This window comes from Nocardioides sp. L-11A (genome assembly GCA_029961745.1).
GTDB lineage: Bacteria > Actinomycetota > Actinomycetes > Propionibacteriales > Nocardioidaceae > Nocardioides.
Genome location: CP124680.1, coordinates 5,465,211 through 5,519,839, shown reverse-complemented (window position 1 = coordinate 5,519,839; position 54,629 = coordinate 5,465,211). Strand labels below are relative to the sequence as shown.

Below are 54,629 nucleotides of genomic sequence, written 5' to 3'. Positions count from 1 at the left end.
TCCCGACCGCCGCCGAGGACGCGTACGACGCGGTCGTCTGGGCGGCCGAGCCCGGTCACCTGCCCGGGGTCGACGTGACCCGGATCGCCGTCGCCGGCGACAGCGCCGGCGGCAACCTCGCCGCGGCCACGGCCCTCGCGCTGCGCGCGTCGGGTGCTGTCGCCCTGCGTCACCAGCTGCTGGTCTACCCGGTCACGACCTGCGACCTGAGCATCGGCTTCGACGCCGACTACGAGGGCATCATGCTCTACCGCGACGAGCTGCAGTGGCACCAGGACAACTACCTGGCCTCGCCCGCCGACGCGACCGACCCGCGGGTCGCCGTACTCGACGCCGACCTGGCCGGCCTTCCCGAGGCGACGGTGGTCCTGGCCGAGTGCGACCCGATCCGCCCGCAGGGCGCACTCTTCGCGAAGGCGCTGGCCGACGCGGGCGTCCCGGTCGAGGTGTGCGAGACGCCGGGCATGATCCACGGCTTCTTCGGCCTGGAGGAACTGTTCCCGACCGCGGTCGACTCGATGCGCTTCGCCGGCGAGCGGCTCGCGGCGGCGTTCTCGCGGGACGGCTCCTGATGACCGCCGCCGGCCGCACCGCGCTCGTCACCGGGGCGGGCGGCGGGATCGGGGCGGCGATCGTGCGCCGCCTGGTCGCCGACGGGATGCGGGTGCGCGCGACCGATGTCCGTCCCGTCGCTGAGGTGGCCCTGCCGGAGGGGGCGGAGTACGTCCCCTTCGACCTGCTGTCCGGGGATCCCCGCGACCTGCTCGCCGGCTGGGACAGCCTGGACCATCTCGTGAACGCGGCCGGGGTCGCCCTCTTCGACGACGACGGCTCGTTCCTGGAGACCTCCGAGGAGGTCTGGGAGACGACGATGGGCGTCAATCTCCATGCCCTGCGCCGGCTGACCGCCGCGGCGGTCCCCCTGGTGCGCAACGGCCGTGGGCGCAGCATCGTGCACGTGGCCAGCACCGCCGGCGTCCGTGGCATGGACTCTCCGCTCGACGCCTACCAGGTGAGCAAGGCCGCGGTGGTCTCGCTCTCGCGCTCGCTGGCGCTCCAGCTGGGGCCCGAGGGCATCCGCTGCAACACGGTGTGCCCGGGCGCCGTGCTCACGCCGATGATCGACTTCCTGTACGAGCGCTCGCCCGAGCGCCGCCTCGACATGGAGAGTCGGACGCCCCTGCGCCGCCTCGGCCTGCCGGACGACATCGCCGGCGCCGTGGCCTTCCTGCTCTCCGACGACGCCGCCTTCGTGACCGCGACCGATCTGGTCGTGGACGGCGGCTGGACGGCCCAGATCAAGTAGCGCCGGCCGGTCCGGCCGGCGTGACGGACGTCGCCCGCGCGGCGTCCGGCACACCTTGACACCCTCACAAAAGACCCAAACAATAGACCAATAAGCCTTTGACCAGGCTCGTGATGGAGGAGACAGCGGTGAACTCAGCAGCACCCGCGCACCGGGCACCGGGACACCGGGTCGCGATCATCGGGGCCGGCTTCAGCGGCATCGCCGCTGCCGTCGCGCTGAGCCGGCGCGGCATCGACTACGTCGTCTTCGAGTCGGCCGAGGGCATCGGCGGCACCTGGTGGAAGAACCGGTACCCCGGGGCCGAGGTCGACCTGGAGTCGCACGTCTACTCGTTCTCCTTCGAGCGCAGCGACTGGACCCGCACCCACGCCGGGTGGCAGGAGCTCCAGCGCTATCTGGAGGACACCGCCGCGAAGTGGGGCGTGACCCCACGCGTCCGGCTGAACACGAAGGTGGAGGAGGTCCGCTGGGACGAGGCCTCCGCGACCCACACCCTACGGACCGCCGACGGCGACGAGCACGGGCCGTTCGTCGCGGTGATCAGCGCCGTGGGCTTCCTCAACATCCCCGCCGTTCCGCCCTTCGCGCGCGGCGAGACCGCCTTCGAGGGCGACCTCTGCCACACCTCCACCTGGCCCGAGGGCCTGAGCATGGACGGCCGCTCGGTCGCCGTCGTCGGTACCGGGAGCTCGGCGGTCCAGATCATCCAGGAGGCCGCCCGCGCGGCCCGCGAGGTGAAGATCTTCCAGCTCGAGCCCAACTGGCTGCTGCCCAAGGACGCGCGGGAGTTCACCCCGCGTGAGCGCCGGCTCAACCGGCTCGCCCCGGTCTACGCGTGGCGTCGGCTGCGCCTCTACCTCGACTACGACCTGCGCCAGTTCCGCTCCGGCCATGCCCGCGTCGGCGGCCGCGCGAACACCCGGCGCAAGCAGGCGTCCCTCGAGTTCCTGCGCACGTCGCTGGCCGGTCACCCCGAGCTCATCGAGCACGCCACCCCGAACTTCCCCTTCGAGGCCCGGCGCACCGTCATCAGCGACACCTACTACCCGGCCCTGCTCGACCCCAAGGTCACCCTGGTCCCGCACGGCGTCAAGGAGCTCACCCGCACGGGCGTCGTCGATGCCAACGGCGACGAGCACGACCTCGACCTGGTCGTGTTGGCGACCGGCTTCGACGCGGCCAACTACCTCGGCAACTTCCGGGTGTACGGCGAGGGTGGCCGCTCGCTGCACGACCACTGGCAGGGCGAGCCCGAGGCGTTCCTCGGCCTGATGGTCCCCGGATTCCCGAACTTCTTCATGATGTACGGCCCCAACACCAACTCGATCCCGCTCGTGCACTTCTACGAGGCGCAGGCCAGGTTCGCGGCGAGCCTGATCGCCCGCCTCGACGGCGAGCACCGCCGGATCCGGCTGCGCGAGGACGCCATGCGCCGGTTCAACAGCTGGATCCAGCGCCGGCTGCGGCGCACCGTCTGGGCCGCGACGGACAACTACTTCCAGGCCGGCAGCGGCAAGATCGTCTCCCAGTGGCCGGAGGGGCCGACCGCGTACATCCTCGCCACGCGGCTGCTGCGCCGGTGGGCGGTGCGGGTCGACTGACGAGGGCTGCCTCGGTCGGATCACGACTCGCCGATAGAACGCTGCCGGTGGCCAGTCGGCCGAGCACCCCGATCACTGCAGGTCGACCCCATCCACCCGGAGCCGGTTCGCATCGAGTGGCCGGCTATGCCGACAGACCCGCGGCCAGGCAGGCGCGCTCGAGCTCGGCGAGTTCGTCGGGCGGCAAGGTCGTCAGGGGCGCTCGTACGAATGTGGACCCCATCGGAATGCGGCCGAGGAGTCCGAGCACCGTCTTCATCCGGTTGTGCTGATCCAGGAAGGGCTGCCGGTAGCAGGCTGCCGCCAGCGGGTAGATGCGATCCCAGAGGTCGCGAGCCCGGTCGAGGTCACGGTTCTGCACCATCGTCCACAACTCGGCCTGGAGATCGCCCACGATGCTCCCGTGTGCGGAGAGCACGCCGTCGCTCCCGACGACGAGTGAGGACAGGAGCGAACGGCTGAAGCTGCTCAGGACGGACACGTCGGGCCGCACCTCCTTGACGGCGCGGTAGGTGTCCTCGTACTCCACGATGTCGTAGGACCATTCCTTGACCGCGGTCACGTTGGGGATCCGTGCGAGGATCTCCAGCACGGTGGCGGCCGTCATGGTGAGCGGTGAGCTGACGGCGTACTTGAAGATGATCAGCGGCACGTCGACCGCTTCGGCGATCGTCTCGTAGTGCGCGACCTGGGTGCGTGGGTGGCTCGGTCCACCCCCGGCGAACGTCCCAGAAGGGAACAGCAGGAGGGCCCGCGCGCCGGCGTCGACCGCGAGCCGCGCCTGTCGAGCCGCCCGAGCGCTGCCGTCCTCGTAGATGCCGGCGACCACGCCGATGTCGTCACCCAGGCTCGTGGCGACGGCGCCGATGAGCCGCTGCCTTTCGTCATCATCAAGCGTCGCCACCTCCGACGCGTGTGCCGTGGTCGTGATCCAGCGCACGCCGTCGATGCCAGCCAGCCAACGGACATGGTCGCCCAGGGCCGTCCAGTCGATCGCGCCATCGGCGAGCATGGGGGTCAGGTGGGCCGGAATCACCCCGGAGATCGGCGGCGCGTGCCTCATCGGACGCTGCACACGAAGTCCCACACGAGCTGCCACGTCTCCTGCGGATGCGACAGGTTCGGACTATGGCTCGCGTCCATCTCACTCACGCGCACCTCGCTCGCGAACGAGGCCGCCAACAGCGAGGCCCAGCCAGGCTCGACCAGCGGATCACGCAGACCCGCGATGATGTGCACCGGAATCGTGACATCGACGAGTGAGGCCGGGAACGGATCGGCCGGCCGCGCGACCTGGTGCGCCGGTGCGGGTTTGTGGTGCGGGGCCATCATGCTCTGGAAATGACCCGGCGCCTTGGCCCAGGCGACCCGCTCGCCCAGGTAGGCATGCCAACCCACGAACGGCTCTGTGACCAGGCGCATCAGCCGGTCCATGTCGGCCGTGGTGCCGTCGAACGTACCCAGCTCCCGCAGCGCGAGCGGAGTGCGCCAGGGACCGCCCGTACCGGAGATCGTCGTGACCGATGCCAACCGCTCGTCCGCCTGGGGCAGCTCGAGGGCGCGCAGCGCGACGGAACCTCCGAAGGAGTTGCCCACCAGGTGCACCCGACCGGTGATCCCGACGTGGTCGAGCAGGTCGAACACCGCAAGTGCACGGAATCCGTAGGGTGACCGATCGAGGAAGACCGCCTTGTCGCTGCCCCCGAATCCGAGCAGGTCCGGCGCGATGACGCGGACGTCGGCCGGCAGATGAGCGAACGTCCGCTGCCACGTGACATCGGCGCTGGCACCCCACGCTCCGTCATGGAGCAGGACGACCACCTCGGCGGCTTCGCCCACCTCGTTGTCGAGGAAGCGGATACGGAACGACCCGACCGTCGCGAACCTCTCGACCATGCCAGGGGGAGCGACATTCATGCGGACTCCTCTTGTCTGTCGTGTCCGCGCAAGGCGAACTGGGGATAGCCGCCCGCGGCCTCCTGGCGGAGTAGGGCGGAGAAGCGATCGAGCCCGCCGACGTAGAACATGAACACGCGAGGCTTGCCCGGGATGTTCGCGCCGAGGTACCAGGACTCCGCCCGGGGATAGAGGGTCGCGTCAGCGGCTTCGCGCACCGTCTCGGCCCAGCCGTCGACGGCTTCCCGGCGCGGTTCGACCCATGTCGACCCCGCGGACGTGGCGCTCTCGATCAGGCCGGCCAGCCACTCGACGTTGACCTCCGTGTGCAGGGCAATGTTCGTGAAGGCGGCTGGACTGCCGGGACCGTTGACCAGGAACAGGTTCGGAAAGCCCGCCGTCGCCATGCCGAGCAGCGTGCGGGGACCGTCCGCCCAGGCATCCTGAAGGGTCTCGCCGCGCACGCCGCGGATGTCGATGCGGGACAGGGCGCCGGTCACAGCGTCGAAGCCGGTCGCGAGCACCAGGTCGTCGAAGGTGAAGTGGCGGTCCCGCGTCCGCAGGCCGTCAGCGGTGATGGCCTCGATCGGGTCGGCCCGGACGTCGATCAGGCTGACGTCGTCGCGGTTGAAGGTCTCGTAGTACTCGATGTCGACGGGCGGGCGCTTGGCGGCATAGGGGTGATCGTGCGGCACCAGCAGTTCGGCGACCTCGGGCCGCGTCACCGTCTGGCGGATCTTGTCGCGGATGAACTCGGCCGCGGTCTCGTTGGCGTCCTCGCTCGTGCTGAGATCGGCGAACGCGGCCCGAAACGCCAGGCCACCGCCCTGCTCCCACATGAGTTCGTAGACCTCGCGCCGTTGCTCCTCGGTGACCTCCAGCGCCGATCGCGCGCTGATCTCTGGCGTGCGCGGCGGGAAGCCGGCCTTGGATTCGCGGGCCAACCGGCGACGCTCGCGGTACGTCGCGCGCACCTGCGCCAGCTGCTCAGAGGTCATCGCGCAGTTGCGCGCGGGCACGCTGTAGTTGGGAGTCCGCTGGAACACATGGAGGTGCTCCGCCTGCCGGGCGATGAGCGGGATCATCTGGATCCCGGTCGAACCGGTGCCGATGATGCCGACGCGGCGGCCCGTGAAGTCCACCGGTTCCTCGGGCCACTGGGCCGAGTGCAGCACCCGGCCGACGAAGTCGTCCAGGCCCGGCAGGTCGGGACGGTAGGGCTGCGACAGAGGGCCGGTGGCCATGACCACGAAACGGGCGCGGTAAGTGTCGTCGCCGGTTCCCACCGTCCACTCGTGCTCGGCCTCGTCGAAGACGGCGCTGCGTACCTGCGTGTCGAAGTCGATCAGCTCGCGCAGCTCGAACCGGTCGGCCACGTGGTTGAAGTAGGCCTCAAGTTCCGGCTGGGAGGCATAGCGCTCCTTCCAGTCCCACTCGTTCTCGAGCTCGGAGGAGAAGGAGTAGGAGTAGTCAACGCTGTCGATGTCGCAGCGAGCACCCGGATAGCGGTTCCAGAACCACGTGCCGCCGACCCCGCTTCCGGCCTCGAGCACCCGGACGGACAGCCCCTTGGCCCTCAACAGAAAGGCTGAGTACAAGCCCGCCATTCCAGCGCCGACGATGACGACGTCGACGCGGCGCAGATTCGCCATGGTGGTGTCCTCACTCACTCTTGCGGCCACAGCGCGGTCGTCAGCGGCTCGAGTTCTAGCCGCTGGGTGAATTCCGGCAGCAGGTCGCGGACCTGAGCCAGCAGCTCTGCCTCGTCGAGACCGGTCAGACGACCTTCGTCAACGACGCGCTCGCCGTCGACGAAGACCGTCGAGACAGTCGCCCCAGTGGCGGAGTACACGAGGTTCGACACGGGGTTGTGCAGAGGGACCCACGCGGGCGCGTCGGCGTCGAACAGCACGAGGTCTGCTCGTTTCCCGACCTCGAGCGATCCCAGGTCATGACTGCGACCGATCGCCCGGGCGGCATTGATCGTGGCCATCTCCAGGGCGGTCTCCGGCGGCATGACTCGGGGGATCAGCCGGACCTCCTTGTAGCCGCACGTCGCGAGGAACATCTCGCGCACCATGTCGACCGATCCCGACGACGCGTGGTCGCAGCCGAGCCCGATGTTGACACCGTCGGCCAGCATCTCCGGGACCATGCCCATCTTGATCACGCCGTAGCCGTTGTGCATGCTCGAGCTCGGATTCAGCGTCACGCTGCTCCCGGAGTCACGGATCAGCCGCACCTCGTGCGGCTCCAGCCAACCTGCGTGCGCGATCAACGTTCGCGGGCCCAGAGCACCAAGGCGATCGAGCCGTTCGATCTCGGGCTCGCCGAACTTGCCGATCGAGGAGTCGTGTGTCGACTGCGCGAAGCAGGCGTGCATCTGGAGAACCGCGTCGTGCTCCGCGCTGACCGCCAGCAATCCGCCGATGAGCTCATCGCTGGAGTTGTTGAGCCCGCGGAAGGAGACCGACACGTCGACACGGCCGCCGAGCTCGCCCCGGTAGGACTCGATCAGAGCGCCGGCCTCGTCGGCGGCCTGCTCGGGAGTCGAGATCAGCTCGGCCGGGATAGCACCGAACTCCGATCCCGCCAGGTCGAACGCGCTCCTGGCCAGCACTGCGCGGATGCCGACCGGCGCGATGCCGGTCAGGGTGCTGTGCGGGTGCACGTTGCCGGGGTCGACGAAGCACGTCGTGCCGTGTCGCAGCATCTCCCGGGCGGCGAGGCGGGCACTCAGCTCGACGTCAGACGCCGACAGAGCCGCCTCGTAGGGGTACATGCGCTGGACGAGGAACTCTCGTGCGTTCGCCTCGTCGGCCAGCCCGCGCGCCAGGTGGAAGGAGGAGTGCAGGTGCAGATCGATGAAGCCGGGGGTGACGACGGCGCCCCGCGCGTCGTGACGCCGTGCGATGACGGCGTCACCCAGGGTGGCGGCTACCTCGTCGGCCTTGCCGATCGCGACGATGCTCCCGTCGCGCACCGCGACGGCCGCGCCGGCGATGACCCGGCGTCGGTCGTCGACAGTGATGAGACTGCCGATGTTGTCGATCAGTAGGTCGATCGGGCCAGACATGGCGGTCACGGGATCAGCGCGCCGTCAGGACCGACGTAGTCCAGGTCGGCCGCCACCTTGATCTCCAGGAGAATGTTCTCCTCGGCCGACTCTGGAGCGAGGGCCGAGCGGTGGGCGACGCCGCGCGGGATCACGAGCGCCTGCCCCGACCGCAGCACGTGCGTGCCGAGCTCGGTCTCCCAGCGCAGCGCGCCCTGGATGCAGATGATGATCTCGCTGTGGTCGACACTGCGGTGCCAGAAGCCCATGTCCTCGTGGCTGCGCTTGGAGATGTCGAGCTTCGCGGCCGAGGAGTACAGCACCCGCAGCGGCGCACCGTCGGCCTTGTTGTAGTTGTCCGGCGAGATGCTCGGATGGTTGATATCGAAGACCGTCAACATGCGGTCTGCTTCGGCACCTGCGATCGGTGCGGCCGGGCGGATGATGGAAATGCGGCTATCACCGTTGGTGATCACTTCGCGGGTCGGAACCGTGGGCGCGGTGGCCATGGTGGTCGTGTCTCCTCGAGAGTCGTTCATGGGTGGGTCAGGGTGGGGGAACCGTCGACGCCGGCACGGTCGGGCCGGGCAGGCGCTCCAGGCGGCTGCTTGACCAGCAACCGGTAGAGCTCGGTCCGCAGGTGTGCGAACTCCGGTAGGTCGCGCGTGGTGGTCTGGCTGCGGGGCCACGGCAACGCGTTGACGATCTCGGATCGCACGCCGGTCGGTCGGCCGCCGAGGACGACGATGCGGCTCGACAGGTAGACGGCCTCGTCGATGTCATGGGTGACGAACAGGATCGTCACCCCGAACTCGTCTCGAACCCGCAGCACCAGGTCCTCGAGCTCGAACCGGGTCTGCGCGTCGACCGAGGCGAACGGCTCGTCCATGATCAGGATCGATGGCTCGTAGGCCAGCGCGCGGGCGATCGCCACGCGTTGCTGCATGCCCCCGGACAGCTGCCACGGATACCGCGACGGCACATCGGCCAAGCCCACCGATTCCAGGGCTGCGTCGACACGGCGACGCTTGCGCGGATCACGACGGGCCGAGCGACCGATCGGGAACTCCACGTTCTTACGCACCGACAACCACGGCATGAGGGAGCGTGAGTAGTCCTGGAAGACGACGCCCACCTCTCTCGGTGGTTTGGTCACCTCCGTGCCCAGTACCGAGACCGACCCGGCGGTGGGCGCCATCAGTCCGGACAGGCATTTCAGCAGCGTGGTCTTGCCTGCGCCCGACGGCCCGACGGCCCGACGATCGCGGCGAGCTCGCCGCGATCGACGGCGAAGCTGACGTCGCCCAGCGCCTCGTAGGTGGCGCGGCCGGAGCCGTAGGTCTTGCCCAGGTGCGAGACTTCGACGACGGGCATGTCATCGCTCCATTCGTTGTGACTGCCAGTACCAGCGAAGGACCAGCCGTTCGAGAAGGACGTAGCAGCAGTTCAGGACGACGCCGAGGAGACCGAGGAGGATGATCCCCGACCACATGTCGGGGATGGCGAAGCTGCGCTGCGAGATCAAGATGAAGTAGCCCAGGCCGTTCGTCGACGCGACCATCTCGCTGACGACGATCAGGATGATCCCCAGCGAGAGAGCTGAACGGATGCCGGCCGAGATGCTCGGCCCGGCTGCCGGGATCACGACACGGAGCACGTATCGGGCCCGGCCGACGCCGAAGGTCTGCATCGTGGCACGCAAGGTCGAGTGCACACCGCGCACTCCCTCGACGGTGTTGAGCAGGATCGGCCAGACGGCGCCGAACACGACGATGACGATCTTCATCTGGTCGCCGATGCCGACGGCAAGGATCGCTGCCGGGATCAGCGCGGCCGGCGGGATCGCGCGGAGGAACTCCAGGTACGGGTTCACGGCGCGGTAGGCGATCGGGACCAGACCGATGAGCGTCCCGAGGCCGATCCCTAGGACGGCGGCGACCAGTAGGCCGATCCCCATGCGTCGTAGGCTGGGCAGCACGTCGGAGCTCCACCGCTCGAACAGCCACAGGTCCTGGAAGGAACCCCAGATGCGTTCCGGTGCGGGGAAGTAGATCGACGTCGCATGGGCGGCGAGGTTCCACCACAGCACGACCAGAAGAACGGGGACGATCGCCGGGGAGAGGAGAAGCGCGATCTTGCGCACGCCGCTCACCGTGGCCCGTTCCGATGTGCCGAGTGCCAGTGCAGCGTGGCCCGTTCCACCCGCTGGAAGAGCGCATTGACTCCCCAGCCGAGCAGTCCCGTCACCGCGATCAAGGTGTGCATCCGGTCGGTTGCCCCGCTGCTCTGCGCCACGAAGATCTCCCGGCCGAGCCCTTCCATTCCGACGATGATCTCGAGCGTGACGCAGAGGATCAGGCTGACCGAGGCGCCGATGCGGAAACCGACAGCCATGGAGGGCAACGCGCTCGGCAGAGCGATGCGCCACCGCGTCGCGACCGGACCGAGGTTCAAGGTCGCGGCGACGTCCTTGAGCACCGGATCGGTGCCCAGGACGCCGTAGATCGTCTGCACGATCATCGGCCAGAACGCCGTGTAGGCGGTCAGGAGGATCTTGGTCGAGTCCGTCGCTCCGTAGAGCAGGAGGAACAGCGGCAGGATCGCGACCGACGGGATAGGCCGGAAGAACTCGATGAGGCCGGACACGGCCCGGTAGAGGCCGGCGCTCGACCCGAGCAGCACACCCAGGACGGCGGCCAGGAGCACCGCGATGATCAGGGAGACGATCCAGGTGCTCAGGGTCGCCCAGACCGCGGACCACAGCACGGCCGACCCCACGAGATCGACGAAGGCCGTGCCCAGTGCTGCCGGGCTCGGAAGAACTGCCGCACCCACCAGACCCGTCTCGGTCGTAGCCATCCAGATCAAGAGGATGGCCGCGCCGAAGACCACGGCTGGACCATTGACGACCCGGCGAAGTCTCGCGGCCGCCCCCGAGGGCGCGGTGATCAAGTCACTCACGAACGACGTCGTCATAGGAAGGCGCCGAGTCTTCGTCCATCAGACCGAACGTGACCATCAGGTCGACCATGAACTGGAAGTCCGAGTCCGACATGGTGTCGGTGGCCCACTGGGGGAGGTTCATCGCCTGCAGGATCGGTTCCGGGATGTCCAGATAGCTCGAGATCGCCTCGCGCGCCACGGCGGGGTCGTCGATAGCCAGTTGCTGCGCCTCGTAGATGGCCGTCTGGAAGCGCTCGACGGCCTCCTCGTTCTTGCTCAGGAAGCCCTCGGAGGTGAAGTAGGTGTCCACGATGAGTCCCGGGCGCGTGCCCCCGATGCTCCCTACCGGGGCGAGTGCGACGTTCTCCTGGTTCTGCAGGCCGATCGTGCGGAACGGCTCGGTGAGGCTCACGGCATCAACGCGACCGGCCTCCAGCGCTCCGAGCATGTCGGGAAAGGGAATCTCCGTGAGCTCGACGTCGTCGGAGTTGCCACCGAGTTCGTCGATCGTGGCGCGAGTGATCAGGTCGACGAGGCCATTGAGGGCATTGACCGCGATCGTCTTGCCAGCGAGGTCCTGCACGTCGGCGATGCCGCTGTCGGCGCGGACCATGATCCAGTTGGTGTCGCTCTCGAGCACGCTCGCCGCCCCGTCGCTCGTCGCGATCGAAACGATCGGAAGACCTTGGGCTCGGGCCTGGAGTGTGGAGGTCAGGTTCCCGTAGGCGATGTCGACCGACTCGTTCATCACCGACGGCACCACGGCAGATCCGGTCGTTGCCTGCGTGACGGTGACCTCGAGCCCGTGCTTCTCGAAGATGCCCTCCGAGATGGCGATCTGGATCGGTGCGGTGTGTGCGATGGGGAGCACCGAGACGTCCAGCTCGATGACACCGTCGTCGCGCGGCGAGTCCGCCGGATCGCTCGAGCATGCGGAGAGTGCGATGCTCGCCAAGGCCGCCGTGATCACGGCGATGCGCAGGTTCTTCATGGGGTGACCTCCTGTTTCTTGCGAGGGGTGAGGCTGACGGGGTGAACGGAATCAGGAAGCTTGCTGACGGCATGAGCAACGCTGCGGAGGTGGGCGACCATGGCTCGCTCGGCGGCGTCCGCGTCCTGCGCTACGACGGCAGCGGCGATCGCCGCGTGTTCCTTGACCGATGCTGGGATGCGACCGGGTAGCAACATGCTTCGCATTCGTGTCTGTACTGTCAGCGCCGCCAGGTTGTGGACAACGCGCTGGATGGCGGGCTTGCGGCCGGCCTCGAGCACCATGTGGTGGAACGCAGCCTGTGCCTCCAGCACCCCGCTGATGTCGGACTTCTCGAACTTGGCTTCCAACGTCCTGGCGGCGTCGAGGAGCTGGCGGGCCTGAGCATCGGTACGGCGCGCTGCTGCGGCACGGACCACGATCGCCTCGAGCGCGATCCTCGCCTCGATGATCTCAAGGATCTCGGCCTTCGGGACTCGGCGCACAGTCGCACTGTGACCGGGTGCCTTGTCGACCAGGCCCTCGAACTCCAGCCGTGCGAGCGCTTGGCGCACGTAGCTGCGGCTGGTGTTCAGCGCCAGCGCGAGGTCTGCCTCGATCAGTCGATGCCCAGCACGAAGGGTGTCATCGACGATCGACGCACGTATCGCCTCGTAGGCATCGATGTCGCGCTCCAGATCCATGTGGCTCCCTTCACTGGTTCGGCCGGCCGGAGCAACTGTGGGGGAGCCGTAGAACCGGCACAACAAAATTGTCAACAATCAGGCGCACATTCGTGAATGCAGGCGATGCGGGAGCCGGCGCACCTGCCGAGGGCGTGCGGGTGGCGCGCGAGGAAGAGATGTCGGTCCTGGTCCCGGTGCCGTGACAGGGCCTTGGACCAGCACGCGAAGAATGTCAAGAAAGTCCTGAGACACCTGCTGTCAGGCATGTCTTGATGCAGGACTGTCACCGATGTCCTGAGACATCACCATCCACAGGGCGGAGACGGGCCTTGACTATTCGAACATGTGTTCGATAGGATGAGCGCATGCCTTCTCCCGGAGCGCTCGACACGGCCACCGCCGTGGTCGCGCACGCCCAGGAGCTAGCCCAGACACCGTGGTCCGAGTTGTCCGGCGCCGAGACGGTCGAGGTCGCCACCGCGGTGGCCGCAGCACGGGGGCTGGTCGATGCGGCGCTGGTCGGGATCGCCGGCCGCTTGGACGGCGACGACGCGCTGCTCGAGACCGGCTGGGCCTCCGCGAAGGACCTCCTCACCCACCTCCTCGGTGGCCACAAAGGGATGGGTGGGGGACTGGTCCGTGCTGCCGGTCGGCTCGCCGGGCTTCCCGCGGTGCGCGAGGCCTTGGAGGACGGGCGGATCACCCTCCCCCAGGCACGCGCGATCGCGGACAGGGTCGCCACCCTGCCCCGGGTGCCCGAGTTCCGTGAGCAGGTCGCCGGCGGGATGCTCGACCTGGCCACCAGCGAGGGCCTCGACGCAACCGACCTGCAGGCCAGGTTCGGTGAGGTCGTGCGCGACCTCGACCCCGACGCGGCGCTCGTCAACGCGGACAAGGAACGTGTCAAGGCCGAACGCGGCGCCCACCACGCCCGCCACCTCCGCTTCGCCGAAGACGGCCACGGCGGGGTCAAGGTCACCGGCTACGGCACCCTCGAGGACGCCGAGAAGATCAAAGCCACCCTGCATCCCTTGGCCGCCCCCGCGACTTCGGAGCCCGGCGCCTGCGGCGGGACCAACCGCCAACCGGGCGAGCCGATGTTCGACAACGACGGCATCTCGACCCAGACCCCGTGCCTGACCCCGGGCTGCGGCCACGACGGCCGCGACCCCCGCGACGCCGGCGCCCGCCTGTGGGACGCGCTCGTCGACGCCTGCGAGCGACTCGCCAACAGCGACGACGACCTCCCCCGCGACCACGGCACCAAACCCCGCGTGATCGTGCTCATCGACCAAGAATCCCTCCGCCAACAGGTCATCGACGCCGGACTCGCCCGCGAGGGCCAGACCCCCACCGGCGCCCGACTCTCCGCGAGCGCCGTACGCCGCATGGCCTGCGACGCCGAGATCATCCCCGCCGTCCTCGGCACCACCAGCCAGGTCCTCGACGTCGGACGCACCCAACGCCTCGTCACCACCGCCCTGTGGACCGCCCTGATCGCCCGCGACCGGCACTGCGCCTTCCCCGGCTGCACCCGCATGCCCCTGGCCTGCGACGCCCACCACGTCGTGCATTGGGCCGACGGCGGCCCCACCAGTCTCGACAACCTCGTCATGCTCTGCCGCTACCACCACACACTCATCCACCAGACCCCCTGGGCCGTCCACATCGACCCCGACACAGGTCAACCCGTGTGGACCCCACCACCCCGCGCCACCCTCACCTCACTCCACGGCAAGATCACCTACCACCCCGCCCGACCACGCGCCGCCTGAGACCGGCCGAGGCCGAAACCTTGGGGTGTGACCCTGACGCCCGACGCCGGGCGGATTCCTAGCGTGGCCGCATGGTCTCCCCACGCCTGCGCCCATGCCTGCGCCGTGCCGCCGTCCTCCTCGCGACCGGACCACTCGTCGTACCCGCGGTGCTCGCAGCGACCCCGGCGACCGCACTCCCGGCCATGGTCCTGGCCAAGCCCGGGGCCACGGCCACTCCGGTGACCGTGTCGGAACAGGCCGGCACGGCGATCGTGAGGTTGAGGCTGGCGAAGAAGGCGCCGCGGAGTCTCGCCCTGTCCTGGTCGACCGTTGCCGGATCGGCGAAGGCGGGGAGCGACTTCAAGGCGGCCCGGGGCAGCGTCACGATCAAGAAGGGACGCAAGAGCGCGAAGGTGAAGGTGGCGATCCTCGACGACACGGTGGCCGAGCCGACCGAGACGTTCTACGTCAAGGTCAAGGGAGCCGCGAAGGTGCGGCCGGCCAAGGTGCCGGTCACGATCCTCGACGACGACGGCCCCGGCGGCTCGGGACCGGGAGGCCCCGGCGCCACGCCCTTCCCGCAGACCATCTCGGGCTCGCTGTCGGGCACCACGAAGACCGCCGTCTACAGCGGCGGCACGGTGCCGGACAGCCTGCACGTGGAGTGGAGCGGCACCATCACCTACGTGTTCCAGCCGAACGACCCGGTGCTGGGCACGCCGTGGGCGGACCAGCAGGTCCACTACGTCGTCCAGTCCGCCACCGTGAACTGGACCGCGAGCGGATCCTGCACCGGAGCAGGCACCCTCACCGGCCCCCAGCTCACGGGAGCGTTCACCGTCGACGTCACCGCCGCCGGCCTCGGGTACGACGAGGATCCGGCCGCCTGGGACTACAGCCTCCTCCTCGCTCCGGTGAACACCGATGCCGGCGACATGCCGGTGTCGTGCGGCGGCAGTCCGGGCAACGCCGCCGGGCGGGTCGGCCAGGGCGGGTTCGGAGGAGCGCTCGTCTACAACAGCCATGCCACGCCCGAGCAGCCGGTGAGCAACCGGGTGTCCGTCGACCGCTACACCTACGCCGGTACGGCGAACCCACCCACGCTGACCTACGACAACAGCTGGAGCCTGAGCGGGAGCGGCGTGGCGGCGTACCCACCCGCGGGCTGAGCGCTCCGGCACCTGAGGACTGCCGACCGGCACCTCAGGCGGAGGTGGTGAGGGGTCCCTCCTTCCTAGCGTGGTCCGCATGACGATCCTCCTGTCCGATCCCCGCGTCCGCGCGGTGCCCGTCGTCGAGTGCGGGGAGCCGCTGGTGCGCCTCCCTCGGGACCTCTCGCCGGCCGGTGCCGTGGTCCGCGCCGGACTCGCGGACCGCCTCGACGCGGCCGACCGGCTGCTGCCCGCCGGCATCCGGCTCCGCGTGGTCGAGGGCTTCCGACCGATGGCGGAGCAGCGCGCCATCGTGGCGTCGTACGGCGCCGAGCTGGCCGCGCTGCACCCGGGCATCGGCGACCAGGCGCTGGAGCGGCTGACCAGCCGGTTCGTGGCGCCCGTCGACGTGGCACCGCACGTGGCGGGCGCGGCGGTCGACCTCACCCTGGTGGACGTCTGCGGCGACGAGCTCGACCTCGGCACGGCGATCGACGCGACGCCGGAGCAGAGCGACGGCCGCTGCTGGTTCGCGGCAGCGGGGATCGGTGCCGACGCCCGGGCGCACCGCACCGTGCTCGCCCGGGTGCTCCGCTCGCAGGGGCTGGTGAACTACCCGACGGAGTGGTGGCACTGGAGCTACGGCGACCGGTACTGGGCCCTGACGACCGGTGCTCCCCACGGGCTCTACGGCCCCCTCGCCTCGGCCGTGGCGGCATGACCGGCCCGGGCAGCCTCGCCGTGCGACCGCTCGACCCGGCGTCGCGGTCGGAGCCGCGGCTCGCCGTCGACCTGGGCGCCGTCGCCCGCAACACCCGGACCCTCGCCGACCGTGCGTCGGGCGAGCTGATGGCCGTGGTCAAGGCCGACGGCTTCGGTCACGGCGCGGTCGACGTGGCCCGGACCACACTGGCCCACGGCGCGACCCGGCTCGGGGTCACCAGCCTGGCCGAGGCATGGGTGCTGCGCGACGCGGGCCTCGTGGCGCCGATCCTTAGCTGGCTCAACCCGGTCGACGCCGACTTCCCCGCGGCCGCCGTCCGGGACGTCGATGTGGCGGTTCCGAGCCTCACGCACCTGGCCGCGGTCGCGGCCGGACCGGGCCGCAACCGGGTCCACCTCCACGTCGACGCCGGCATGGCCCGGGACGGGGCCGAGCCGGAGGAGTGGGCCGCACTGTGCCGGGCCGCGCGTCGCGCCGAGCTCCGCGGGCAGCTCGAGGTCGTCGGCGTGATGGGCCACCTCGGCTGCGCCGAGGATCCCGCCGACGACTGCAACGCCCTCGGCCGCACGCGGTTCGCGTGGGCCGTCGAGGCCGCTCGCGGCGCCGGCCTGCGTCCGCGCGAGCGGCATCTCGCCGCGACCGCCGCCACCCTCACCGACCCGCGTGCCCACCACACGATGAGCCGGGTGGGCGCCGGCCTGGTCGGCATCGACCCTTCCGGGACCACGGTCCTGGAGCCGGCGATGACGCTGACCGCCCCGCTGGTGCAGGTGCGTCGGGTCCGCGCCGGTACCCCGGTCGGCTACCGCCACGCGCACCGCACGACCCGCGCCACCCGGCTCGGCCTGCTCCCGCTGGGGTACGCCGACGGCCTGCCGCGCGTCGCCTCCGGCCGTGCCGAGGTACTGGTCCGCGGCACCCGCTGCCCCGTCGTCGGCCGGATCTCGATGGACCAGGTGGTCGTCGATCTCGGCCGGACCGGCGCGGAGGCCGGGGAGCAGGTCACCGTCTTCGGTCCCGGTGCCGCCGGTGAGCCCACGGTCGCCGAATGGGCGGCCTGGGCGGACACCATCGAGCACGAGATCGTCACGGGCATCGGAGCTCGTGTCGAGCGCCGGACCCTCGCCGCGCCGTACCTGCGGCCGCTGTCCACGCGGAGCGGGGCATGAGGACCCGGGTGGCCGTCATCGGCGGCGGCGCGAACTGCGAGCACGACGTGTCGCTGGCCTCCGCCGCGTCGGTCGCGGGGGCGCTCGACCCGGCGACCTACGACGTCGTCTCGCTGACCATCGGCCGGGACGGCACCTGGCGCGACCGCGGCCTGCGCCCGATCGGGCTCAGCGGCGCGGCCCAGGTGCTGCGCGGCTGCGACGTCGTGTTCCCGGTCGTGCACGGTCCGCGCGGCGAGGACGGTGCGCTCGCCGCGCTGTGCGAGCTCGCCGGCCTCCCGTACGTCGGCAGCGGCATCCGCCCCGGTGCGCTGGCGATGGACAAGTGGGCCACCAAGCTGGTCGCCCAGGCGGTCGGCATCGCGACGGCGCCCGGCGTCCTGGTCACGCCCGCGACCGCGGCCCACCGGCGCTGGACCCATCCGGTGGTGGTGAAGCCGGTCGCCGCCGGATCGAGCCAGGGCGTGAGCCGGGTCGACGTACCCGAGGCGCTGGCACCGGCCCTGGAGGCCGCCTTCGCGCTCGACGACCGGGTGCTGGTGGAGGACCTGGTCGTCGGCCGGGAGGTCGACGTGGCGGTGCTGCGCCGGGCGGACGGCAGCCTGTTCGTCCCGCCCGCGCTGGAGATCGTGACCGACGGCATCTTCGACTACGACGCGAAGTACGGCGGGCACGCGGACTTCCGGATCCCCGCGGCGCTGGCCGACACCGACGCCAAGGCCCTGCAGGACGCGGCGACCGGGGTGTTCGAGGCGCTGGGCTGCGCGGGGGTCGCCCGGGTCGACTTCTTCCTCACCGAGGCCGGCCCCGTGCTCAACGAGGTGAACACGATGCCCGGCATGACCGAGCACTCCCAAGCACCCCGCATGTTCGCCGCCGCCGGCATGACCTACCCGGACCTGCTCGACGAGCTGGTCCGCGGCGCCCACCGGTGAGGCCGCCACGCCCGGAGCGCGTGGCCGGCCTGGACCTGCTCCGGGGGATCGCGGTCGGTCTGGTCCTGTTGCGCCATGCGCTGCCCGACCTCGCGCCGGGGGCCGGCGTCGTCGGTGTCGTCATGTTCTTCGCGCTCTCGGGCTACCTCATCACCGGCGTGCTGGAGCGACGTCCGCCGCTGCGCGACTTCTACCTGCGCCGCGCCCGGCGCCTGGTGCCGCCGCTGCTGGTGCTGGTCGCGGGCGTGGTGCTGGTGACGCTGGTCGCCGACCCACTCGGCGACCGGGACGAGCTCGGCTGGACCGTGCTGTGGGCGTTGACCTGGACGGGCAACCTGCCGTTCGGCCACGCCAGCGACGCGACCTTCCACCTGTGGACCCTGGCGACCGAGGAGCAGTTCTACCTGTTGTGGCCCGCCGCCCTGCTCCTGCTCGGCCGCGGCCGGGCCCTGCTCGTCGCCGCCGTCGGCACCGCCCTGGCCTGCCTGGCGACGACCTGGTGGCTGGCCGAGGACCCCGATCTCGCGTACGCGCTGCCCACCAGCTGGGCCGGGTGCTTCGTGATCGGCGCCGCCGTGCGGCTCTACGGCGACCGGCTGGCGCCCCGGCTCCCGGCCCGGGCGGCGCCCGCGGCCCTGGCCGCCCTCGCGGTGCTGAGTGTGGTTCCCTTGCGGGGACATGCCCTCACCTACCTGGCAGGAGGTCCGGCCATCGCCGCGCTGACCGGTGTGCTGATCCTCGCCTGCCGGAGCCGGGTCACGGTGACCGGGCCGCTCCGGGTGCTCGTGGCGCTGGGCACCGTGTCCTACGCGGCGTACCTGTGGAACTACCCGCTCTCGCTCTGGCTGCCCCCGCTCCCCGCGGTGCTGCTGACCCTGGTCGCGGCCATGCTCTCCTGGCGGTACGTCGAGGCGCCGCTCCAGCGTCGGTGGACGCGCCGACCGACCGGGGCCGAGGTCACGGCATGAGTCCGGCGAGCCGCGCGGCCCGCTGGGCGCCGGACCTCCTGGCCGGCGTCGCCGCCTTCCTGGTCGGCCTGGTCGAGATCAACCGGTACTACTACGTCGAGCTGTGGCCACCGCTCGTGGTCATCACCGGCGTCGCGGTCGCGGTCGGCCTGTCGCGGGCACTGCCCGGCGCCGCGCTCGCCGTCGCCTGGTTCACCGGCCTGCTCCAGGTGCTCACCGGCGTCGACCCGATGGTGACCGAGGTGCTGCTCGCCGTCGTCGCGTTCGGGTGTGCGCGATGGGGACGGCTCCCGACGGTCTGGCTCAGCGGTCTGTCCATCCCGGCCGGGGCGGTGATCGCGGTCGTCTGGCTCTCGCCGTACTCCTTCTACGAGGGACTCGACAACCTGGGCATCGGCGGCCTGGCCGAGGACGCGTACCGGGCCGGCGGCTACGGCGTGCGGGCGACGGCGGGCATCCTCGGCATCGCGCTGCTCGCCACGCCCTGGCTGCTCGGCCTGGCCCTGCGCTTCGCCTCCCGCTCGCAGGACTCGCGCCGCTCGCAGGTGGCCGCCGAGGCTCAGCGCGACCAGGCCGAGGAGATCGCGCGGCTCCGGGAGGAGCAGGCCCAGCTGGCCCGTGACGTGCACGACGTCGTCGGTCACTCGCTGGCCGTGATCCTCGCGCAGGCCGAGTCCGCGCAGTACCTCGAGGACGCCGACACCCAGGGCCTCAAGCTCACGATGGCCAATATCGCCACCTCGGCCCGGTCCTCGCTCGACGACGTCCGCCAGGTGCTCGCCTCCACGGCGCAGCGGCCGGGGGCGGCGGCGTCGGCCGGACCGCAGGCCGATCTCGACAGCCTGATCGAGGGCGTGCGGGCCAGCGGTCACCAGGTGCTCACGACCGAGGTCGGTACGCCGCAGCCGATGCCGCCCGAGCTCGCCGTCGTGGCCTTCCGGGTCCTCCAGGAGATGCTCACGAACGCGATCAAGCACGGACCGCGCGATCAGCCGGTGCACGTCGAGCGGCACTGGGACGGCGACCTGCGGATCGAGGTGCGCAACGCGCTGCCGGAGCCCGTCGCCGAGCCCGACCCGGCACTCGACGTGACCCACCCGATCGCGGTCCCGCTGCCTCCGCCCCCGCCGCCTCCGGTCCAGCCTCCGCCGGCAGGTGGCCAGGGACTGGACGGCATGCGGCGACGGCTCGAGGCGGTCGGCGGCCGACTGGACGTCCGCCGGCGCACCGACCCGCCGACCTTCACCGCGACCGCCTGGGTGCCGGTGCGGGCGCGATAATCGCGGGTGTGAGCGAGCCGATCAAGGTCCTTCTCGTCGACGACCAGGAGCTGTTCCGCGAGGGAGTGCGGGTGATCGTCGACGCCCAGGAGGGCATGGGGGTGATCGGCACCGCGGCCGACGGCGTCGAGGCCGTGCGCCAGGTCGACGAGCTCGCGCCCGACGTGGTGCTGATGGACATCCGGATGCCGGAGATGGACGGGGTCGAGGCGACCCGCCAGATCTTCCTGCCCGACCGCACCGCCCGCCGCGAGCGCCCGGTGCGGGTGATCGTGCTGACCACCTTCAACCTCGACGACCGGGCCGCCACCGCGATCCGGTACGGCGCCAGCGGGTTCCTCCTCAAGGGCACCACGCCGGTGATGCTGCGCGACGCGATCCGCACGGTCCACTCCGGCAACGCGGTGCTCGCCCCGGCCGACCTGTCCACCCTGCTCGACAGCCAGTTCCAGGCCGCCGTGACCCCGCCGCCGGCGTACCTCGGCCTCACCGACAAGGAGCGCGAGGTCTTCGGGGCGGTCGCGAAGGGCCTGTCCAACCAGGAGATCGCCGGGCGGGTGTTCCTCAGCGAGTCGACGGTCAAGACCCACGTCGGCGCCATCTTGCGCAAGCTGGGCCTGCGCGACCGGGTGCAGATCGTGGTCTTCGCCCACGAGCACGGCCTGGTGGGCTGATCGTGCCCACCCGCGCCGAGATCGTCACCTTCCACGAGGAGCCCGCCCCGCCCGGCTCCTCGCCGTGGGTCGATGGTGCCGGACCCAGCCCGGACGTCGCCGTCGTCCCTCCCGACCCCGCGTGGCCGGCGCGGTTCGCGGAGATCGCCGCCGCGGTCAGGGACGCCCTCGGCTGGCGGGCGCTCACCGTCGAGCACGTCGGCTCCACCGCCGTCCCCGGCCTGCCCGCCAAGCCGGTCATCGACATCGACCTCGTCGTCGCCGACCCGGCCGACGAGGCGGCGTACGTGCCGGCGTTGGAGGAGGTCGGATTCGCGCTGCGGATCCGTGAGCCGTGGTGGCACGAGCACCGGCTGCTGCGCGGCGCGGAGCCGGTGAGCCACCTGCACGTCTTCGGCCCCGAGAGCCCCGAGGTCGTCCGGCACCGGATCTTCCGCGACTGGCTGCGCGGCAACCCCGACGAGCGTGAGCGGTACGCCGCGGCCAAGCTCGCCGCGTCCGCCGCCTCGACCGCCGCGGGGGAGCACGGCATGCAGTACAACGCCCGCAAGGAGCGGGTGGTGCGGGAGATCTACGCCCGGGCGTTCGCGGCGACCGGATTGACCTGACCGTCGGCGCGCTCAGCCGGCGGTGAGCACCAGGGCGGGCGGCTTCAGCCGCGCGCACCGCGGCCCGCCGCGCTCGTCGGTGAGGTCGACGGTGGCGATCACCCGCCCTCCCGGGCCGGCGCCGACCGCGAGGACGTCGTCGAGCATCAGCTTGGCGCGGCGGAACATGGCGAAGCCGCCGTCCGGCCCGACGTCGCCCCAGGTGAGGTAGACGAACCGTGCGCCACGCGGACCCTGGACGGCGGGCCCGCGGACGTCGGTCGTCCCGTCCTTGTCGACGAGGGTGAGCTCGGTCGACCAGACGGCCTCGGCCGCGTCACCGGGCACCAGGTCATGGGGCTCCCGGCCGACCTGGAGGCCGACGTGGACGTTGCCGTGGGGTGCGTCGGTGACCTGCCAGCTCCGGCCGGGCAGACGGTGTCCGCGGATCTCGAGCAGCACCCGCCGATGATCGCACGATCGGCGTACCTACAATCTGTGCCATGCACCGGGTCGTCGCAGCAGGAGCCTTCGTGGCGCACGTCCTGTTCGTCGGCTTCACGGTGGTCGGCGGCTTCCTCGCCTGGCTGATGCCGTGGGTGTTCATCCCGCATCTCGCCGCCGCGATCTGGGGCGGTCGGATGGCTGCGACCGACGCGGCCTGCCCGCTGTCCCGGCTCGAGGACTGGGGGCGCGAGGGCGCCGGCAAGCCGCGGATGGACGAGCGCGGGTTCATCGCCCACTACTTCGAGGACCGGGTCTACCCCTCCCGCCTCGCCCGCCGGGTCGAGGTGGTCGTGGCCACCGTCATCCTCGGCTCCTGGCTCGGGTTCGCGATCCGCTGACGCCTCCCGCGGGAGTCGCGCCGTCGCCCGCACAGTCCAGCGCCGCGAGATAGCCGAACACCAGCGCCGGCCCGATCGTCGCGCCGGGCCCGGCGTAGGTGTGGCCCATGACCGCGGCACTGACGTTGCCCGCGGCGTACAGACCCTCGATCACGCTGCCGTCGGCACGCAGCGCCCGCGCCCGCTCGTCGGTGACCACGCCGCCCTTGGTGCCGAGGTCCGCGGGCACCATCCGGGCCGCGTAGAAGGGTCCCTTGGCGAGGACGCCGAGGCTCGGGTTGGGCTTGTTCGTGGTGTCGCCGTAGTAGTGGTCGTACGCCGACTCGCCGCGGTGGAAGTCCGCGTCGACGCCCGCCCGGGCGAACCCGTTGAAGCGGTCGACGGTCCGGGCCAGCGCCGCGGGCGGTACGCCGATCGCGGCGGCCAGCCCGTCGAGACTCCCGGCGCGGGTGATCGCCCCGTCGGCCAGCCAGGACTTCGGGAGCGGGCGGCCGCCGGTGACGCCGGCGAAGAGGTAGCGGTCGCGGTAGGTCTGGTCGAACACCAGCCAGCAGGGGAGGTTCTCGGCCGGACCGGCCCCGGCGCCGTACCGGCCGCCGAACATGCGGTGCGTCGCCTCGACGTACGGCAGCGACTCGTTCATGAACCGCTCGCCGCGGGCGTTGACCATGATGCTGCCGGGCAGTGAGCGCTCGGCGAGCGCGAACCACGGGCCGCGGGGGAGCGGGATCGACGGTGCCCACCAGGCGTCGTCCATGAGGGCGGTCGCAGCGCCGGCCTCGACCGCGGCGCGGATGCCGTCGCCGGTGTTGGTGACGGCGCCGAGCGAGAGCTGCGGCCCGGCGGGTTCGCGCTGGTGCTCGGCACGCATCGCGGCGGAGTGGTCGAAGCCACCGCAGGCGAGGACGACTCCTCGTCGGGCCATGATCCGATCACCCGACGCCGTCCGGACGCCGGTCACCCGGTCGCCGTCGCGGATCAGCTCGGCCAGCGCGGTGTCGAGGCGGAGCGGTACGCCGAGGTCGCGCACCCCGACCAGCAGCGATGACGACAGCGCGCTGCCGAGCCCGACCAGGCGGCGGCCGCGGAGCCGGGCGAGCACGGTCCGCAGGCCGACCCGGAGCATGTGCAGCGGCCCGCGCCAGTGCCGCAGACCGGTGCTGAGCCACCGGTAGTCGGACTGCTTGACCACGACGTTCAGCGGCGCCTTCGTGTAGAACGGCTGCATGGTCGCGGCGTCCGCGCCGATGCGCCGGGTGTCGAAGGGTCGCGGCTCGCAGGAGCGCCCGCCGGCCCGCCCGCCCGGCGCCTCGGGGAAGTAGTCGGAGTAGCCGCGCACCCACTCCAGGTCCAGGGCCGAGTGCTCGGTGAGGAAGCGCAGCGCCTCCGCGCCCCGGTCGAGATAGGTGTCGATCCGGGTCGGGGCGACGCCCGCGTCGGGGTCGACGATCGCGTGCAGGTAGCGGCGCGCGTCGTCGAGGTCGTCCGCCGGCAGGTGCCGGCGGAGGACGTCGTTGCCGGGGATCCAGACCCCGCCGCCGGACCGGGCGGTGGTGCCGCCCCACGCGGCGGCCTTCTCCAGCACCACCGTCGACAGCCCGTGCGCGGCCGCGGTGATCGCGGCCGCCATGCCCGCGCCGCCCGAGCCGACCACGACCACGTCGTACGTCTCGTCGGTCATTGCTCACTCCTTGATAGTCACTCCGAATTTGGGAGTTTCTATCAACTTGTGAGCGGTACCGCAACGTGGGAGGGTCGCCGGATGGCCCTGACCCTGCGTGAGCGCAACCGGCTCCGGGTGCGCCGCGACATCCAGGACGCCGCCTGGACGCTGTTCGCCGAGCGCGGCTTCGCGGCGGTCACGACCGACGAGATCGCGGCGGCGGCGGGGGTCTCGACGAGCACCTACTTCCGCTACGTCGCCGCGAAGGAGGACCTGCTGCTCCAGCCCCTGCTCGTGAGCAGCGCCGAGATCGTCGCGACGTACGCCGAGCGGCCCGACGGCGAGCCCGTGGCGCCGGCGCTGGCCGCGGTGATCCGCGAGCGGAGCGCCGAGGTGCCCGACGTCGAGCTCCGGCACTGGCGGGCGGCGATGCGGACCGCGCCGGAGCTGGCCCCGCGGGTGGTGCTCATCGCCGACGACGACCGCACCGCGCTGGTCGCGCTCGCCGCCGGGCGGATGGGCGTGCCCGACGACGACGTGCGGGCGGGCATCGCCGTCGAGGTGGTGCTCGCGGCGGCGGAGTACGCCTATCGCCGCTGGCTGGCCGTCGAGGATCAGTCGCTGCTGGAGCTGATCGGCGCCGCGCTCGACGAGGTCGTCTCCGGCGCCTGGCGCTGAGCCGGGAGCGCGGGCTCCCACGCGAAGCCGTCCGGGTCGCTCGCCGCGGCACCGCCGTCGGACAGCGTGATCCGGTGCGAGCCGCTGCCCTCCATCGCGACGCCGGCGTCCTTGGCGAGGGCCTTGCGGCTGAGCAGGCCGAGGGTGACCGCGCCCGCGCCGGGCTCGAACTCGACGTACTTCCTGCCGAAGCTCTTCGCGACGCCGAAGCCGCGCTCGACGTAGAAGCGCTTGCTCGCCGCCACGTCGTCCGCGCCGAGGAGCAGCACGATGCTCTCGATCTCCCGGCTGACCGGCCGGGTGTTCTTCTTCGAGGAGCTGACCACCTTCCAGATCGCGCCGTCGGGCGCGCGGAGCACGCCGCCGTAGCCCCACAGCGACTTGGTGACCGGCTTGATCGTGGTTGCGCCCGCCTCCAGGGCCGTCGCCACGAGCCCGTCCACGTCGGCCGGCTGGGCCATGGTCAGCGAGATGTGGAAGCCGCGGAAGCCGTCGGTCGGCGACTGACCGGCGCGGAAGGAGAGCGGGAGCTCCGGCCCGAAGGCGCGGGTGTAGAAGTCGCGGGCGGCGGCCGGGTCGGCCACCTCGAGGGTGAGGATCTGGATGGAGTTCATGTCCCCGACGCTAGGCGCGCCGGCACCGCGCCGCTTCTCGATTCCTGACGACCTGCCGCAGGGGTCGGCGGGAAGATCCGGTCGACGGGTCAGGCGGGCAGGTCGTAGGCGGCGCGGGCGTTGTCCGCGAAGAACCGCGCGCCCTCCGCGGCGCTCGCCAGCTCGCCGACCAGCGGCACGATCGCGGCCAGCAGGTCGGGGTGTCGGACCCGCCGCGCGTCGATCGGCATGTTCGAGCCGAACAGGAGCCGCTCCCAGCCCCAGGCCGCCGCGGCGTCCTCCAGCCACGGCCGCAGGGTCGCCGCCGTCACGCTCGGCAGCACCATGCCGAGCCCGGAGAACTTGCACGCCCAGTCGGTCTCCTCGGCCGCGCGCCGCATCGCGTCCCGCCAGGCGGCGTACCCCTCCGGGCTGAGGTCCTGCGGCGACCCGAGGTGCTCCAGCACCACGCGCAGGCCCGGCCGCCCGGCCAGCAGCGATGCCCAGGCGGGCAGCGTGCCGGGCGTCGCGACCAGGTCGAAGACCAGCTCGCGCTCGGCGAGCCAGTCCAGGAGCGGCGCGGTCCCGGGGGCGTCGGGCTCGATCCCGGTGAAGACCCGGATCCCGCGGAGGTGGTCGTACGCCGCCTGCTGGTCGAGGTGCGCGACGAGCTCGGCGGCGGGGAGGTCCGGGTCGACCGTGCCGATCGAGACGATCGGCACCGGGGCGGAGGCGCGCTCCGCGTCCAGCCAGCCAGCCTCGTCGAGATAGGCGTGCGGTGCCGAGCTCGCTGCCACGTGCACCAGACCGGCCAGGGTGACCGCCGGGTGGTGCGCGGCGAGGTCGGCGTACCGGTGCCGGTCGAGCAGCCAGGGGCTCGCCGTCCCCTCGGCGAAGGCGTGCAGGCGCGGGTACCAGGGGTTCGCGGCCGGGTCCCACAGGTGGGCGTGGGCGTCGACGATCGTCGGCCGGGCGGTGCTCATGGGGTCTCCGTGGGTCGTGGGCGGCGGTGGGTGGCCGGGGCCGGCCGGTGCCGCTGACTACGCTGCCGCCATGGTCGAGATCGAGGAGCCGCGGGCATGACGACCTATCTTCTCCTGGCCGCGGCCATCGCCGCCGAGGTGGCCGCGACGATGTCGCTGAAGAAGTCCCAGGGCTTCACCCAGCCGGTCGCCACGACCGTGGTCGTCGTCTGCTACGCCCTCGCCTTCTTCCTGCTGGCCCAGGTGCTCAACCGCGGCGTCCCGGTCGCGGTCGCCTACGCCGTGTGGTCCGCGGTCGGGATCATCGCCGTCGCCGGGATCGGCGCCGCCTTCCTCGGCGAGCGCCTCTCCGGCGTCCAGGTCGCGGGCATCGCCCTCATCGTCGGCGGGGTCATCGCCCTCGAGCTCGGGACCGCGGACTGACGACGGTCCCGGCCGCCGAGGGGCGACCGGGACCGTGGACTCCGCTGCTCAGGCGGCGGTGGCCTTGAACCGCCGCAACCGCAGGCTGTTGGACACCACGAACACGGACGAGAACGCCATCGCGGCGCCGGCCAGCATCGGGTTGAGCAGGCCGGCGGCGGCCAGTGGCAGGGCGGCGACGTTGTAGGCGAAGGCCCAGAACAGGTTGCCCTTGATCGTGGCGAGCGTCCGGCGCGAGAGCCGGATCGCGTCGACCGCGACCTGGAGGTCGCCGCGCACCAGGGTGAGGTCGCTGGCCTCGATCGCCACGTCGGTGCCGGTGCCCATGGCCAGGCCGAGATCGGCCTGGGCGAGCGCGGCGGCGTCGTTGACACCGTCGCCGACCATGGCGACGACCTTGCCCTCGCCCTGCAGCCCCTTGACGACGTCGACCTTGTCGGCCGGCAGTACGTCGGCGATGACGTCGGCCTCGTCGATGCCGACCTCGGCGGCGACGGTCCGGGCCACGACGGCGTTGTCGCCGGTCAGCAGCACCGGGCGCAGACCGAGCTCGCGCAACTGGGCGATGGCGGTGGCCGAGGTCGGCTTGATCGCGTCCGCGACCACGACCACGCCCCGGGCCTGCCCGTCCCAGCCGACCGCGACGGCGGTGCCGCCGGTCGCCTGGGCCTGCTCGAGCGCCTCCTGCAGCGCGGGGGAGAGGCGCTGCGACCACTCCGCGAGGAGCTGCGGCCGCCCGACCAGGACGGCGTGGCTGGTCCCCTCGTCGCTGTCGTCCACCAGCACGCCCTGCACCCCGAGGCCCTCGACGTTGGCGAAGTCCTCGACCGCCGGGAGCGTGCCGTGCTGCTCGCGCGCCGCGTCGGCGATGGCCCGGGCGATCGGGTGCTCGGAGGCGTCCTCGAGCGCGCCGGCGTACCGCAGGACCTCGGCGGCGTCCTCGTCCTCGCCCGCGATCACGTCGCGCAGCGTCATCCTGCCGGTGGTGACCGTGCCGGTCTTGTCGAGGACGACGGTGTCGACCGAGCGGGTCGACTCCAGCACCTCGGGTCCCTTGATCAGGATGCCGAGCTGCGCGCCGCGGCCGGTGCCGACCATGAGGGCGGTCGGCGTGGCCAGTCCGAGGGCGCAGGGGCAGGCGATGATGAGGACGGCGACCGCCGCCGTGAAGGCCGCCGCGAGCCCGTTGCCGGTGCCCAGCCAGAAGCCGAGGGTGCCGGCCGCGAGCACGATCACGATCGGGACGAAGATGCCGGAGATCCGGTCGGCCAGGCGCTGGACCTGGGCCTTGCCGTTCTGGGCGTCCTCGACCAGGCGCGCCATCTGGGCGAGCTGGGTGTCGCCGCCGACCCGGGTGGCCCGGACGACCAGCCGGCCGCCCGCGTTGACCGTCGCGCCGACGACCGCATCGCCCTCGCCGACCTCGACGGGCACGGACTCCCCGGTGAGCATCGAGGCGTCGACGGCGGAGCTGCCGCGCTCGACCACTCCGTCGGTCGCGATCTTCTCGCCCGGCCGGACGACGAACAGGTCGCCCACGGCCAGCTGCTCCACGGGGATCTTCGTCTCGGTGACACCGTCGGGCCCGAGGACCGCGACCTCCTTGGCGCCGAGCTCGAGCAGCGCCTTGAGCGCCGCCCCCGCCCGCCGCTTCGAGCGCTGCTCGAAGTAGCGCCCGGCCAGGATGAACGTCGTGACGCCCGCTGCGGCCTCGAGGTAGATGTTGCCGCTGCCGTCACTGCGCTCGATGGTGAGCTCGAAGGGGTGCGTCATGCCGGTCACGCCGGCGGTGCCCCAGAACAGGGCGTAGAGCGACCAGCCCAGCGCGGCGAGGGTGCCGAGCGAGATCAGCGTGTCCATGGTGGACGTGCCGTGGCGCAGGTTGGTCCAGGCCGCCTTGTGGAACGGGTAGGCGCCCCACAGCACGACCGGCGCGGCCAGGGTGAGCGAGAGCCACTGCCAGTAGTCGAACTGGAGTGCCGGCACCATCGCCATCGCGATCACCGGCACCGACAGCACGGCGGAGATCACCAGCCGCTGCCGCAACGGTCGGATCGGGTCGTCAGCCGCCTGGTCACCGGCCTCGTCCCCGCCGCCCGCCGAGGCGGGCGGCTTGGGCAGCGACGCGCCGTACCCGGCCGCCTCGACGGCGGCGAGCAGGTCGTCGGTGGAGACGCTGTCGGCGTAGGAGACCTTCGCCTTCTCCGTCGCGTAGTTGACCGTCGCGGTGACGCCGTCGAGCTTGTTGAGCTTGCGCTCGATGCGGTTGGCGCAGGAGGCGCAGGTCATCCCGGTGAGGGCGAGCTCGACCTGCTGCTCGGGGCTGTCGGGCGTGGCGGGCGTGGCGGGGTCAGTGTGCGTGGCCACTGCTCTCTCCTTGTCCTGTGCTCGGCTCGCCGGCCGGCTTCGGGCTCGCCTCGCCCCCGGCGCTGACCGCGAAGGCCGCGGTGCGGACGACGCCGTCGTGCTGGAAGTCGAGGTAGAGGTGGTAGGTCCCGGCGCTGGGGACGGCCGTGTGGAACACGATGTCCGGCCCCGGCTGCGTCGTACCGTCGCCGGGCTCGCCGTCGGGGTGGACGTGCAGGTAGGCGAGGTCGCCGGAGCGCAGGGCCACCAGGTGGCCGTAGGCGCCGAGGTAGGGCTGCAGGTCGGTGACCGGCCTCCCGTCCTTGCTCACGCTCAGCGTGAGCTTCGCGTGGGCACCGGCCTCCACGTCGCCGTCGAGGGTGACCTGGTAGCCGTCGACCGTGACGGTGCGGGTCTCCGGCGCGGGCGGCGCGGCCTCGAAGGCACCGTCCACCGCGAGGTCGGCACCCAGGGTGAGCGCCTCGCCGTCGGTGGCCTTGAAGTCCGCGAAGAGCCGCCAGGTCCCGGGCGTGAGGGCCAGGTCGATCGACCAGGTGCCGCCGTCGAGGGTGGGGTGGACGTGCTGGAAGCCGGTGAAGTCGCGGCGGACCGCGATCAGGTGGAGCTGCTTCTCGTGCTGCACGTCGTACGACGTCACGGGGGTGCCGTCGGGACCGGTGATGGTGAAGCTCACCGGGACCGCGTCGCCGGGGTTGGCCCGGGCCCGGTCGAGGGTGAGGGTGTATCCGTCCTGCGATGTCATGAGTCCTCCTGGGATCTCGGTCTCCGCCTCGGCGGAGCCCTGCGCGGGGTCACCCCCGGTGTCGCCGCTGGTGTCGGTGGCGCCGGCATGCGTGTCGTGGCTGGGTGGCCCGGTGTCGCTGGCGGCGACCGGGCCGACGGCCTGGCCGACGAGGAGCGCGATGCCGAACACGCCGGCGGCGACGGCTCCGAAGCCGGCGAGCCGCGTCGGGGTGTTCATGCGAGCTGGTAGCCGGCCTCCTCGACGGCCGCCTGCACGGCGGACTCGTCGAGGGGTGCGGCGCTGGTGATCGTGACCGCACCGGTGGGCAGGTCGACCGTGACGTTCTCGACGCCGTCGATCTCCTGCACCTCCTCGGTGACGGAGGCGACGCAGTGGCCGCAGGTCATGCCGGTGACGGTGAAGGTCCGGGTGGTGCTCATGGCGAGCTCCTTCCTGTGGTGCGGGTGGGAACGTGCGGGAGGCGTCAGGATCGGACCAGGCGGGCGATGGCGTCGGAGGCCTCCTTGAGCTTGATCGCGGCCTCCTCGCCCCCTTCCTTGGCGGCGTCCACGACGCAGTGCGCCATGTGCTCGTCGAGCAGGCCGAGGGCAACGGACTGGAGCGCCTTCGTCATCGCGGAGACCTGGGTGAGGATGTCGATGCAGTACTGCTCCTCCTCGACCATCCGCTGCAGCCCCCGCGCCTGGCCCTCGATGCGGCGCAGCCGCTTGAGGTAGTCGTCCTTGGTGCGGTTGGCGATGTAGCTGTGCTGGTGCTCCGCGCCGGATCCGGTGTGTGCCATTGCCCTGTGTCCTTCGTGTGCTGGGGGATTCGACCTTCCTGAACAGGATACCCCCCTGCGGTATTCCGTGGTAGCCTCCCGGCTTGACGCAAACGATACCCCCCTAGGGTATAAAGTCAAGTCGGAAGAAGGAGAGATTCAGATGTCAGTCACGACTGCGCCGGTGACCAACCGGCGCTGGCTCGGGCTCGCGGTCATCGCCGCCGCCCAGTTCATGGTCATCATGGACACCTCGATCATCGGCGTCGCGCTGCCGGAGATGCAGCGCGAGCTGGGCTTCACGCCCGAGAACCTGTCCTGGGTGTTCAACGCCTATGTCGTCGCCCTCGGCGGCCTGCTCCTGCTCGGCGGCAAGGTCTCCGACGTCCTGGGCGCGCGCAACGTCTTCGTCGCCGGCTGGGTGATCCTCGCCGTCGGCTCCCTGGTCGCGGCCGTCGCCGGCGATGTCGGGGTCGAGCTCACCGGCCGCGCGGTGCAGGGCGCGGGGGCGGCACTCATCGCGCCGGCCGCGCTGACCCTGCTGATGATGCTCTTCGGCAGCGAGCCGCGCGAGCTGACCAAGGCCCTGGCCCTGTACGGCGCGGCTGCGCCCGCGGGCGGGACGGCCGGTGTCTTCCTCGGCGGCGTGATCACCGAGTACCTCAGCTGGCCGTGGGTCTTCGCGATCAACATCCCGATCGCGATCGTCATCCTGGCCCTCGTGCCCGCCTCGATGCCGGGTGGCCGCGCCGGCGGCACCCGACGCGTGGACCTGGCCGGCGCGGTCACCGTGACCGCCGGTCTCGCCGCCGTCGTCTACGCCGTCGTCCAGGCTCCCGAGGTGGGCTGGGACGCACCGCGCACATGGTGGGTGCTCGCGGCGGGCGTCGTCCTGCTCGCCGTCTTCGTCGTCCAGCAGGCCCGCGGCCGCGACCCGCTGGTGCGGCTCGGCATCTTCCGCGCGCCCGACCTCGCCGCGGCGAACCTCGCCCAGCTGCTGCTCGGCGCCGCGTGGATCCCGATGTGGTTCTTCCTGAACCTCTACCTCCAGCAGGTCCTCGGCTTCACGGCCTTCCCCAGCGGTGCCGCGCTGCTGCCGATGACCCTGCTGATCATGGTCGGCATGATCGTGCTGGCGCCCCGGGTGCTGGCCGCGGTCGGCGCCCGCACCGCGACCGCGAGCGGGATGGTCCTGCTGGCCGTCGGCATGGCCTGGCTGGCCACGATCGACCCGGACGGCAGCTACGCCGTCGACGTCCTGCCGGCGTCCCTGGTCGCCGCGCTCGGCATGTCGCTCGCCTTCATCCCCACCCTCGGCACCGCGATCTCCGCGGCGCCGCCGGAGGAGGGCGGCCTCGCGTCCGGCATCGTGAACACGAGCTACCAGATCGGCTCGGCCCTGGGTCTCGCCGTGATGACCGCGATCGCCGCGGCCGCCGGCGCCGATCGGCTCGGCGACCCGGTCGCGCTCACGGAGGGGTATGCCGCCGCCTTCGTCGGTGCCGCGATCGTGGCCGGCGTCGGGGCCCTGGCCGCACTCGCCCTGCGGGGGAGCCGATCATGACCGGCCGGGACGTCCTCAAGGTCGCGGCCGCCTGTGCGCTGCGGTGCGCGGCGGTGGCGGTGGTCCGGTCGGTCGGGTCGTCCGGGGCGGCCGACCGGCGCGGGCTGGTCGGGACGAGTCGCGGATCGGGCCCGTCGGCCTGCTGCTGAGGCCCGCGGTCGGCGGGGAGCCGGATCGCCCTGGTGCGGAGCATCATCACGTGTCATCATATGCGCATGCACGAATATGATGAGCAGGCGAGCCCGCTCCCCGCCGCCGAGCAGGTCGAGCTCGCCGTCGAGGTGTTCCGGATGCTGGCCGACCCGACCCGGGTCCGGCTGCTGTGGCTGCTGCGGGCCGGAGAGGCCCCGGTGCTGCGGCTGGCCGAGGAGGTGGGCAAGCCGCAGACCGCGGTCTCCCAGCACCTCGCGAAGCTGCGCCTGGCCCGCCTGGTGACCACCCGCCGGCAGGGGGCGCAGGTGTTCTACGCCCTGACCAACGAGCACGTGAGTCAGCTGGTCGTCGACGGCGTCCGGCACGCCGAGCACCTCGGGCCCGGCGTACCGGCGCACCATGCCTCGGCCGGCGCGGAGGCGGGCCGATGAGGATCCGCGGCGCCGGACACGGACACGGACACGGGCGCCGGGGGCACGGTCACGGGCACGGGCACGGTCACGGGCACGCTGATGCGGTCGACGACGCGCTCGAGGCCAGCAGCGAGGGCATCCGCGCGGTCAAGGTCAGCCTCGTGGTGCTCGGCGTGACGGCCGTGGCGCAGGCGGGGCTCGTCGTGCTGACCGGTTCGGTCGCACTGCTGGCCGACACGATCCACAACCTGTCCGACGCGCTGACCGCGGTGCCGCTGTGGATCGCGTTCGTGCTCGGCCGGCGCCGGCCGACCCGGTCGCACACCTACGGCTACGGCCGGGCGGAGGACCTCGCGGGCATCTTCATCGTCGCCATGATCGCGCTGTCGGCCGTCCTGGCGGGCTACCAGTCGGTCAGCCGCCTGCTCGACCCGCGGCCGATCGACCTGCCCTGGGTCGTGGCCGGCGCCGGGGTGATCGGGTTCCTCGGCAACGAGTGGGTCGCGGCGTACCGGATCCGGATCGGCCGGCGGATCGGCTCGGCCGCCCTCGTCGCCGACGGGCATCACGCCCGCACGGACGGCTTCACGTCCCTCGCCGTCGTCCTCGGCGCCCTCGGGGTGCTGGTCGGGCTGCCTCTCGCGGACCCGATCATCGGCCTGGTCATCACCGTGGCGATCCTCGTCGTGCTCCGCAGCGCCGCCCGGGACATCTACCGGCGGCTGATGGACGCGGTCGACCCGCACCTCACCGCCGACGCGCTCGACGTCGTCCGGGCGACGCCGGGCGTGGTGGACGTCGAGTCCTTCCGGGTGCGCTGGATCGGACACCGGCTCCATGCCGAGACCGGGATCCTCGTCGACCATCGGCTCGACGTGGTGGCCGCGCACGAGATCGCCAACGAGGTGCATCACCGGCTGCTGCACGGGGTGGCCAAGCTGGTCGACGTGACGGTGCACGTCAGCCCCGGTCCGGTCGACGGCCGGGACTTCCACGCGATGCTGGGCCACCACCCGCACCCCGCGACCGTCTGCTGAGCGCCAGGGTGCGCCCCGCTCGGGGCGCACCATTAGGATCCGCCCATGGATGAGTCCCGATGTCCCTTCCGTTCACCTGTCGCGCCGCGGGCGGGTGAACGGCGATGATCGATACTCAGACCTTCGTGAACCTCGGGCTCGTCGTGGCCTTCGTGCTGGTCGGCGGCGTGTTCGCGGCCACCGAGCTGGCCCTGGTCTCGTTGCGGGACACCCAGGTCAACCAGCTCGCGCAGCGCGGCGCCCGCGGCCTGCGGGTCGCCGCGATCGCGCGCGACCCCAACCGCTTCCTGTCGGCGGTCCAGATCGGCGTCACGGTCGCCGGCTTCCTCTCCGCCGCGTACGGCGGCTCGACGCTCGCGCCCGACGTGGCGCCGTACCTCGTGGACCTCGGGCTCGGCCCGGACGCCGCGGACACGGCCGCGCTGATCGTGATGACGCTGCTGATCGCCTATCTCTCGCTGGTGCTCGGCGAGCTGGTCCCCAAGCGGCTCGCACTGCAGCGCGCGGCCGGGGTGGCGATGCTCACCGGGCCGGTGCTCGACCGGTTCGCGACCCTGATGCGTCCGGTGATCTGGCTGCTCTCGGTCTCCACCAACGCGCTGGTGCGCCTGCTCGGCGGCGATCCGAACGCGACGTCGGAGGAGGTGAGCAAGGAGGAGCTGCGCGAGATCGTGGCCAGCCACGAGGGCCTCGCCGTCGAGGAGCGGCAGATCCTCGGCGACGTCTTCGCCGCGACCCGCAGCAACCTCAAGGAGGTCATGCGCCCGCGCGGCGACGTCGTCTTCGTGCGCGGCAGCATGGCGCTCGCCGAGGCCGCCACCTGGGTCGCCGACCAGCCCTACTCCCGCTTCCCCGTGATCGGCGAGGACTTCGACGACATCACCGGCTTCGTGCACGTCCGCGACCTGCTCGGCGACCGCGCGACCGACCGGACCGTCGGCGACGTCCAGCGCGAGGTGCTGCACCTGCCCGGCACCAACAAGGTGCTGCCCACGGTCGTGCTGCTCCGCAAGGAGGGCACCCACCTCGCGATCGTCGTCGACGAGTTCGGCGGCACCGACGGCATCGTGACCCTGGAGGACCTGGTCGAGGAGATCGTCGGCGACATCCGCGACGAGTACGACCAGGAGCCCGACAGCCTCCTCGTCCGCCACGCCGGCGGCCCCACCGGCCCCACCTTCGTCTCCGGCGGACTGACCATCGAGGACGTCGCCGAGGAGACCGGCGTGGAGCTCCCGGACGGCGACTACGAGACGGTGGCGGGCTACCTGCTCGCCCGCCTCGGCCGGGTCGCGGAGGTCGACGACCGGGTCGAGGTCGGCGACGCCGTCCTGCGGGTGGCCGCCGTCGACGGGCGCCGGATCACGCAGGTCGAGATCGTCCCGCCGCCGGCCGAGGCCGGGGAGCAGCCTGATGGGGCGGACGGCGGTCCGACCGACGTCTCCGATCAGCGCGGCTGAACGGCGTCGCCTGACGGCACGATCCCGCACCGCTCCGCGAGCACGGCCGCTTCGGTGCGATTGCTCGCGGCCAGCTTGCGCAGGATGCTCTCGACGTGGGTGGTCACCGTGCGCGGAGCGAGCACCAGCTCCTCGGCGATCTGGGCGTTCGACAGCCCGTCGCGGATCAGGGCCAGGACCTGACTCTCCCGCGCGCTGAGCCGGGCGGCGTCGAAGCGGGCGAGGATCGCCGCCCAGGCGGTCAGGACCGGTCGAACGGCGAGGATCGCCGCCCGGGTCTCGGCGCCGATCAGCGGATCCCGGACACTGACGTGCAGCAGCGCGATGCTGCGTCCCGCGGGGGACAGGAGCACGATCGACGTCCCGTTGCGGAAGCCGGCCGGGCCGTAGACCGACCGCGCCTCGTAGCTCTCCCGGAAGTGCGGCAGATCCTCCCAGCAGTGCATCCGCTCCGGTTGCCGGAAGATCTGCCGCAGCCCTTCGCAGTGACGGGTGTAGCGGGAGGTCAGGTGGTGCTGGGCGGTCTCCGGCGGGTACTCGAGGTTGAGCATCTCGCGATGGGAGCCGTCCTCGGCCGAGACCGCCATCAGTCCGATGGCCGAGGCCTGGGTGCTCCGCAGCATGTGCTCCCCGAGTCGACGGCACTTGTCGCCGGCCGAGGTGGCCGAGGCCAGCTCGACGAGATCGTCGAAACTCGTGTGATACACGTCACCGAGTGTAAGGGTCCATTGTTTCGACCGCATTGCTGTCGCGTGCAGGTCGGCCGCGCCGATGTGGCGCGGTTCGGTGACGCCTCAGAAAAGGACTATTTCTGAGTCCAATTACGTCGATCTACCGATACCGGTGGTCCTTCGACTCTCCTACGGTCTCGTCCATCGGCTCCGAGCTCGGGGCCACGGGACATCGAGGAGAGACCATGCGCCGCACTTCCTCCCACGGGATCGCCGTCGTGACCAGCCTGCTCGCCGCGGCGGGCCTGACCGCCTGCAGTCAGGAGGCCACGTCGCTGGCCGGCTGCGAGACGTCGTACACGATCGGCTTCAGCCACCCCGTCGGGGAGGCCGCGGCTCCGAAGGCGATCAAGCGGATGGCCGCCGAGTACGCCGAGGAGAAGGGCTGCATCGACTTCCTCCTCGACAACACCACGGCCAGCAACCTCGAGAGCCAGCGAGCGACGGTGGAGGGTTGGATCACCCAGAAGGTCGACGCCATCCTGCTCTTCCCCGTGGATCCGTCGGCCTTCACCAATCTGCAGAGTCAGGCACAGGAGCAGGGCATCGCCTGGCTGACCTACGCCACTCCGATGGAGGGGGAGGACGGAGGAGTCGGCTTCGACAGCGAGCAGGCCGGAACGATCGTCGCCGACGACATGTCCGCCTGGATCGAGGAGCACCATCCGGACGGCGGCATCTCGGCCGCGGTCACCACGCTCAAGGCGCTCACCACGATCACCGGTCGCTGGGAGAAGCCGGAGGCGGCCCTGAAGCGGCTGGGCGTTCCCGTGGTCTCGATGCAGGATTGCGCCGACCAGACCTGCGGTCTGCAGATCGCCGAGGACGCGCTGCGGGAGAATCCGGATCTCCGGGTGTTCATCGGGCTCAACGACGATGCCGCGCTCGGCGCCCAGAAGGCCTTCGAGAACGCCGGTCTCAGCGCCGAGGACGTCTACATCGCCGGCTCCGACGGCGCTCCTGAGGCGCTGGAGAACATCAAGGACCCGGGTGCGGGCGCCTTCCGCACGACGGCCGCGCTCGAGGTGCTCTCATTGGCCCACGACATCGTCGACAACTCCCTCGCGGCGATCACCGGCGACGGTGAGACGAGCTCGCTCACGCCGGCCGTGCTGGCCAAGACCGGCGACGACGCGACCATCGACGAGCTGCTCGCGCAGCTCAACGGCTGACGCGGCGGCGACATGCACAGGGAGACGGTCCCGCCGGGGCTGAGGATCGCGGACCTCCACAAGTCGTACGACGCGAACCGGGTGCTCCAGGGCATCGATCTCGTCTTCGGTTTCGGCGAGGTGCACGCACTGCTGGGTGCCAACGGGGCAGGGAAGTCCACCCTGCTGGGCTGCCTCAGCGGGGCCGTCCATCCCGACCGCGCCAGCATCACGATCGGCGAGGAGCGCTATGCGGGCTTCACTCCCCGCCGGGCCTTCGACGCCGGCATCGCGATCATCTACCAGCACTTCCAGCTGATCGGGCCGCTGTCGGTTGCCGACAACATCTTCCTGGGCCGGGAGCTGCATCGACCGGGCGGTACGGTCGATCGCCGCCGCCAGGAGCGGGAGGCCAGCGCCGTCCTCGGTGAGCTGGGTCTCGACCTCGACCCGCGCGCCCCTGTCGAGGGACTCAGCGTCGGAGCCCAGCAGATGGTCGAGATCGCCCGCGCGGTGCGGCTCGATCCGCGCGTGCTCATCCTCGACGAGCCGACCGCGGCGCTCGGGGCGCACGAGGTGGCAGGGTTGCTGGCCCTCGTCCGCCGTCTCGCCGCGCGCGGGATCGCCGTCGTCTACGTCACCCATCTGCTCGGCGAAGTGCTGGAGGTCGCCGACCGGGCGACCGTCCTGCGCGACGGACGGGTGCACTGGACGCGCCCGCGGGCCGAGCTCGACCTGGCCGACCTGGTCGAGGGCATCTCGCCCGATGCTGCCACCGAGCGTGCCCGCGATCGCACGACCGTCGGCGACGAGGTCGTGCTGACGCTGAGGCACGTGACGTCCGGCTTCACCGGTCCGGTGGACCTCGAGGTGCGGTCGGGGGAGGTGGTGGGGTTCTTCGGCCTCCTCGGCTCGGGACGTACCGATCTGCTTGAGTCGATCGCCGGCGTCCGGCCCCTGCGCGCCGGCGAGCTGGAGATCGACAGCACGCCGATCCGGATCGGCTCGCCCCGTGCCGCGCAGCGGGCCGGGGTCGCGCTGGTGCCGTCGGACCGCAAGGCCCAGGCCCTCTTCGGGAGCATGAGTGCGCTCGAGAACATGCTGATGCCGCACCTCGGTCGCCTCGCGGCCCGCCGGATCGCTGTGCGCAGCCGCCGACGGGAGGAACAGGTCTTCGCCCGGATGGTCGACACCGTCGACCTGGTACCGCCCTTCGCCGCTCAGCCGGCCGACGGCTTCTCGGGGGGCAACGCCCAGAAGATCGCCGTGGCGCGATGGACGTGCGGGCTCGGCCGGCCGCGTCTGCTGCTGCTCGACGAGCCGACGCAAGGGGTCGACATCGGGGCCCGGCACGACATCTACTCCCTGGTCCGGTCCTGGGCGGCCGAGGTCGGTGCCGCCGTGCTCTTCGCGACCAGCGACCCCGAGGAGGTCCTGGCCCTCGCCGACCGGGTCGTGGTCCTGGTCGAGGGCCGGGTCGCGCACGCCGGGCCCGCCGACCTCGCGGAGTCGAGCCTGGTCGCCCTCGCCCAGCCCACCGCCACCGAGAGGAGCGTCGCCTCGTGACGACCCCGCCCGCCACCCTGGCCGCCCAGCCCGAGGCCGTGCTGCCGCGCCGTCGTACGTCGCGCACCAGTGCGGTCGTCGGCTGGGTGATGCCGTCCGCGACCATCCTGCTGATGGCGTACTTCTCCGCCGCGACCAGCAACTTCCTGACCTTCGACAACCTGGCAGCCGTCCTGACCCAGAACGCGGCGGTCTTCATCGTCGCGGCCGCGGCGGCGATGCTGTTGATGGCCGGATACGCCGACCTGTCGGTCGGCTCGATGATGGCGCTCGCCGGCGTCAGCGCCGGACTGGCGTTCACCGAGCACGGGGTGGTCGCCGGTCTGGTCGTCGGCCTGCTGGTCGGCCTGGTGGTCGGCACCCTCAACGGTGTCCTGATCGGCGTCTTCGAGATGTCGCCGATCGTCGTGACGCTCGGCGGCCTCGCCGCGTGGCGCGCCCTGGCGCAGTATCTCGCCCCCGACTCCGTCTTCGGCTTCCCCGACGCCGTCGGGGACTTCGCGATCGGCCGCTTCCTCGGCCTGACCTGGATCGCCTGGATCGCGATCGTCGTGTGCGTCGTCGCGGTCGCCGCGATGGCGCTGCTCCCGCTGGGCCGCCACATCCAGGCGATCGGCGTCAACGCCCGCGCCGCCTTCCTGGTCGGCATCAGGGTCAAGGGAACGGTCCTGGGCCTGTATGCCGTCGTCGGTCTCGCCGTCGGTCTCGCGGCCCTGCTCCAGGTCGCCCGTCTCGACAGCGCGCCGTCCGGCACGCTGGGCGTCGGGTTCGAGGTCACCGTGCTCACCGCGGTCCTGCTCGGCGGCATCCCCTTCACCGGTGGGCGGGGCAGCATGTGGCGGGTCCTCGTCGGCGTGTGGCTGATCGCGGTCCTGAAGAACGGCCTCACCCTCCTCAACTACGGCCCCGAGGTCGCCGGCATGGTCACCGGCGCCGTCCTCGTCGTGGCTGCCGCGCTCGAGGCCGTGGCCGTCGCCGCGCGCCGGCGCGGCTGACCCTCACTCGTCCCTCAACCGTCCACTCGGAGAACAAGGAGCCCGCCATGTCCACCCTCCCGGTCCGCGCCTACACCGACGCCCTGTCCTACGAGCGCGGCCAGACGCTGCGCCTGCACGTCGACGCCACCGCGCCCGTCGAGGTCCGGCTGATCCGGATGCGCAGCGCGGACGCCGGCGACACCGCGCTCGACGAGGGCGTCATCTGGTCGGCCGCCGGCTCCTACGACGCGTCGCCCCAGGAGACCTGCGTCGGCTCGTTCCTGCTCGGCGAGCTCGCGCCGTCGGCGCCGGACAGCACCCCGACGCTCAGTCTGGGCGCCTTCGTGTGGTCCGCCGACCACGCGGCGAGTCCGACCCAGGCGCTGGTGTCGCTGGCCGGCGGGCCGACCCTGGCGCTGCAGGACGGCCGCCCGACGATCGTGGACGAGGCCGGAGCCGTGCTCGTCACGGGGCCGCGCCTGAACGACCACACCTGGCACCTCGTGGTGGCCAGTCTCGAGCCGGATGCGGCCCGGATCACGGTCACGGCGGTGGACCGGGTGCGCGGCCGGACCGCCGAGGTCGTGGCCGACGGGTCGTTCGGTCCGTTCGCTCCGCGCGGCCCGGTCACCGTCGGCGCGCGCGACGGCCGCGACGTCGTACCGGGGGAGAACGGGGCGCGCGGCGTGGCACGGGACGGGTTCAACGGCAAGCTCGAGGACCCGTTCGTCTGCATCGCAGCGGTCGGCGCGGATCAGGCGGCGGCCGTCGTCAGCGGCGATGTGGACCTGTCCGACCTCGATCTGGTCGCCGGCTGGGACCTCTCCTTCCGGCACGGCGAGGAGCCGGCACTGGCCGCGGCGGTCGCTGCCCGGCAGCCGCACGGCACGCTGGTCAACGGTCCCGGCCGCGGCGTCACCGGTCGGCGCTTCACCGGTCGTGCGCTCGACTTCAACGACGCGCCCACCGAGTTCGCCGCGGCGCACTTCCACAGCACCGACCTGCTGGACGCCGGATGGGACCAGGTCCTCGAGGCGGGACTGCCGGAGGACCTGCCGAGCGGTGTCTACGGCGTCGTGGTGGAGAACGAGCACGGCTCGGACGTCGTGCCGATCACGGTCGTGCCCCGGGCCGAGGACCCGCGGCGCAAGGTGCTCGTCGTCCTGCCGACGCTCACCTACCTGGCCTATGCCAACGAGGCGCTCTTCAACGGGCTCGACCCGAGTGCGATGACCGACCAGGAGGTGGTCGTCGAGTCGGCGGACCAGGCGCATGTCGGCGACGCGTCGTTCGGTCTCTCGATGTACGACACCCACCCCGATGGCAGTGGCGTGATGCTCTCGTCCGCCCGTCGTCAGATCGTCAACATGCGTCGCGGCTACCGGATGTGGCTGGTGGACGCGGGCCGGTCGTTCTCCTCCGACATGTACCTCGTCGAGTGGCTCGCCCGCCGCGGCATCGACTGCGACGTGGTCACCGACCTCGAGGTGCACGAGCGCGGGGCGGCGTACCTCGCGCCCTATGCCGCCGTGATCTCCGGCTCGCATCCGGAGTACACGACGGAGGAGATGCTCGACGGCCTGATGGAGTACCGCGACGCCGGCGGCGGCCTGCTCTATCTCGGCGGGAACGGCTGGTACTGGGTGACCGGCCTGCTCAGCACCGCGCCGCTCGTCGCCGAGATCCGCCGTGGCCACGCAGGCATCCGCTGCTGGGAGTCCTACCCCGGTGAGCTGACGCTGATGTCGACCGGACTGCCGGGCGGGCTGTGGCGGCACCGTGGTCGCGCTCCGCAGGTGCTCTCCGGGGTCGGTTTCGCCGCCCAGGGCTGGGGGCGCTCCGAGCCGTACCACCGTGCCGAGGCGGCCGCCGACCCGCGGTGGGCGTGGGTGTTCGAAGGAGTGGAGGAGGACCCGATCGGTGCGTACGGCGCCGTCATGGGGGGCGCGGCAGGAGACGAGATCGACCGAGCGGACGTCAGCCTGGGCACGCCCGAGCATGCCGTCGTGCTGGCCTCCTCGCGCGGCCACTCGAACTTCTACCAGCGGGTGCTCGAGGAGATCGGCATGAACCTGCCCGATCACGGCGGTGGTGAGCAGGACCCGGAGGTCCATGCCGACATCGTCTACTTCCGCACGCCCGAGGGCGGCGAGGTCTTCAGCACGGGCTCGATCGCGTGGTCGGGCTCACTGCTGGAGAACGGCACCGAGAACGGCGTCTCGCGGATGACCCAGAACGTGATCGATCGCTTCGTCGCCACGCGAGCCGGAACCTGACCCCGACCGGGCCGACGGGCCGGATCCCGCTCGATAGCCTGGTGGCGTGACGACCATCGATCCCCTTCCCGCGGGGGCGCGCATCCTGCATGTGGGTCCACACAAGACCGGCACCACCGCACTGCAGAGCAGCCTGCACCAGGCGCGCGGCGAGTTGGAGGCCCAGGGCGTCCGCTACCTCTCGCGCGGTCGGCACGATGCGTCCGCCGCGCGGTGGGTGACGCGTCGACTCGTCCTGGGGTCGGACGCGGCCGCGGCCGAGCGTCGCTGGGAGCGGGTCGTGGCCGAGCTCCGCTCGCCCGGTCCGCAGCGGCGGCTGTTCAGCAGCGAGTTCCTCTCCGACGCGACCGACGACCAGATCGACGAGATCCTCGACCGCATCGGACGCGAGGATCTCTGGGTGGTGGTCACCCTGCGGCCGTTGGCCCGCATCCTGTCCTCGCAGTATCAGCAGGGACTGCAGAGCGGTGGCCGCCGCGGGTACGACGAGTGGCTGCGCTCGATCTTCGATCCCGAGCACCCGCGTCCGGCCCCCCGTCAGTTCTGGCTGCGTCATCGCCACGATGCTTTGGTGACGCGTTGGGCCGAGCGGATCGGGCCGGACCGCGTCGTCGTGGTCGTCCTCGATCCCACCGACCGGGAGTTCCTGCCTCGCGCGTTCGAGGACCTGCTGGGGCTGACCCGTGGCACCCTCGCGGCCAAGGAAGCGCTGGAGAACCGGTCGCTCACCGCCGAGGAGGCGGAGGTGATCCGGCTGTTCAACGTCCAGTACCGCCGGGCCGGCCTGCGCCCGGAGTCGCATGCCCGGGTGCTGATCGACATCGGCAATCACCTCAAGGACCGGGTCCCCCGCGGCGACGAGGTCCGGATCGTGACCCCGGACTGGGCGGTGCTCCGGGCCAACGAGGTGGCAGCGGAGATGGCCGACAACATCCGCGCCCTCGGTGTCCGGGTCCACGGCGACCTCGCGTCCCTGACCGCGGTCTCCCTCACCGGCGCCGAGGCCACGGTGGTCCCCGCCACGGTGGATCCCGACCTCGCCGCCAGCGTCGGCATCGGGGTGGCGGCCGGCCTCCAACGGGCCCGCCGACCCGCCGCTGGCGACGCGGAGGGCGTCGCGCCGGCGAGGGCGCCGGGCTGGCTGGCTCGCCGGATCCGCCGTCGCTGAGCCGATGCTCAGGCCAGCCGGGACAGCCGGTGCGCCTCCTCCAGCAGCAGGCGGCCCAACAGCGGCTGCCGGTCGGCCCGGAACCGCTGCTCCACACCGGTGAGGGTGAGCGCCCACTCGGGGCGCCCGGCCTTGTCGAAGACGGCGGCGGCCATCCCCCAGGATCCCTCGACGACGTGGCCGGGGTTGAGCGACCAGCCGGTACGCCGGGTGGCGGCGAGCCGCTCGCGCACCAGTCGCTCGGCGTGCTGCCGCCCCCACTCGGCGGCGGCGTCCGAGCGCGCGAAGTAGGCGTCGATGTCGCGGTCCGGCAGGTGGGCGAGGATCGCGAGGCCGGCGGAGACGACGGCGAGCGGGAACCGGGCGCTCTCGTAGAGCACGTAGGAGCGGATGGGGAAGTCGCCGTCCTCGCGGAGCAGGACCACGACCTCGTCGCCGCGCCGCACCGAGAAGAACGCGCTCTCGCCGGTCTCCTTCGCCAGCCGGTGCACGCTGGTCCGGGCCTCGTTGGTGAGGTCGTAGCGAGCGGCGGCGGCCACGCCGAGGACGTAGGTCTCGGGGCCGAGGTACCAGCGACCGGTGGTGGGGTCGCGGTCGGCGAGGCCCTCGGCGGCCAGCGACTCGAGCAGCCGGTGGGTGGTCGCGCGCGGCTGTGCGGTGGTCGAGGCGAGGTCCGTGGTGGTCGCGCCGGTCTCGGTGGCGGAGAGGGCGCGCAGCAGGGCGGCGGCCTTCTCGAGGACTCCGGGTGCGCGGGACACGCCTCGATGTTACGTCCACTGAGTGGACGCGGGTCCCGGTGGGCATCCGCCGAGTGACCACTTCCTTGACCGCACCGGGGAGGGGAGCGATGAACTGGGTGCATCCGGTGAGCAGACGAGCAGGAGTGCGCGATGAGGAAGCTGGCGGCGGACCCGCGGACCGCGGTGGCCGAGCGGGTCCGGGACGGGATGACGATCGCGGTCGGGGGGTTCGGCCTGTGCGGCATCCCGCGTGACCTGATCGAGGCGGTCCGCGACAGTGGCGTGCGGGACCTGACCATCGTCTCCAACAACATGGGCGTCGACGGCAAGGGCCTGGGCGTGCTCCTGGAGAACAGCCAGGTGCGCAAGGTCATCGCGTCGTACGTCGGTGAGAACAAGCTCTTCGCCCAGCAGTACCTCGACGGCGCGCTCGAGGTGGAGTTCTGCCCCCAGGGCACGCTCGCCGAGCGGCTGCGCGCCGGCGGCTCCGGCATCGCGGGCTTCTACACCCGCACCGGCGTCGGCACCGAGGTCGCCGAGGGCAAGCCGCACGAGACCTTCGACGGCGAGACGTTCGTCCTCGAGCGCGGCATCGTCGCCGACCTGGCCCTGGTCCACGCCAACACCGCCGACGCGGAGGGCAACCTGCGCTACCGCGCCACCGCGCGCAACTTCAACCCGCTCGTCGCGATGAGCGGGCGGGTCTGCATCGCCGAGGCCGAGACCGTCCTCGACGGCTTCCTCGACCCCGACGAGGTGATGACGCCGGGCATCTTCGTCGATGTCACCGTCCTCGCCAGCGACCGACCCAAGGACATCGAGCAGCGCATCGTCCGCCCGCGCAGTGCCGCGGCGGCCGACGCCGGAGTGGGAGCCTGACATGCCCTGGACCCGTGAGGAGATGGCGGCCATCGCCGCCCGCGAGCTCAACGACGGTGACTACGTCAACCTCGGCATCGGCATCCCGACGCTGGTGGCCGACCACCTGCCGCCGGGCGTCAACGTCATGCTGCAGAGCGAGAACGGCCTGCTCGGCATCGGCCCGTTCCCCTACGAGGGCGAGGAGGACGCCGACCTGATCAACGCCGGCAAGCAGACGGTGACCACGACACCGGGGGCGTCCTTCTTCGACTCCGCGACCAGCTTCGCCATGATCCGCGGCGGCCACGTCGACATCGCGATCCTCGGCGCGCTCCAGGTCGCCGCCAACGGCGACCTCGCGAACTGGATGGTCCCGGGCAAGATGGTCAAGGGCATGGGTGGCGCGATGGACCTGGTCGCCGGCACCCGTCGCGTCGTCGTCATCACCGACCACGTCGCCAAAGACGGCACCCCGAAGATCGTCGAGCAGTGCACCCTGCCGCTGACCGGCGCCGGCGTGGTCGACCGGATCATCACCGACCTCGCGGTGCTGGACGTCACCGACGAGGGCCTGGTCCTCGTCGACGTCGCCCCCGGCACCGACGCCGACAAGGTCCGTGAGCTCACGGGTGCGCCGCTGCGGGATCCTGCTGCCTGAGCACCTCCTTGATCTCGGTCTTGAGGACCTTGCCCACCTTCGAGCGGGGCAGGTCCTCCCAGACCTCGATCTGCTTGGGCGTCTTCACGCTGCCGAGCCGCTCCTTGACGAAGGCCCGGACGTCCTCCGGCGTGGCCGTCTGACCCGGCCGCAGCTGGAGGACGGCGGTGAGCCGCTCGCCCCACTTCTCGTCCGGCAGTCCGATCACGGCACAGTCGGCGACGGCGGGGTGCGCCATCAGCGCCTGCTCGACCTCGGTCGAGTAGACGTTGAAGCCGCCGGTGATCACCATGTCCTTGGCCCGGTCGACGATGTGCAGGAAGCCCTCCTCGCCCGGGTCGTCGCTCAGATAGCCGATGTCGCCGGTGTGGTGCCAGCCGTACGCCGAGGCCTCCGCCGTCGCCTCCGGGTTCTTGAAGTAGCCCCGCATCACCAGCGAGCTGCGGACCACGATCTCCCCGCGCTCGCCAGGAGGCAGACGCGTGCCGTCGGCGTCCATGATGGCGACCGTGACCAGCGGTGCGGGTCGCCCCGCCGATGACAGCCGCTCGGAGGCGATCGTCCCGTCGGGGCGGACGTGGTCGCGCGGAGCCATCGTGGAGATCATCATCGGTGCCTCGGTCTGGCCGAACAGCTGCGCCATGACCGGACCGATCCGGGTGAGCGCCTCCTCCAGCCGCTGCGCCGACATCGGCGCGGCGCCGTACCAGAAGCACTGCAGGGACGAGAGATCCGTCGACTCCAGCGCCGGATGGTCGAGCACCATGTAGATCAGCGTCGGCGGCAGGAAGGTGTGGGTCACCCGGTGCTCGGCGACCGCGGACAGGAAGCCGCCGACATCCGGTGTCCGCATGATCACGATCGACCCGCCCGAGGCCAGCACGGGGAAGCAGAGCACGCCGGCCGCGTGGGTCAGCGGCGCCAGCGCGAGGTACGCCGGCCGGGCCGGTCGCTCCGGCCACGGGTAGCTCATCAGCGTGATCGCCGTCATCGTCTCGAGGTTCGTGCCCGTCAGCATGACGCCCTTGGGGCGGCCGGTGGTGCCGCCGGTGCCGACGATCATCGCGAGGTCGTCGTCGGCCGGGCGGTCGACGGCCTCGCTGCCGGCCGCCAGGAACTCCTCCCAGCCCAGCGCCCCGTCGTGGTCGGCATCGAGACACACCAGCGTCGTCAGGGCGGGCAGATCGCCGCGGATCTGGTCCACCAGCCCGGCGTAGGACGACTGGAAGATCAGCGTCGTGCACTCGAACAGGTCGAGCAGGTCGCGGTTCTCCGCCGCCTCGTTGCGCGGGTTGACGGGACACCAGACCGCGCCGGCCCGGCTGATCCCGAACACGCAGGTGAAGGCCACCGGGTCGTTGGCGGCGAGGATCGCCACCTTGTCCCCGGGCGCCACGCCCCGTGCTGCGAGGGCGGACGCGATCCGGTCGGCGAGGCCTCCCACCTCGTCGTAGGACCACGTCCGTCCGTCGCAGACCAGGCAGGGCGCGCCACCCCCGAGCGACGCGCCCTTGTCCAGGTAGTCGACCAGCCGCACCGCGCCGGCCTCAGGCCTCGACCGTCAGCACGGGCTCGGCGACCAGGCCGAACGCGCGCAGCTGGCCCAGCAGCTCACGGTGCCCGAACGCCTTGCAGGCCGAGGCGAAGCCGACGCGCAGTGGCGGCTGCTGGAGCAGGGAGTACGCCGCGTAGGCCTGCAGGAGCCCGGTCTGCTTGTAGTTCTGGTTGCCGTGGATCACGCAGTGCGCGCGGCCGAGCGGGCCGGAGGCGTGCACCGAGTCGAGCGACTTGTTGAGCCGGGGGTTCTCCCGCGGCGGCATCTGGTTCATCACCTGCGCCGCCGTGGCGGTGAGCGCCTCGTCGCGCTCGGCGTCGGTCATGTCCTTGGTCGCCTCCAGCGCGCCCGCGACGATCTGCGGGACGCCGTTCATCAGCGCCGCGTTGAAGACGCCGCCCTGCGCCTTGCAGTTCGCGACCCGGGGGTCCTTGCGGTACCAGACCGGGTGCGAGGTGCCGCCCCACGGCAGCGAGAGGGCGAGCTCGTGCTGGCCGGGGACGACGAGCGGCACCAGGCCCTGGGTGGGATCGAACTCGACGTACTGGTTCTGCTGGAGGTAGTGCGCGCGCGACGTGGCGGCGTTGACCAGGATCGTCTGGGTTGATGCGATCGTCGGCGAACCGCCCCAGAACACGGCGATGTCGAGGGTGTCCAGGCCCGGCTTCTCGAGGCACAGCTCGGCGGCGATCTCGCCGGTCGTGTACATCTGCGCGATGCCCGGTGAGAGCAGCAGCCCGGCGGCGGCGAAGTCGGCGCCCCAGCGCTCGTCGCAGGTGATCAGCCAGTCCTGCTCGCCGGTCGTGTCGAGGTAGTGGGTGCCGGCGGCGAGGCACGCCTCGACCACCTCGGGGCCGTACTTGGAGAACGGCCCGACCGTGTTGCACACGACCGACGCGCCCCGGAACAGCTCGGTGAGCGCCTCGACCGAGTGCTCGGCCTCGACGATGTCGTAGTCGGCGGTCTCGATGCCGGGGACGTTGGCCTCCATCGAGGCCTTGAGCTTGTCGGCCGAGCGGCCGGCGGCGACGAACGGGACGCCGAACTCGCGCAGGTACTCGCAGATCAGCCGGCCGGTGTAGCCGGAGGCGCCGTAGACGACGACGGGCTTGCTGGTGCCCTGGGTGGCTGTCATGGCGGTCACATCCCCATTCCGCCGTCGACCGACAGGTCGACGCCATTGATGAACTTCGAGCGGTCCGAAGCGAGGAAGACCACGGCCTCGGCGATGTCCTCCTCGGTGGCCAGCCCACCTGACGGCGTGAGCTCGACGACCTGGCCGACGGCGGCATCGGGCGACTCGAAGAGCCCCATGCCGGTCAGCTCGTTGGCCAGGCCCGCGCCCATCTCGTTGGGGATCAGGCCCGGCGAGACGCAGTTGACCCGCACGCCGAGCCCGAGCTTGCCGGCCTCCATCGCAGCCACCCGGGTGATCCGGTCGACCGCCGACTTCGACGCCGAGTACTGAGACAGTGCCGGGAAGGCGATGTGCGCCGCGACCGAGGCGACGTTGACGACCGAACCGCCCTTGCCCGCCGCTCCACCCGGACCCATGGTGCGGAACGCGTGCTTGATGCCGAGCGAGGTGCCGACGACGTTGACGTCGAAGATCCGCCGCGAGACGTCGGGGTCGAGGTTCACGAAGAGCGACGCGATCTCGATGCCCGCGTTGTTGACGACGATGTCGAGGCCGCCAGTCTCGCTGACGGTCTGCGCCACCGCCGCCTCCCACGAGGCGTCGTCGGTGACGTCGAGGTGGACGTAGCTGCCGCCGATCGCCGCGGCGACCTCCTTGCCCTTCTCGTCCTGGAGGTCCGCGACCACGACGTGCGCGCCGGCGGCGGTGAGGAACTCGGCGAACTTCCGGCCCAGGCCCTGGGCGCCGCCGGTCACCAGCGCCGTGCGTCCGGCCAGCTCGGCCGTGGTGGATTCGGGGGAGGACATGGATGCGGCTCCTTCGGGGTCGGTGGTGATGTGCGCCACACCCAACCCGGTCGCCTTGACGACTGTCAAGACTTCTCTGGACAAGTGTCAAGATTTCTCTTGTCACTCGGCCACGAAGAGCCGAGCGAGCCGGTAGCCTCGGGCCCCATGACGACAGCCACGGCGCGTCGTACGCCCGCCGACAAGCACGACGCGCGCCGCCGCGCGCTGGCCGACTCCGCCCTGCGGACCCTCGGCGAGCTCGGCTACGCCCGGGCCAGCCTGCGCGAGATCGCGAACAACTCGGAGTTCTCCCACGGCGTCGTCCACTACTACTTCCACGACAAGCTGGACCTGATCGTCTACTGCGTGCGTCAGTACAAGGCCACCTGCGTGCACCGGTACGACGGCGTGGTCGCCGACGCCACGACCGCCGACGGCCTGGTCGCGGCCTTCGCCGACAAGCTCGTCGAGACGATCGTCGACGAGGCGCCGATGCACCGGCTCTGGTACGACCTGCGCGCGCAGAGCATGTTCGAGGAGAGCCTGCGCGAGGCGGTGCTGCAGATCGACCAGACGCTCGAGGACATGGTCTGGCGGGTGGTCGCGACCTACGCCGAGCTGGCCGGCCGGCCCGCGGCGATGACGCCGAAGGTCACCTACGGCCTGCTCGACGGGCTGTTCCAGCAGGCGCTGCTCGGCCACCTGTGCGAGAGCGAGGGCGTGCTCGACGACCTGCACGCGCAGGTGCACCGACTGATGCCGCTGCTGCTGGCGTCCTGAGCCCGGCTGGCCCCGGTTCAGTCGCCGGACGGAGCGGTGGCGCCGGCGCAGAAGGCGTCGACCGCCGCGACGAGCTGGTCCAGCCCGGGCTGCTCGAGCGGGTAGTGGCCGGCGTTCTCCAGCAGCACCGTGTCGACCGGCACCCGGACGAGCGCGTCGAGGAACGGCCGGCTGAGGTGGAGCGGCGTCCAGCGGTCGGCGGCGGGCTGGGTCAGCAGGACGGGACAGACGTCGAAGTCCGCCGGTTCGACCGCCGGGACATAGCGCAGGTAGGACCGGAGGAAGGCCAGGGTGACCCGGTTGCCCGCCGAGGTCCGGTCCCGATAGCACGCCCGCGCTGCCGCCCGGTCGTTGACCAGCGCGTGCATCTTGCTGACCAGCCGCATCGGCACCCGCAGCCGTCGGAGGAAGGATCCGCCGGCGGCCGCGACCACCGGCGTGCCGAGCCGGCCGGCCAGGCGCGTCACCGCCGTCTCCGTCGCCACCTGTCGGTCGCGCTGGTCGAGGAAGGTCATGCCGACGATCCCGCGGACCCGCCCGTCGACCGCGGCCACGTGATAGGCCTGCATGCCCCCGGCGGACAGCCCGTAGAGCACGATCGGCCGGTCGTCGCGCGCCCGCTCGGCGGCGACCAGCGCGGAGGCGATCCGCACCCAGTCGTCGTACGTCACCAGCACGCCGGGGGCGACCTCGGTGAGCCCGTAGGTGGGCATGTCCGCGGCGATCGTCTCGTAGCCGCGGTCGGCCAGGGGCTTGCCGAGGATGGTCATCATCTGCCGGCCGTTGGTGCCGACGCCGTGGAGCAGGACCACCTTGGTGGGCGCGGCCGGGTCGCGATAGGTGTCGAGGTGGATCCGGTGGCCCTCGTGCTCCCACCACTCCTCGGCCGGCTCCTGGCCGGGCCCGATCCGGAACGCGGGCGGCAGGAAGTCCTGGATGGCGCGCCACTGCGGTTGGTCGGCGTAGGTCCGGTCCATGGCCGGGATCCTTACATGCGACGCTGTGTCGCACCAGGGCCTCAGCGGTCGCGACTGAGGCCCGCCTCCTCGTCGAGGGCGGTCAGCTTGGCCGGGTTCCGGATCACCAGGATCCGGCTGATCCGGCCGCCCTCGATCTCCAGGCTGACGGCCGTGAGCTCGCCGCGCGCATCGATCCGGGCGCCGGGCGCGCCATTGAGCCAGACCGACTCGACCGTCCCGCCGGGGGCGAAGACCGCGAAGTTCGCCAGCAGCCGCGCGACCGGCTCGGGTCCGTGCAGCGGCTTGCGGATCGCCTGCGCCACGCCGCCGTGGTCGGCCAGCATCACGACGTCGGGAGCGAGCGCGTCGAGCAGGGCCTGGAGGTCGCCGGTGCGCACCGCGGCGAGGAAGCGCTCCACCACCGCCTGCTGCTCGGTGCGGTCCACGTCGACCCGCGGACGTCGCGCGGCCACGTGGTTGCGCGCCCGCACCGCGATCTGGCGGACCGCCGCCGGCGTCTTGTCGACGGCCGCCGCGATCTCGTCGTACGGCGTGTCGAAGACCTCGCGCAGCACGAACACCGCGCGCTCGGTCGGTCCGAGGGTCTCCAGCACCGTCAGCATCGCCATCGAGACGCTCTCGGCGAGCTCGACGTCCTCGGCGACGTCGGGCGCGGTCAGCAGCGGCTCGGGCAGCCACTCGCCGACGTAGTCCTCCCGGCGCCGGGCCAGGCTGCGCAGCCGGTTGAGGGCCTGCCGGGTGACGATGCGGACCAGGTAGGCGCGGGCGTCGCGCACCTCGCCGGTGTCGACCCCGGCCCACCGCAGCCAGGTCTCCTGGACGACGTCCTCCGCGTCCGCCGCCGAGCCGAGCATCTCGTAGGCGACGGTGAAGAGCAGGTTGCGGTGGGCGACGAAGGGGTCGGCTCCGCTCATGCCGACGAGCCTACGGCGGCCGAGGGACCGGGCTGCGCCAGCGGCTTCATCCCGCAGGCCGCGGCGAAGCCCTCGGACTCGATGCCGAGCGCCGTGTTGCCACGGGTGGTCAGGTTGGCGAAGCCGATCACGCTCGTCAGCTCCAGCAGGCCCGCCGGGCCGAGCGCGGCGAGCAGCGGCGCGACCATCTCGTCGGTGACCGTCGGCGGGGTCCGGGTCGCCGCCTCGGCGTACTCCAGCACCTGGCGCTCCAGCGGGGAGAAGACGTCGGAGTCCCGCCAGCGCGGGACCTCGCGCGCCTTGTCCTCGTCGAGGCCCTTGTCCCTGGTCATGAAGTAGTTGAAGTCCAGGCACCACGAGCAGCCGACGAGCGACGCGACGGCCATGTGCGCGTAGGTCTTCAGCGTCTCGTCGCAGGCGTCCCACTTCTGCAGCTTCTGGCCGTAGGCCATGCTCGCCTTGAGGGCCGGCAGGTGGTGCCACATCACGCCGAGGGACTCGGGCACGCGGCCGAACATCCGGCCGGCGAACTTCTTGACCAGGGCGCCGTAGAGCCCGGTGATCGGCGCGGCCGGGATGCGGGCGGCGGTGGGGGTGGTGGTCATGTCGTCCTCCTCGTGGGGGTGGGTTCGACATGAAGACACCGCCCGTCCGGCGGATGTGACAGCCGCCGGCGCGTCACCGCCGTCCGAGCAGCTCCTCGAGGGTGGCCACTTCCTCGGCCAGGTCCTCGGCGATCGTCCCGGCGAGCGCGACGGCGTCGGCGAACCTCCCGTCCGCGCGTTGGGTCTCGGACAGCGCGATCGCGCCCTCGTGGTGCTCGATCATCATCGCCAGCCAGTGGCCGGCGAAGTCGGCGTCGGAGGACCTCGCGAGCTCGGCCATCCGTGCCGCGGACATCATCCCCGGCAGGTCGTGGCCCGGTACGTCGTCGTCCGGATCCCCGGCCGCCCCTGCGTCGTGACCGGCGTTGGCGTGGTCCATCGACGTGGCCGGGACGTCCTTGCCCCAGGCGGTCAGCCAGGTGGCCATGGTCTCCACCTCCGGCACCTGCACGTCCTGGATCCGGGCGACGACCGCGCTGAGTTCCGGCTCCAGCGGGCGGTCCTCGGCGAGCAGCGCCATCCGCAGGGCCTGCGCGTGGTGCGGGATCATCGCGGTCGCGAACGCCACATCCGCGCTGTTGAAGACGTCCCCGTTGCGGGCGGTCTCGACCGTCGCGGGCCGTGGCGCCGGCCCGTCGTCGCCGCACCCGGCGAGGCCGACCCCGAGCGCGAGCAGGCCGGTGGCCGCGACGGCGGCCCCGGCGATCCCGGTGCCCCGGCGCCGGTCAGGGCGCATAGCCCAGGCCCAGCTCGGCCATCGCCTGCTCGAGCCGGTCGAGCGCGATCGGCCCGACGCCGTGCAGGGCGGCGAGGTCGGCCCGCCGCCAGCCGCTGACCGCCTCGAGGGTGTGCACGTCGACCGCCCGCAGGGCGCGGGTCGCGGGGGCGCCGATGGTGCGGGGCAGCGGGGACCCGGACCGTCGCGGGGCCCGTTTGCGCGGACCGTCCTCGTGGTCCAGCACCGCCTCGCCGCGCGGGGAGAGGCGGTAGCCGATCGCCAGCGACTCGGTCAGCCCGCGCTCCTTGAGCTTGCGCACGTCCTTCTTGAAGTCGAGCGTCTCGCGGCCCAGTTCCGCGGCCAGATCGGGCGCCCGGACCTCCGGGTTGCGGTCGATGATGCGCAGCGTGGGGCGGGTCCACGGCCCGATCGCCGAGGCGGCGTCCAGGCGGTCCAGGCCGGCGAGGATGCCCGGGACCTCCGCGGCGTCGGGGATCGCCGCGCGCAGCGCCTCGCGGGGGTCGGGGCCGCCGTACCGCAGGCCGACCCGGAACACCGGCCGGTCCGCCCGCGCCGACAGGGCCTCCTTGAGCGCGGCCAGGGACGGGGCGCCCGCCCGGCGGGCGTCGTCGGCGCGCAGGGCGGAGAGCCCGACCTCCTCGACACTGGTCACCTCGACCACGCCGATCGCGGTGCGCAGTCGGCTGCCGACCTTCACCCGGGCCCGGTCCCAGCGGCGGAAGGCCAGGTCGACGGTGCCGTCGCGGACGCCCTCGAGCTCGACCGGTCGCATCATCACGGCCCCGAGCATAGTGGCCGTCGTACCCGGCGAACGGGTCGTGAAATCGCCGATCTGACGACCCGTTCGCCGGGTACGACGACGCGACCCTAGGCCTGCGAGAGCGAGAGCTTGACGGCGAACCCGAGGAAGACCGCACCGACCGCGGAGGTCGCCCCCGCGGAGAGGGCCCGGCGGCGGCGGAAGGCCGCTGCCAGGCGGGTCCCGAAGAAGATGAGTGCGCTCAGGTAGGCCACGCTGGCGATCTGCGCGAAGGTGCCGAGCACGAGGAAGGGCACCGCCGGGTGGGCGTAGGCGGGGTCGACGAACTGCACGAAGAAGGCGACGAAGAACAAGATCGCCTTCGGGTTGAGCAGGCTGATCACCAGCGCCCGGCGGTAGGGCCGCTCCCCGCGGCCGGCCGAACCCGTCGGGGTCGCCGCGTCGGCCGCGTCGGCGGCCACCTCCGCGACGGTACGCCGCGAGCGCCACATCGCGACCGCCGCGCGCAGCATCGTGAAGGCCAGCCAGCCGAGGTAGGTCGCCCCCGCGAACTTCACGATCCCGAACGCGACGTCGTTGGTCTTGAGCAGGGAGGCCACGCCGGCGGCGGACAGCGTCATGAGCACCGCGTCGCCCGTCCAGACCCCCGCCGCGGCGGTGTAGCCGTCCCGGACCCCGCGCCGTGCCGCGACCGAGAGGACGTAGAGCGAGTTGGGGCCGGGCAGCAGGATGATCAGCACGAGACCGACGAGGTACGTCGACAGGTCGGTGATGCCCAGCACGGACCGGATCCTCCCACGCGTCGGTCCGTCGCCGCGATTCGTTTCCGTCGGCTCGATGAGTCCAGCCGCGA

Annotated in this window: 59 protein-coding genes (1 of these 59 only partly in view); 29 read left to right on the top strand and 30 right to left on the bottom strand. The window is 71.8% G+C overall.

Features of this window, described 5'->3' with window-relative positions; genetic code table 11:
• The 3 genes from QJ852_26460 to QJ852_26450 form a co-directional block, all read left to right on the top strand.
• Positions 1-572: the 3' portion of an alpha/beta hydrolase gene (locus QJ852_26460; protein WGX96675.1), read on the top strand. It extends 370 nt beyond the left edge of the window; only the last 572 of its 942 coding nucleotides appear in the window; its start codon lies beyond the left edge, outside the window; its stop codon occupies positions 570-572.
• Positions 572-1,306, top strand: a complete 735-nt coding sequence (locus QJ852_26455; protein WGX96674.1) for an SDR family oxidoreductase — start codon at positions 572-574, stop codon at positions 1,304-1,306. Before QJ852_26460 ends, QJ852_26455 begins: the two co-directional genes overlap by 1 nt.
• Before the next feature lie 128 nt (positions 1,307-1,434).
• Positions 1,435-2,910: an NAD(P)/FAD-dependent oxidoreductase gene (locus tag QJ852_26450; GenBank protein WGX96673.1), complete on the top strand. Its 1,476-nt coding sequence runs from the start codon at positions 1,435-1,437 to the stop codon at positions 2,908-2,910.
• Between the two features lie 124 nt (positions 2,911-3,034).
• On the opposite strand, the gene QJ852_26445 is transcribed toward QJ852_26450, so the two are convergent.
• The 4 genes from QJ852_26445 to QJ852_26430 are packed head-to-tail and all read right to left on the bottom strand — an operon-like array spanning position 3,035 to position 7,630.
• Positions 3,035-3,973: a dihydrodipicolinate synthase family protein gene (locus QJ852_26445; GenBank protein ID WGX96672.1), complete on the bottom strand. Its 939-nt coding sequence runs from the start codon at positions 3,971-3,973 to the stop codon at positions 3,035-3,037.
• On the bottom strand, positions 3,970-4,806 hold the full coding sequence (locus tag QJ852_26440) for an alpha/beta fold hydrolase (GenBank protein WGX96671.1): 837 nt from the start codon (positions 4,804-4,806) through the stop codon (positions 3,970-3,972). Before QJ852_26440 ends, QJ852_26445 begins: the two co-directional genes overlap by 4 nt.
• Before the next feature lie 17 nt (positions 4,807-4,823).
• Entirely contained in the window at positions 4,824-6,458 is a 1,635-nt protein-coding gene (locus QJ852_26435; GenBank protein ID WGX96670.1) for an NAD(P)/FAD-dependent oxidoreductase, read from the bottom strand.
• A 14-nt stretch (positions 6,459-6,472) separates the two neighbouring features.
• Positions 6,473-7,630 (bottom strand): amidohydrolase family protein, encoded by a 1,158-nt coding sequence (locus tag QJ852_26430; protein ID WGX99508.1) that lies wholly within the window; start codon positions 7,628-7,630, stop codon positions 6,473-6,475.
• 30 nt (positions 7,631-7,660) lie between these two features.
• On the opposite strand from QJ852_26430, the gene QJ852_26425 reads away from it, so the two are divergent.
• Complete coding sequence (locus QJ852_26425; protein ID WGX99543.1) at positions 7,661-7,864, top strand: hypothetical protein; 204 nt, start codon at positions 7,661-7,663, stop codon at positions 7,862-7,864.
• Between the two features lie 23 nt (positions 7,865-7,887).
• Here QJ852_26425 and QJ852_26420 read toward each other — a convergent pair whose 3' ends face one another.
• The 7 genes from QJ852_26420 to QJ852_26390 are packed head-to-tail and all read right to left on the bottom strand — an operon-like array spanning position 7,888 to position 12,478.
• On the bottom strand, positions 7,888-8,370 hold the full coding sequence (locus tag QJ852_26420; protein ID WGX96669.1) for an AraC family ligand binding domain-containing protein: 483 nt from the start codon (positions 8,368-8,370) through the stop codon (positions 7,888-7,890).
• A 26-nt stretch (positions 8,371-8,396) separates the two neighbouring features.
• Positions 8,397-9,059, bottom strand: coding sequence for an ABC transporter ATP-binding protein (locus tag QJ852_26415; protein WGX96668.1), 663 nt, complete (start codon positions 9,057-9,059; stop codon positions 8,397-8,399).
• A 17-nt stretch (positions 9,060-9,076) separates the two neighbouring features.
• On the bottom strand, positions 9,077-9,235 hold the full coding sequence (locus QJ852_26410) for a hypothetical protein (GenBank protein WGX96667.1): 159 nt from the start codon (positions 9,233-9,235) through the stop codon (positions 9,077-9,079).
• A gap of 1 nt (position 9,236) precedes the next feature.
• Positions 9,237-10,004, bottom strand: coding sequence for an ABC transporter permease (locus QJ852_26405; GenBank protein WGX96666.1), 768 nt, complete (start codon positions 10,002-10,004; stop codon positions 9,237-9,239).
• Positions 10,005-10,009: 5 nt separating this feature from the next.
• Positions 10,010-10,837, bottom strand: a complete 828-nt coding sequence (locus QJ852_26400; GenBank protein WGX96665.1) for an ABC transporter permease subunit — start codon at positions 10,835-10,837, stop codon at positions 10,010-10,012.
• Complete coding sequence (locus QJ852_26395; protein ID WGX96664.1) at positions 10,815-11,795, bottom strand: ABC transporter substrate-binding protein; 981 nt, start codon at positions 11,793-11,795, stop codon at positions 10,815-10,817. The genes QJ852_26400 and QJ852_26395 overlap by 23 nt, the downstream gene beginning before the upstream one ends.
• On the bottom strand, positions 11,792-12,478 hold the full coding sequence (locus QJ852_26390) for a GntR family transcriptional regulator (protein ID WGX96663.1): 687 nt from the start codon (positions 12,476-12,478) through the stop codon (positions 11,792-11,794). Before QJ852_26390 ends, QJ852_26395 begins: the two co-directional genes overlap by 4 nt.
• Positions 12,479-12,825: 347 nt before the next feature.
• Between QJ852_26390 and QJ852_26385 the strand changes: the two genes are divergently transcribed.
• The 9 genes from QJ852_26385 to QJ852_26345 all read left to right on the top strand — a co-directional run bounded on the left by QJ852_26385 (position 12,826) and on the right by QJ852_26345 (position 21,726).
• Positions 12,826-14,235 carry a DUF222 domain-containing protein gene (locus tag QJ852_26385; GenBank protein WGX96662.1) on the top strand — a complete coding sequence of 470 codons (1,410 nt, stop codon included), beginning with the start codon at positions 12,826-12,828 and terminating at the stop codon, positions 14,233-14,235.
• A gap of 71 nt (positions 14,236-14,306) precedes the next feature.
• Entirely contained in the window at positions 14,307-15,386 is a 1,080-nt protein-coding gene (locus tag QJ852_26380) for a Calx-beta domain-containing protein (GenBank protein WGX96661.1), read from the top strand.
• 79 nt (positions 15,387-15,465) lie between these two features.
• Entirely contained in the window at positions 15,466-16,089 is a 624-nt protein-coding gene (locus tag QJ852_26375; protein WGX96660.1) for a M15 family metallopeptidase, read from the top strand.
• Complete coding sequence (gene alr / locus QJ852_26370) at positions 16,086-17,261, top strand: alanine racemase (protein WGX96659.1); 1,176 nt, start codon at positions 16,086-16,088, stop codon at positions 17,259-17,261. Before QJ852_26375 ends, alr begins: the two co-directional genes overlap by 4 nt.
• A complete protein-coding gene (locus QJ852_26365; protein ID WGX96658.1) occupies positions 17,258-18,196 on the top strand; it encodes a D-alanine--D-alanine ligase in 939 nt (312 codons plus the stop codon). Before alr ends, QJ852_26365 begins: the two co-directional genes overlap by 4 nt.
• The gene (locus tag QJ852_26360) at positions 18,193-19,164 is read left to right on the top strand and encodes an acyltransferase (GenBank protein ID WGX96657.1); all 972 of its coding nucleotides are present in this window, start codon (positions 18,193-18,195) and stop codon (positions 19,162-19,164) included. Before QJ852_26365 ends, QJ852_26360 begins: the two co-directional genes overlap by 4 nt.
• The gene (locus QJ852_26355; protein WGX96656.1) at positions 19,161-20,444 is read left to right on the top strand and encodes a histidine kinase; all 1,284 of its coding nucleotides are present in this window, start codon (positions 19,161-19,163) and stop codon (positions 20,442-20,444) included. The genes QJ852_26360 and QJ852_26355 overlap by 4 nt, the downstream gene beginning before the upstream one ends.
• Positions 20,445-20,452: 8 nt before the next feature.
• Positions 20,453-21,118, top strand: coding sequence for a response regulator transcription factor (locus QJ852_26350; protein ID WGX96655.1), 666 nt, complete (start codon positions 20,453-20,455; stop codon positions 21,116-21,118).
• 2 nt (positions 21,119-21,120) lie between these two features.
• Entirely contained in the window at positions 21,121-21,726 is a 606-nt protein-coding gene (locus QJ852_26345; GenBank protein ID WGX96654.1) for a GrpB family protein, read from the top strand.
• Positions 21,727-21,738: 12 nt separating this feature from the next.
• Here QJ852_26345 and QJ852_26340 read toward each other — a convergent pair whose 3' ends face one another.
• Entirely contained in the window at positions 21,739-22,167 is a 429-nt protein-coding gene (locus QJ852_26340) for a DUF5990 family protein (GenBank protein WGX96653.1), read from the bottom strand.
• 41 nt (positions 22,168-22,208) lie between these two features.
• Here QJ852_26340 and QJ852_26335 point away from each other — a divergent pair, with 41 nt between their 5' ends.
• Positions 22,209-22,550: a DUF2784 domain-containing protein gene (locus tag QJ852_26335; protein WGX96652.1), complete on the top strand. Its 342-nt coding sequence runs from the start codon at positions 22,209-22,211 to the stop codon at positions 22,548-22,550.
• Here QJ852_26335 and kstD read toward each other — a convergent pair.
• Positions 22,513-24,231 (bottom strand): 3-oxosteroid 1-dehydrogenase, encoded by a 1,719-nt coding sequence (gene kstD / locus QJ852_26330; GenBank protein WGX96651.1) that lies wholly within the window; start codon positions 24,229-24,231, stop codon positions 22,513-22,515. The genes QJ852_26335 and kstD overlap by 38 nt on opposite strands.
• An 81-nt stretch (positions 24,232-24,312) precedes the next feature.
• On the opposite strand from kstD, the gene QJ852_26325 reads away from it, so the two are divergent.
• Positions 24,313-24,891: a TetR family transcriptional regulator gene (locus tag QJ852_26325; GenBank protein WGX96650.1), complete on the top strand. Its 579-nt coding sequence runs from the start codon at positions 24,313-24,315 to the stop codon at positions 24,889-24,891.
• On the opposite strand, the gene QJ852_26320 is transcribed toward QJ852_26325, so the two are convergent.
• Together QJ852_26320 and QJ852_26315 are read right to left on the bottom strand one after the other, a co-directional pair.
• Positions 24,828-25,505: a glyoxalase gene (locus QJ852_26320; GenBank protein WGX96649.1), complete on the bottom strand. Its 678-nt coding sequence runs from the start codon at positions 25,503-25,505 to the stop codon at positions 24,828-24,830. The genes QJ852_26325 and QJ852_26320 overlap by 64 nt on opposite strands.
• Before the next feature lie 89 nt (positions 25,506-25,594).
• A complete protein-coding gene (locus QJ852_26315; GenBank protein ID WGX96648.1) occupies positions 25,595-26,467 on the bottom strand; it encodes an amidohydrolase family protein in 873 nt (290 codons plus the stop codon).
• A gap of 96 nt (positions 26,468-26,563) precedes the next feature.
• Here QJ852_26315 and QJ852_26310 point away from each other — a divergent pair, with 96 nt between their 5' ends.
• Positions 26,564-26,890, top strand: coding sequence for a multidrug efflux SMR transporter (locus QJ852_26310; protein ID WGX96647.1), 327 nt, complete (start codon positions 26,564-26,566; stop codon positions 26,888-26,890).
• A gap of 48 nt (positions 26,891-26,938) precedes the next feature.
• On the opposite strand, the gene QJ852_26305 is transcribed toward QJ852_26310, so the two are convergent.
• The 4 genes from QJ852_26305 to QJ852_26290 form a co-directional block, all read right to left on the bottom strand.
• On the bottom strand, positions 26,939-29,179 hold the full coding sequence (locus QJ852_26305; protein ID WGX99507.1) for a heavy metal translocating P-type ATPase: 2,241 nt from the start codon (positions 29,177-29,179) through the stop codon (positions 26,939-26,941).
• A 61-nt stretch (positions 29,180-29,240) separates the two neighbouring features.
• Positions 29,241-30,218: a hypothetical protein gene (locus QJ852_26300; protein WGX96646.1), complete on the bottom strand. Its 978-nt coding sequence runs from the start codon at positions 30,216-30,218 to the stop codon at positions 29,241-29,243.
• Positions 30,215-30,421, bottom strand: coding sequence for a heavy-metal-associated domain-containing protein (locus QJ852_26295; protein ID WGX96645.1), 207 nt, complete (start codon positions 30,419-30,421; stop codon positions 30,215-30,217). Before QJ852_26295 ends, QJ852_26300 begins: the two co-directional genes overlap by 4 nt.
• Positions 30,422-30,465: 44 nt before the next feature.
• The gene (locus QJ852_26290; protein WGX96644.1) at positions 30,466-30,783 is read right to left on the bottom strand and encodes a metal-sensitive transcriptional regulator; all 318 of its coding nucleotides are present in this window, start codon (positions 30,781-30,783) and stop codon (positions 30,466-30,468) included.
• A 142-nt stretch (positions 30,784-30,925) separates the two neighbouring features.
• Here QJ852_26290 and QJ852_26285 point away from each other — a divergent pair, with 142 nt between their 5' ends.
• From QJ852_26285 to QJ852_26265, 5 genes are all read left to right on the top strand, one after another.
• Positions 30,926-32,326, top strand: coding sequence for an MFS transporter (locus tag QJ852_26285; GenBank protein WGX96643.1), 1,401 nt, complete (start codon positions 30,926-30,928; stop codon positions 32,324-32,326).
• Positions 32,323-32,475, top strand: coding sequence for a hypothetical protein (locus QJ852_26280; protein ID WGX96642.1), 153 nt, complete (start codon positions 32,323-32,325; stop codon positions 32,473-32,475). Before QJ852_26285 ends, QJ852_26280 begins: the two co-directional genes overlap by 4 nt.
• Before the next feature lie 66 nt (positions 32,476-32,541).
• Positions 32,542-32,910 carry a metalloregulator ArsR/SmtB family transcription factor gene (locus tag QJ852_26275; GenBank protein ID WGX96641.1) on the top strand — a complete coding sequence of 123 codons (369 nt, stop codon included), beginning with the start codon at positions 32,542-32,544 and terminating at the stop codon, positions 32,908-32,910.
• On the top strand, positions 32,907-33,929 hold the full coding sequence (locus QJ852_26270) for a cation diffusion facilitator family transporter (protein ID WGX96640.1): 1,023 nt from the start codon (positions 32,907-32,909) through the stop codon (positions 33,927-33,929). The genes QJ852_26275 and QJ852_26270 overlap by 4 nt, the downstream gene beginning before the upstream one ends.
• 104 nt (positions 33,930-34,033) lie before the next feature.
• Positions 34,034-35,389 (top strand): hemolysin family protein, encoded by a 1,356-nt coding sequence (locus QJ852_26265; GenBank protein WGX96639.1) that lies wholly within the window; start codon positions 34,034-34,036, stop codon positions 35,387-35,389.
• Here the strand turns inward: QJ852_26265 and QJ852_26260 are convergent.
• Entirely contained in the window at positions 35,377-36,096 is a 720-nt protein-coding gene (locus QJ852_26260; GenBank protein ID WGX96638.1) for a helix-turn-helix transcriptional regulator, read from the bottom strand. The genes QJ852_26265 and QJ852_26260 overlap by 13 nt on opposite strands.
• A 209-nt stretch (positions 36,097-36,305) precedes the next feature.
• Between QJ852_26260 and QJ852_26255 the strand changes: the two genes are divergently transcribed.
• From QJ852_26255 to QJ852_26235, 5 genes are read left to right on the top strand one after another with little or no spacing between them, the layout of a single operon-like run.
• Positions 36,306-37,292 (top strand): sugar ABC transporter substrate-binding protein, encoded by a 987-nt coding sequence (locus QJ852_26255; GenBank protein ID WGX96637.1) that lies wholly within the window; start codon positions 36,306-36,308, stop codon positions 37,290-37,292.
• Between the two features lie 12 nt (positions 37,293-37,304).
• A complete protein-coding gene (locus QJ852_26250; GenBank protein ID WGX96636.1) occupies positions 37,305-38,837 on the top strand; it encodes a sugar ABC transporter ATP-binding protein in 1,533 nt (510 codons plus the stop codon).
• Positions 38,834-39,832: an ABC transporter permease gene (locus QJ852_26245; GenBank protein ID WGX96635.1), complete on the top strand. Its 999-nt coding sequence runs from the start codon at positions 38,834-38,836 to the stop codon at positions 39,830-39,832. Before QJ852_26250 ends, QJ852_26245 begins: the two co-directional genes overlap by 4 nt.
• 47 nt (positions 39,833-39,879) lie before the next feature.
• The gene (locus QJ852_26240; protein ID WGX96634.1) at positions 39,880-42,090 is read left to right on the top strand and encodes a hypothetical protein; all 2,211 of its coding nucleotides are present in this window, start codon (positions 39,880-39,882) and stop codon (positions 42,088-42,090) included.
• 46 nt (positions 42,091-42,136) lie between these two features.
• On the top strand, positions 42,137-43,258 hold the full coding sequence (locus QJ852_26235; protein ID WGX96633.1) for a hypothetical protein: 1,122 nt from the start codon (positions 42,137-42,139) through the stop codon (positions 43,256-43,258).
• Positions 43,259-43,266: 8 nt separating this feature from the next.
• Here the strand turns inward: QJ852_26235 and QJ852_26230 are convergent, their stop codons facing one another.
• Positions 43,267-44,016: an IclR family transcriptional regulator gene (locus QJ852_26230; GenBank protein ID WGX96632.1), complete on the bottom strand. Its 750-nt coding sequence runs from the start codon at positions 44,014-44,016 to the stop codon at positions 43,267-43,269.
• Positions 44,017-44,148: 132 nt separating this feature from the next.
• Here QJ852_26230 and QJ852_26225 point away from each other — a divergent pair, with 132 nt between their 5' ends.
• Both QJ852_26225 and QJ852_26220 read left to right on the top strand, forming a co-directional pair.
• Entirely contained in the window at positions 44,149-44,877 is a 729-nt protein-coding gene (locus QJ852_26225; protein ID WGX96631.1) for a CoA transferase subunit A, read from the top strand.
• Between the two features lies 1 nt (position 44,878).
• Positions 44,879-45,517, top strand: coding sequence for a CoA transferase subunit B (locus QJ852_26220; GenBank protein ID WGX96630.1), 639 nt, complete (start codon positions 44,879-44,881; stop codon positions 45,515-45,517).
• On the opposite strand, the gene QJ852_26215 is transcribed toward QJ852_26220, so the two are convergent.
• Genes QJ852_26215 through QJ852_26205 form a run of 3 tightly spaced genes read right to left on the bottom strand, consistent with a single transcriptional unit; the run spans position 45,483 to position 49,016 of the window.
• On the bottom strand, positions 45,483-47,054 hold the full coding sequence (locus tag QJ852_26215; GenBank protein WGX96629.1) for a long-chain fatty acid--CoA ligase: 1,572 nt from the start codon (positions 47,052-47,054) through the stop codon (positions 45,483-45,485). The genes QJ852_26220 and QJ852_26215 overlap by 35 nt on opposite strands.
• A 10-nt stretch (positions 47,055-47,064) precedes the next feature.
• A complete protein-coding gene (locus tag QJ852_26210) occupies positions 47,065-48,207 on the bottom strand; it encodes a DUF5938 domain-containing protein (GenBank protein ID WGX96628.1) in 1,143 nt (380 codons plus the stop codon).
• Positions 48,208-48,212: 5 nt separating this feature from the next.
• A complete protein-coding gene (locus QJ852_26205; protein WGX96627.1) occupies positions 48,213-49,016 on the bottom strand; it encodes an SDR family oxidoreductase in 804 nt (267 codons plus the stop codon).
• 147 nt (positions 49,017-49,163) lie between these two features.
• Here QJ852_26205 and QJ852_26200 point away from each other — a divergent pair, with 147 nt between their 5' ends.
• Entirely contained in the window at positions 49,164-49,778 is a 615-nt protein-coding gene (locus QJ852_26200) for a TetR/AcrR family transcriptional regulator (protein ID WGX96626.1), read from the top strand.
• Between the two features lie 17 nt (positions 49,779-49,795).
• On the opposite strand, the gene QJ852_26195 is transcribed toward QJ852_26200, so the two are convergent.
• From QJ852_26195 to leuE, 6 genes are all read right to left on the bottom strand, one after another.
• Positions 49,796-50,755, bottom strand: coding sequence for an alpha/beta fold hydrolase (locus tag QJ852_26195; GenBank protein WGX96625.1), 960 nt, complete (start codon positions 50,753-50,755; stop codon positions 49,796-49,798).
• A gap of 41 nt (positions 50,756-50,796) precedes the next feature.
• Complete coding sequence (locus tag QJ852_26190) at positions 50,797-51,672, bottom strand: RNA polymerase sigma-70 factor (GenBank protein ID WGX96624.1); 876 nt, start codon at positions 51,670-51,672, stop codon at positions 50,797-50,799.
• Positions 51,669-52,277 carry a carboxymuconolactone decarboxylase family protein gene (locus QJ852_26185; protein WGX96623.1) on the bottom strand — a complete coding sequence of 203 codons (609 nt, stop codon included), beginning with the start codon at positions 52,275-52,277 and terminating at the stop codon, positions 51,669-51,671. The genes QJ852_26190 and QJ852_26185 overlap by 4 nt, the downstream gene beginning before the upstream one ends.
• A 73-nt stretch (positions 52,278-52,350) precedes the next feature.
• Positions 52,351-53,013 carry a DUF305 domain-containing protein gene (locus tag QJ852_26180; protein WGX96622.1) on the bottom strand — a complete coding sequence of 221 codons (663 nt, stop codon included), beginning with the start codon at positions 53,011-53,013 and terminating at the stop codon, positions 52,351-52,353.
• The gene (locus QJ852_26175) at positions 53,003-53,794 is read right to left on the bottom strand and encodes a hypothetical protein (GenBank protein WGX96621.1); all 792 of its coding nucleotides are present in this window, start codon (positions 53,792-53,794) and stop codon (positions 53,003-53,005) included. Before QJ852_26175 ends, QJ852_26180 begins: the two co-directional genes overlap by 11 nt.
• A gap of 89 nt (positions 53,795-53,883) precedes the next feature.
• Positions 53,884-54,558 carry a leucine efflux protein LeuE gene (leuE, locus tag QJ852_26170; GenBank protein WGX96620.1) on the bottom strand — a complete coding sequence of 225 codons (675 nt, stop codon included), beginning with the start codon at positions 54,556-54,558 and terminating at the stop codon, positions 53,884-53,886.
• Between the last annotated feature and the right edge of the window lie 71 nt (positions 54,559-54,629).

What these genes read in the sequence shown, in the direction of transcription:
- QJ852_26375 (WGX96660.1), top strand. Translation starts at nt 15,466, where the DNA reads ATGACGATCCTCCTGTCCGATCCCCGCGTCCGCGCGGTGCCCGTCGTC.
- QJ852_26305 (WGX99507.1), bottom strand. Translation starts at nt 29,179, where the DNA reads ATGACCTGCGCCTCCTGCGCCAACCGCATCGAGCGCAAGCTCAACAAG.
- QJ852_26190 (WGX96624.1), bottom strand. Translation starts at nt 51,672, where the DNA reads ATGAGCGGAGCCGACCCCTTCGTCGCCCACCGCAACCTGCTCTTCACC.
- QJ852_26205 (WGX96627.1), bottom strand. Translation starts at nt 49,016, where the DNA reads ATGTCCTCCCCCGAATCCACCACGGCCGAGCTGGCCGGACGCACGGCG.
- QJ852_26295 (WGX96645.1), bottom strand. Translation starts at nt 30,421, where the DNA reads ATGAGCACCACCCGGACCTTCACCGTCACCGGCATGACCTGCGGCCAC.
- QJ852_26275 (WGX96641.1), top strand. Translation starts at nt 32,542, where the DNA reads ATGCACGAATATGATGAGCAGGCGAGCCCGCTCCCCGCCGCCGAGCAG.
- QJ852_26285 (WGX96643.1), top strand. Translation starts at nt 30,926, where the DNA reads ATGTCAGTCACGACTGCGCCGGTGACCAACCGGCGCTGGCTCGGGCTC.
- QJ852_26320 (WGX96649.1), bottom strand. Translation starts at nt 25,505, where the DNA reads ATGAACTCCATCCAGATCCTCACCCTCGAGGTGGCCGACCCGGCCGCC.
- QJ852_26310 (WGX96647.1), top strand. Translation starts at nt 26,564, where the DNA reads ATGACGACCTATCTTCTCCTGGCCGCGGCCATCGCCGCCGAGGTGGCC.
- QJ852_26225 (WGX96631.1), top strand. Translation starts at nt 44,149, where the DNA reads ATGAGGAAGCTGGCGGCGGACCCGCGGACCGCGGTGGCCGAGCGGGTC.
- QJ852_26355 (WGX96656.1), top strand. Translation starts at nt 19,161, where the DNA reads ATGAGTCCGGCGAGCCGCGCGGCCCGCTGGGCGCCGGACCTCCTGGCC.
- QJ852_26240 (WGX96634.1), top strand. Translation starts at nt 39,880, where the DNA reads ATGTCCACCCTCCCGGTCCGCGCCTACACCGACGCCCTGTCCTACGAG.
- QJ852_26255 (WGX96637.1), top strand. Translation starts at nt 36,306, where the DNA reads ATGCGCCGCACTTCCTCCCACGGGATCGCCGTCGTGACCAGCCTGCTC.
- kstD (WGX96651.1), bottom strand. Translation starts at nt 24,231, where the DNA reads ATGACCGACGAGACGTACGACGTGGTCGTGGTCGGCTCGGGCGGCGCG.
- QJ852_26390 (WGX96663.1), bottom strand. Translation starts at nt 12,478, where the DNA reads ATGGATCTGGAGCGCGACATCGATGCCTACGAGGCGATACGTGCGTCG.
- QJ852_26400 (WGX96665.1), bottom strand. Translation starts at nt 10,837, where the DNA reads ATGACGACGTCGTTCGTGAGTGACTTGATCACCGCGCCCTCGGGGGCG.
- QJ852_26440 (WGX96671.1), bottom strand. Translation starts at nt 4,806, where the DNA reads ATGGTCGAGAGGTTCGCGACGGTCGGGTCGTTCCGTATCCGCTTCCTC.
- QJ852_26435 (WGX96670.1), bottom strand. Translation starts at nt 6,458, where the DNA reads ATGGCGAATCTGCGCCGCGTCGACGTCGTCATCGTCGGCGCTGGAATG.
- QJ852_26210 (WGX96628.1), bottom strand. Translation starts at nt 48,207, where the DNA reads ATGACAGCCACCCAGGGCACCAGCAAGCCCGTCGTCGTCTACGGCGCC.
- QJ852_26445 (WGX96672.1), bottom strand. Translation starts at nt 3,973, where the DNA reads ATGAGGCACGCGCCGCCGATCTCCGGGGTGATTCCGGCCCACCTGACC.
- QJ852_26420 (WGX96669.1), bottom strand. Translation starts at nt 8,370, where the DNA reads ATGGCCACCGCGCCCACGGTTCCGACCCGCGAAGTGATCACCAACGGT.
- QJ852_26385 (WGX96662.1), top strand. Translation starts at nt 12,826, where the DNA reads ATGCCTTCTCCCGGAGCGCTCGACACGGCCACCGCCGTGGTCGCGCAC.
- QJ852_26365 (WGX96658.1), top strand. Translation starts at nt 17,258, where the DNA reads ATGAGGACCCGGGTGGCCGTCATCGGCGGCGGCGCGAACTGCGAGCAC.
- QJ852_26180 (WGX96622.1), bottom strand. Translation starts at nt 53,013, where the DNA reads ATGCGCCCTGACCGGCGCCGGGGCACCGGGATCGCCGGGGCCGCCGTC.
- QJ852_26325 (WGX96650.1), top strand. Translation starts at nt 24,313, where the DNA reads ATGGCCCTGACCCTGCGTGAGCGCAACCGGCTCCGGGTGCGCCGCGAC.
- QJ852_26395 (WGX96664.1), bottom strand. Translation starts at nt 11,795, where the DNA reads ATGAAGAACCTGCGCATCGCCGTGATCACGGCGGCCTTGGCGAGCATC.
- alr (WGX96659.1), top strand. Translation starts at nt 16,086, where the DNA reads ATGACCGGCCCGGGCAGCCTCGCCGTGCGACCGCTCGACCCGGCGTCG.
- QJ852_26200 (WGX96626.1), top strand. Translation starts at nt 49,164, where the DNA reads ATGACGACAGCCACGGCGCGTCGTACGCCCGCCGACAAGCACGACGCG.
- QJ852_26335 (WGX96652.1), top strand. Translation starts at nt 22,209, where the DNA reads ATGCACCGGGTCGTCGCAGCAGGAGCCTTCGTGGCGCACGTCCTGTTC.
- QJ852_26415 (WGX96668.1), bottom strand. Translation starts at nt 9,059, where the DNA reads ATGGCGCCCACCGCCGGGTCGGTCTCGGTACTGGGCACGGAGGTGACC.
- QJ852_26265 (WGX96639.1), top strand. Translation starts at nt 34,034, where the DNA reads ATGATCGATACTCAGACCTTCGTGAACCTCGGGCTCGTCGTGGCCTTC.
- QJ852_26185 (WGX96623.1), bottom strand. Translation starts at nt 52,277, where the DNA reads ATGACCACCACCCCCACCGCCGCCCGCATCCCGGCCGCGCCGATCACC.
- QJ852_26410 (WGX96667.1), bottom strand. Translation starts at nt 9,235, where the DNA reads ATGCCCGTCGTCGAAGTCTCGCACCTGGGCAAGACCTACGGCTCCGGC.
- QJ852_26315 (WGX96648.1), bottom strand. Translation starts at nt 26,467, where the DNA reads ATGAGCACCGCCCGGCCGACGATCGTCGACGCCCACGCCCACCTGTGG.
- QJ852_26380 (WGX96661.1), top strand. Translation starts at nt 14,307, where the DNA reads ATGGTCTCCCCACGCCTGCGCCCATGCCTGCGCCGTGCCGCCGTCCTC.
- QJ852_26455 (WGX96674.1), top strand. Translation starts at nt 572, where the DNA reads ATGACCGCCGCCGGCCGCACCGCGCTCGTCACCGGGGCGGGCGGCGGG.
- QJ852_26220 (WGX96630.1), top strand. Translation starts at nt 44,879, where the DNA reads ATGCCCTGGACCCGTGAGGAGATGGCGGCCATCGCCGCCCGCGAGCTC.
- QJ852_26290 (WGX96644.1), bottom strand. Translation starts at nt 30,783, where the DNA reads ATGGCACACACCGGATCCGGCGCGGAGCACCAGCACAGCTACATCGCC.
- QJ852_26280 (WGX96642.1), top strand. Translation starts at nt 32,323, where the DNA reads ATGACCGGCCGGGACGTCCTCAAGGTCGCGGCCGCCTGTGCGCTGCGG.
- QJ852_26250 (WGX96636.1), top strand. Translation starts at nt 37,305, where the DNA reads ATGCACAGGGAGACGGTCCCGCCGGGGCTGAGGATCGCGGACCTCCAC.
- QJ852_26270 (WGX96640.1), top strand. Translation starts at nt 32,907, where the DNA reads ATGAGGATCCGCGGCGCCGGACACGGACACGGACACGGGCGCCGGGGG.
- QJ852_26195 (WGX96625.1), bottom strand. Translation starts at nt 50,755, where the DNA reads ATGGACCGGACCTACGCCGACCAACCGCAGTGGCGCGCCATCCAGGAC.
- QJ852_26300 (WGX96646.1), bottom strand. Translation starts at nt 30,218, where the DNA reads ATGAACACCCCGACGCGGCTCGCCGGCTTCGGAGCCGTCGCCGCCGGC.